The organism is Kitasatospora sp. NPDC002543, assembly GCF_053594915.1.
On sequence record NZ_JBSFWR010000034.1, the window covers coordinates 1 to 57,671 of the forward strand.

Annotated in this window: 38 protein-coding genes (1 of these 38 running past the window's edge); 23 read left to right on the top strand and 15 right to left on the bottom strand. The window is 74.8% G+C overall.

Translation table 11 applies throughout. The annotated features are described in order from the left end of the window. The coding region (locus ACWD4P_RS16675) for an amidase (protein ID WP_449780063.1) at positions 1-1,808 on the bottom strand (1,808 nt) is incomplete at its 3' end. A gap of 217 nt (positions 1,809-2,025) precedes the next feature. On the opposite strand from ACWD4P_RS16675, the gene ACWD4P_RS16680 reads away from it, so the two are divergent. After that, entirely contained in the window at positions 2,026-3,027 is a 1,002-nt protein-coding gene (locus tag ACWD4P_RS16680; RefSeq protein ID WP_449780064.1) for a LacI family DNA-binding transcriptional regulator, read from the top strand. 240 nt (positions 3,028-3,267) lie between these two features. Here the strand turns inward: ACWD4P_RS16680 and ACWD4P_RS16685 are convergent, their stop codons facing one another. The 4 genes from ACWD4P_RS16685 to ACWD4P_RS16700 all read right to left on the bottom strand — a co-directional run bounded on the left by ACWD4P_RS16685 (position 3,268) and on the right by ACWD4P_RS16700 (position 6,204). Then, the gene (locus ACWD4P_RS16685; RefSeq protein WP_449780065.1) at positions 3,268-4,128 is read right to left on the bottom strand and encodes an N-acetylglucosamine kinase; all 861 of its coding nucleotides are present in this window, start codon (positions 4,126-4,128) and stop codon (positions 3,268-3,270) included. Beyond that, positions 4,125-5,054, bottom strand: coding sequence for an N-acetylmuramic acid 6-phosphate etherase (locus ACWD4P_RS16690; RefSeq protein ID WP_449780066.1), 930 nt, complete (start codon positions 5,052-5,054; stop codon positions 4,125-4,127). The genes ACWD4P_RS16685 and ACWD4P_RS16690 overlap by 4 nt, the downstream gene beginning before the upstream one ends. Next, a complete protein-coding gene (locus ACWD4P_RS16695) occupies positions 5,038-5,262 on the bottom strand; it encodes a hypothetical protein (protein ID WP_449780067.1) in 225 nt (74 codons plus the stop codon). Before ACWD4P_RS16695 ends, ACWD4P_RS16690 begins: the two co-directional genes overlap by 17 nt. 66 nt (positions 5,263-5,328) lie before the next feature. Next, the gene (locus tag ACWD4P_RS16700; RefSeq protein ID WP_449780068.1) at positions 5,329-6,204 is read right to left on the bottom strand and encodes a MurR/RpiR family transcriptional regulator; all 876 of its coding nucleotides are present in this window, start codon (positions 6,202-6,204) and stop codon (positions 5,329-5,331) included. 224 nt (positions 6,205-6,428) lie between these two features. On the opposite strand from ACWD4P_RS16700, the gene ACWD4P_RS16705 reads away from it, so the two are divergent. The 3 genes from ACWD4P_RS16705 to ACWD4P_RS16715 are packed head-to-tail and all read left to right on the top strand — an operon-like array spanning position 6,429 to position 9,022. Then, a complete protein-coding gene (locus ACWD4P_RS16705; protein WP_449780069.1) occupies positions 6,429-7,466 on the top strand; it encodes an ABC transporter substrate-binding protein in 1,038 nt (345 codons plus the stop codon). A gap of 3 nt (positions 7,467-7,469) precedes the next feature. Continuing rightward, on the top strand, positions 7,470-8,294 hold the full coding sequence (locus tag ACWD4P_RS16710; RefSeq protein ID WP_359828234.1) for an ABC transporter permease: 825 nt from the start codon (positions 7,470-7,472) through the stop codon (positions 8,292-8,294). After that, entirely contained in the window at positions 8,273-9,022 is a 750-nt protein-coding gene (locus tag ACWD4P_RS16715) for an ABC transporter ATP-binding protein (RefSeq protein ID WP_359828232.1), read from the top strand. The genes ACWD4P_RS16710 and ACWD4P_RS16715 overlap by 22 nt, the downstream gene beginning before the upstream one ends. 521 nt (positions 9,023-9,543) lie before the next feature. On the opposite strand, the gene ACWD4P_RS16720 is transcribed toward ACWD4P_RS16715, so the two are convergent. Next, complete coding sequence (locus ACWD4P_RS16720) at positions 9,544-10,026, bottom strand: hypothetical protein (protein ID WP_449780070.1); 483 nt, start codon at positions 10,024-10,026, stop codon at positions 9,544-9,546. Positions 10,027-10,434: 408 nt separating this feature from the next. Here ACWD4P_RS16720 and ACWD4P_RS16725 point away from each other — a divergent pair, with 408 nt between their 5' ends. The 4 genes from ACWD4P_RS16725 to ACWD4P_RS16740 all read left to right on the top strand — a co-directional run bounded on the left by ACWD4P_RS16725 (position 10,435) and on the right by ACWD4P_RS16740 (position 24,044). Further along, positions 10,435-11,415, top strand: coding sequence for a GlxA family transcriptional regulator (locus tag ACWD4P_RS16725; protein ID WP_449780071.1), 981 nt, complete (start codon positions 10,435-10,437; stop codon positions 11,413-11,415). A 142-nt stretch (positions 11,416-11,557) separates the two neighbouring features. Beyond that, positions 11,558-12,967: a DJ-1/PfpI family protein gene (locus ACWD4P_RS16730; RefSeq protein WP_449780072.1), complete on the top strand. Its 1,410-nt coding sequence runs from the start codon at positions 11,558-11,560 to the stop codon at positions 12,965-12,967. 221 nt (positions 12,968-13,188) lie between these two features. Continuing rightward, complete coding sequence (locus ACWD4P_RS16735; RefSeq protein ID WP_449780073.1) at positions 13,189-18,426, top strand: amino acid adenylation domain-containing protein; 5,238 nt, start codon at positions 13,189-13,191, stop codon at positions 18,424-18,426. Continuing rightward, positions 18,423-24,044, top strand: a complete 5,622-nt coding sequence (locus tag ACWD4P_RS16740; RefSeq protein ID WP_449780074.1) for a non-ribosomal peptide synthetase/MFS transporter — start codon at positions 18,423-18,425, stop codon at positions 24,042-24,044. The genes ACWD4P_RS16735 and ACWD4P_RS16740 overlap by 4 nt, the downstream gene beginning before the upstream one ends. Positions 24,045-24,133: 89 nt before the next feature. Here the strand turns inward: ACWD4P_RS16740 and ACWD4P_RS16745 are convergent, their stop codons facing one another. Together ACWD4P_RS16745 and ACWD4P_RS16750 are read right to left on the bottom strand one after the other, a co-directional pair. Beyond that, positions 24,134-26,332, bottom strand: coding sequence for a M4 family metallopeptidase (locus ACWD4P_RS16745; protein ID WP_449780108.1), 2,199 nt, complete (start codon positions 26,330-26,332; stop codon positions 24,134-24,136). Positions 26,333-26,828: 496 nt separating this feature from the next. After that, positions 26,829-29,282, bottom strand: coding sequence for an ATP-binding protein (locus ACWD4P_RS16750; RefSeq protein ID WP_449780075.1), 2,454 nt, complete (start codon positions 29,280-29,282; stop codon positions 26,829-26,831). 141 nt (positions 29,283-29,423) lie between these two features. Here ACWD4P_RS16750 and ACWD4P_RS16755 point away from each other — a divergent pair, with 141 nt between their 5' ends. Beyond that, positions 29,424-30,335, top strand: a complete 912-nt coding sequence (locus ACWD4P_RS16755; protein WP_449780076.1) for a hypothetical protein — start codon at positions 29,424-29,426, stop codon at positions 30,333-30,335. A 42-nt stretch (positions 30,336-30,377) separates the two neighbouring features. On the opposite strand, the gene ACWD4P_RS16760 is transcribed toward ACWD4P_RS16755, so the two are convergent. Then, complete coding sequence (locus ACWD4P_RS16760) at positions 30,378-31,295, bottom strand: LysR family transcriptional regulator ArgP (RefSeq protein WP_449780077.1); 918 nt, start codon at positions 31,293-31,295, stop codon at positions 30,378-30,380. A gap of 69 nt (positions 31,296-31,364) precedes the next feature. On the opposite strand from ACWD4P_RS16760, the gene ACWD4P_RS16765 reads away from it, so the two are divergent. Continuing rightward, the gene (locus tag ACWD4P_RS16765; RefSeq protein WP_449780078.1) at positions 31,365-31,988 is read left to right on the top strand and encodes a LysE/ArgO family amino acid transporter; all 624 of its coding nucleotides are present in this window, start codon (positions 31,365-31,367) and stop codon (positions 31,986-31,988) included. Between the two features lie 91 nt (positions 31,989-32,079). On the opposite strand, the gene ACWD4P_RS16770 is transcribed toward ACWD4P_RS16765, so the two are convergent. Continuing rightward, a complete protein-coding gene (locus ACWD4P_RS16770) occupies positions 32,080-32,898 on the bottom strand; it encodes a hypothetical protein (RefSeq protein ID WP_449780079.1) in 819 nt (272 codons plus the stop codon). Between the two features lie 102 nt (positions 32,899-33,000). Between ACWD4P_RS16770 and ACWD4P_RS16775 the strand changes: the two genes are divergently transcribed. From ACWD4P_RS16775 to ACWD4P_RS16785, 3 genes are all read left to right on the top strand, one after another. Beyond that, on the top strand, positions 33,001-33,219 hold the full coding sequence (locus ACWD4P_RS16775) for a hypothetical protein (protein ID WP_449780080.1): 219 nt from the start codon (positions 33,001-33,003) through the stop codon (positions 33,217-33,219). A gap of 385 nt (positions 33,220-33,604) precedes the next feature. Beyond that, positions 33,605-34,786, top strand: a complete 1,182-nt coding sequence (locus tag ACWD4P_RS16780) for a cytochrome P450 (RefSeq protein WP_359830444.1) — start codon at positions 33,605-33,607, stop codon at positions 34,784-34,786. A 158-nt stretch (positions 34,787-34,944) separates the two neighbouring features. After that, complete coding sequence (locus ACWD4P_RS16785; RefSeq protein ID WP_449780081.1) at positions 34,945-36,150, top strand: alpha/beta hydrolase family protein; 1,206 nt, start codon at positions 34,945-34,947, stop codon at positions 36,148-36,150. Between the two features lie 136 nt (positions 36,151-36,286). On the opposite strand, the gene ACWD4P_RS16790 is transcribed toward ACWD4P_RS16785, so the two are convergent. Next, the gene (locus ACWD4P_RS16790; RefSeq protein ID WP_449780082.1) at positions 36,287-37,891 is read right to left on the bottom strand and encodes an FAD-dependent monooxygenase; all 1,605 of its coding nucleotides are present in this window, start codon (positions 37,889-37,891) and stop codon (positions 36,287-36,289) included. Between the two features lie 58 nt (positions 37,892-37,949). Here ACWD4P_RS16790 and ACWD4P_RS16795 point away from each other — a divergent pair, with 58 nt between their 5' ends. From ACWD4P_RS16795 to ACWD4P_RS16815, 5 genes are all read left to right on the top strand, one after another. Beyond that, entirely contained in the window at positions 37,950-38,591 is a 642-nt protein-coding gene (locus ACWD4P_RS16795; RefSeq protein WP_359831408.1) for a TetR/AcrR family transcriptional regulator C-terminal domain-containing protein, read from the top strand. Positions 38,592-38,792: 201 nt separating this feature from the next. Then, positions 38,793-39,617 carry an ABC transporter ATP-binding protein gene (locus ACWD4P_RS16800; protein WP_449780083.1) on the top strand — a complete coding sequence of 275 codons (825 nt, stop codon included), beginning with the start codon at positions 38,793-38,795 and terminating at the stop codon, positions 39,615-39,617. Next, positions 39,617-42,160, top strand: coding sequence for an ABC transporter permease (locus ACWD4P_RS16805; RefSeq protein WP_449780084.1), 2,544 nt, complete (start codon positions 39,617-39,619; stop codon positions 42,158-42,160). Before ACWD4P_RS16800 ends, ACWD4P_RS16805 begins: the two co-directional genes overlap by 1 nt. 259 nt (positions 42,161-42,419) lie before the next feature. After that, on the top strand, positions 42,420-43,727 hold the full coding sequence (locus tag ACWD4P_RS16810) for a sensor domain-containing protein (RefSeq protein WP_449780085.1): 1,308 nt from the start codon (positions 42,420-42,422) through the stop codon (positions 43,725-43,727). Further along, positions 43,691-44,335 (top strand): response regulator, encoded by a 645-nt coding sequence (locus ACWD4P_RS16815; protein ID WP_449780086.1) that lies wholly within the window; start codon positions 43,691-43,693, stop codon positions 44,333-44,335. Before ACWD4P_RS16810 ends, ACWD4P_RS16815 begins: the two co-directional genes overlap by 37 nt. A gap of 71 nt (positions 44,336-44,406) precedes the next feature. Here ACWD4P_RS16815 and ACWD4P_RS16820 read toward each other — a convergent pair whose 3' ends face one another. Both ACWD4P_RS16820 and ACWD4P_RS16825 read right to left on the bottom strand, forming a co-directional pair. Continuing rightward, positions 44,407-45,096 (bottom strand): hypothetical protein, encoded by a 690-nt coding sequence (locus ACWD4P_RS16820; RefSeq protein WP_449780087.1) that lies wholly within the window; start codon positions 45,094-45,096, stop codon positions 44,407-44,409. Then, on the bottom strand, positions 45,093-45,638 hold the full coding sequence (locus tag ACWD4P_RS16825; RefSeq protein ID WP_449780088.1) for an RNA polymerase sigma factor: 546 nt from the start codon (positions 45,636-45,638) through the stop codon (positions 45,093-45,095). The genes ACWD4P_RS16820 and ACWD4P_RS16825 overlap by 4 nt, the downstream gene beginning before the upstream one ends. A gap of 361 nt (positions 45,639-45,999) precedes the next feature. Between ACWD4P_RS16825 and ACWD4P_RS16830 the strand changes: the two genes are divergently transcribed. The 5 genes from ACWD4P_RS16830 (at position 46,000) to ACWD4P_RS16850 (ending at position 51,970) form a co-directional block, all read left to right on the top strand. Next, complete coding sequence (locus ACWD4P_RS16830) at positions 46,000-46,830, top strand: SAM-dependent methyltransferase (RefSeq protein ID WP_449780089.1); 831 nt, start codon at positions 46,000-46,002, stop codon at positions 46,828-46,830. Between the two features lie 536 nt (positions 46,831-47,366). Further along, positions 47,367-48,563 (top strand): FAD-dependent oxidoreductase, encoded by a 1,197-nt coding sequence (locus ACWD4P_RS16835; protein ID WP_449780090.1) that lies wholly within the window; start codon positions 47,367-47,369, stop codon positions 48,561-48,563. Positions 48,564-48,750: 187 nt separating this feature from the next. After that, positions 48,751-50,175, top strand: a complete 1,425-nt coding sequence (locus ACWD4P_RS16840) for an MBL fold metallo-hydrolase (RefSeq protein ID WP_449780091.1) — start codon at positions 48,751-48,753, stop codon at positions 50,173-50,175. Further along, complete coding sequence (locus ACWD4P_RS16845; protein ID WP_449780092.1) at positions 50,172-51,002, top strand: sulfite exporter TauE/SafE family protein; 831 nt, start codon at positions 50,172-50,174, stop codon at positions 51,000-51,002. The genes ACWD4P_RS16840 and ACWD4P_RS16845 overlap by 4 nt, the downstream gene beginning before the upstream one ends. 143 nt (positions 51,003-51,145) lie before the next feature. Further along, on the top strand, positions 51,146-51,970 hold the full coding sequence (locus tag ACWD4P_RS16850; protein WP_449780093.1) for a GntR family transcriptional regulator: 825 nt from the start codon (positions 51,146-51,148) through the stop codon (positions 51,968-51,970). A 26-nt stretch (positions 51,971-51,996) separates the two neighbouring features. Here the strand turns inward: ACWD4P_RS16850 and ACWD4P_RS16855 are convergent, their stop codons facing one another. Continuing rightward, positions 51,997-53,028, bottom strand: coding sequence for a ribosome-inactivating family protein (locus ACWD4P_RS16855; protein ID WP_449780094.1), 1,032 nt, complete (start codon positions 53,026-53,028; stop codon positions 51,997-51,999). Between the two features lie 51 nt (positions 53,029-53,079). After that, on the bottom strand, positions 53,080-57,671 hold the 3' portion of the coding sequence (locus tag ACWD4P_RS16860) for a hypothetical protein (RefSeq protein WP_449780095.1). The gene runs 25 nt beyond the window's last position; only the last 4,592 of its 4,617 coding nucleotides appear in the window; its start codon lies off the right edge, out of view; it ends in the stop codon at positions 53,080-53,082.

The following is a 57,671-nucleotide window of genomic DNA, read 5'->3' on the forward strand; positions in this document are numbered from 1 at the left end:
GCGGGCACCACGGTCTTCACGCCGGCGTGCGCGAACAGGCTGTACGGGTGGTCGGAGTGCTGTCCGGCCCAGCCGTCCCGGGAGCCCGAGCCGGGGCGCGGCGGCTCCGTCCGGCGGCTGCCGGTCGTCTCGAAGGCGGCGGCGAGGGCCAGCAGGGCGTTGTCGTCGTAGGCACGGCCCGCGAAGGTCAGGCCGACCGGCATGCCGATGTCCGCCATGGTGCCCATGGGGACGGTGACCGTCGGGATGCCGAGGTGGCGGGGGACCAGGTTGCCGTTGGCGACCCAGACGCCGTTGCGCCAGCCGAGGTCGGCGGACGCCTCGGAGACGTCCATGTCGGCGGGCGCCACGTCGGCGACGGCGGGGAACACCACCGCGTCCAGGCCCAGGCCGTCCATCCACAGCTCCAGGTCGACCCGGCGGGTCTCCTCCAGCCCGCGCAGCCCCTGCTCCAGGTGCGGCATGTCGGTGAAGGACGCGTACGGGCGCTCCCGCACGAAGCGCGGGTAGTCGCCGATCGAGTCCTCGAAGTTGTCGTAGCGGTCCGGGAGTTCACCCTCGTGCTTGGGGAAGATGCGGTCGCCGTCGACCTCGGCCAGGGTGGCCAGCGCCGGGTCGCCGTTGGCGCGCAGGAAGTCGTCCCAGGCCCAGGCGGAGAGGTCCTCGATCTCCACGGTGAGGTAGTCGCGGCCGACCAGGCCGCGGGTGAACAGCGAGGGCGCGCCGGGGCGGTCGGACTCGTAGTTGGTCACGACCGGGAAGTCGACCTCGACGACCTCGGCGCCGGCCGCCTCCAGGTCGCGGCGGGCGGCGTCCCACAGGTCGATCACCGAGGGGCGGGTGTGGATCGGCCGGCCGGTCTGGCCGCCGATGCCGCCCTCGGGGTTGGTGCCGGCGTCGGGGTCGGCGTTGATGTACATCCGGGGGACGCCGACGCGCTTGCCGGCCAGCGCGGCGCGCGCCGCCGCCGGGTCGGCGGGTGCGAGCGCCGGGTACGAGGCGGGCCGCACCTGCGAGGCGGCGGGCAGCTCCACCCAGGGCTGGGCGCGCCAGAGGTCGCCGCGGGTCTCCGGGTCGTCGCCGACCACGACGTCGAGCAGTTCGAGCAGGTCGGCCATGGTGCGGGTGTGCGGGACGACGACGTCCATGGTCGGGACGAGCGGCCAGTTGCCGCGCACCGAGATGACGCCGCGGCTGGGCGTGTAGGCGCACAGCGCGTTGTTGGAGGCGGGCGCCCGGCCCGAGGACCAGGTCTCCTCGCCGAGGCCGAAGGCGCCGAACGAGGCGGCCGTCGCGGTGCCGGAGCCGTTGGAGGAGCCGGAGCCGTAGGCGCTGGTGAGCCAGTCGGCGCTGTACGGGCTCTCGGCGCGGCCGTACACGCCGCGCTGCATGCCGCCGTTGGCCATCGGCGGCATGTTGGTGAGGCCGATGAGGACGGCCCCGCCGGCGCGCAGCCGCTCGATGGCGAAGGCGTCGCGCTGGGCGACGAGGTGCTCGAAGGCCGGCGAGCCGGCCGCGGCGGTCAGGCCCTTGGCGAGGTAGCTGTCCTTGGCGGTGTACGGGATGCCGTCCAGCGGGCCGAGGGTCTCGCCGCGCGCGCGGCGGGCGTCGGAGGCCTCGGCCTCGGCGCGGGCGTCCGGGTTCATCACGACCATCGCGTTGAGCGCGGTGGCGGTGCCCGGCCGGTCGTACGCCTCGATCCGCGCGAGGTAGGCGTCGAGCAGGCCGACCGCGGTGGCCTCGCCCTTCTCCAGCGCCGCGCGCAGCTCGGCGATACCGGTCTCCACAACATCGAATCCGCGCGTCATGCGGGTCTCTCCTGGATGGGTCGGGTCGGGGTGTGCGAACCGCCGGTCGGACGGTTCGCGGTCGGCGTGCGTCCGGCGTACGGCCGGACGCAGCGGTCCGCAGCTGCTGCTGGAACGTTCCAGCATCATCGCACCTTACGTACTGCTGGAACGTTCCAGCAAGGCGGTGGGAGCCGGAATGAAGATCGGAGCGGTGCTGGGTCTAGACTTCCGGGCTGTGACCAGCCGCTCCGTGACCCTGATCGACGTGGCCCGGGCGGCCGGGGTGTCCAAGAGCACCGCCTCCAACGCGCTGGGCGGCTCCGGCCGCGTCGCCGAGGCCACCCGGGAACGGATCCGGGAGGTGGCCCGGGAGCTCGGCTACCGGCCGAACAGCGCGGCGCGCAGCCTGCGCCGATCCAGCACGGGCGCGATCGGACTGCACCTGCCGCGTACGGCGACCCGCCTGGACTACTACATGAACCTGGCGTTCGGCGCCGTCGAACGGGCCCGGGAGGACGGCCTGGACCTCGTCCTCCTCGCCCCCGGCACGGCAGCCGGCGGCGGGCTCGCCTCCCGGGTCGACGGCCTGCTGGTGATCGACCCCGAGCTGGACGACCGGGCCGTGCCGGAGCTGCTGAACGCCGGCGTGCCGGTCGTCACCGGAGAGCGCCACCTCGGCGGGGGAGCCGCGCCGAGCGGCGCGGTGGTGTGCGACAACGCGGCCTCGCTGCTCGCCCTGCTGGACCACCTCGCCGAGCGCGGCGCCCGCCGCCCGGCGCTGCTGGTGCCCGGCCCGGCCTCGGACTGGGCGGCGGCGCTGCGGGACGCCGCGCGGACCTGGAGCCGCCGGGAGGGCGCCGAGGTGGTCGTGCGGCCGGTGCCGTTCGCGGCGACCCCGGCCGAGGTCGAGGCGATCACCACGGACCTGCTCGCCGGCGTCCCCGGCCTGGACGCGGTGATCAGCGCCCCCGACGGGGCGGTGGTCGGGGTGCTCGCGGCCGCGGCGCGGGCCGGCCTGCGCCCGGGGACCGACCTGCTGGTGGCGGCGTGCGTCGACGGCGCCGCCGCGCGCGGATCCAGCCCGCAGGTGACGGCGGTCGACCTGCGGCCCGCGGACTACGGCCGGGCCTGCGCGGCCCTGCTCGGCGACCTGCTGGCCGGGACGGTCGAGCCCGGCACCGTCCGTCGCCACGACTGGGCGCTCAACGTCCGGGCGTCCACGGCCGGGCGGGCCTGACACCGGGTCGCGCGTTCCTGGGAGACCGGGCCTGATACCGGGTCGGGTGTCCCTGGGCGGCTGGGCCCGGTACCGGGTCGCGCGGCCCTCGGTGGCCGGGCCCGATACCGGGTCGCGCGTTCCTGCGGGCGGCGGGTCCGCCCCGCCGTCAACGGCCTGAGCCCGTTCAGCCCCTCGGGCCCCTCCCACACCTGCCCCGAACACCCCGGCGCCGACGACGACCGCCCGGCGGAAGCGGGTTCAGACGGCGGCGGCGAGGCGGGCGGCGGCCGTGGCGGCGTCGGTGCGCGGGAGGAGCGGGGCGAGGTCGGCGAGGAGGTGGCGCAGGCGGGTGCGGACCGGGCCGGGGGAGGTGGCGACGGAACCGCCGAGGACGAGGGGTTCGCCCGGGCGGGCCGTGGCGCGGGCGAGGGCGGCGAGGTGGTCGGCGGCGGCTTCGGTGATCGCGAGGGCGGCCGGGTCGCCCGTCGCCGCGAGGCGGCAGACCGGTTCGGCGAGCGCGGCCAGTCGGCGCGGCGGCCCGGCGTAGGCCCAGCGCACCAGCTCGTCGGGGGTGGCGGCGCGGCAGTGGGCGCGGACGGTGAGGCCGAGCGGGCCGTCGGGCGCCGCGTGGGCGCGGCGGACGGCCTCCCGGCCGATCCACAGTCCGCTGCCCTCGTCGCCGAGCAGCCAGCCGAGCCCGCCGTCGGTCGTCACGGCCCGCAGGCCGGCGATCCGTACGCAGACCGCGCCGGTGCCGGCGATCAGGACGGTGCCGTCCCGTGCGTCCGTTCCGCAGGCGAGTGCGGGGACGGCGTCCGGGACGAGCAGCACCGGCCCGTCGAGGCCCAGCGCCTGCCGCAGCCGGGTGGCGAAGGCGTCGGGGTCGGCCAGCGCCCGGTAGCCGGCCAGGCCGATCAGGGCGGCGGAGACCAGTCCGGGCGGCCGTCCGTCCAGGGCGGCCGAGACGGTGGCGGCCAGCCCGTCGAGGGCCTCGTCGGGGCCCGTTCCGGCGGGGTTGGCGCCGGGGCCCTCGGCACGGCCGACGGGCGCGCCCGCGGCGTCGAGCAGGACGGCCCGGGTGCGGCTGCCGCCGGCGTCGATGCCCAGGTGGAGCGTCACCGGGGCTCACCGGCCAGGGCGCGGACGGCGGCGAACGGGTGCCCGCCGTGGTCGGCGAGCGCGGCGCGGGCGCGTTCCGGCGCCGCGCCGGTGCTGAGCGAGACCAGGGCGGTGGCGGTCTCGCCGGCACACCTGTCCAGACAGTCGGCGGCCTGCTCCGGCGTCACCCGGCAGGCCGTCACCAGGGTGCGCACCGCGCGGGCGCGTAGCTTCCCGTTGCGGGCGGAGGCGGCGACCATCAGGTTGGACCAGGTGCGGCCGGTGCGGACCATCAGCGCGGTGGAGAAGGCGTTGAGCGCGAGCTTCTGGGCCGTACCGGCCTTCATCCGGGTGGAGCCGGTGACCACCTCCGGCCCCGTGGCGAGCACCACGTGCAGGTCCGCGTGGGCGGCGGCCGGCGCGGCCGGGTCGCCGGACAGCAGCGCGGTGGCGGCTCCGGCGGCCCGGGCCCGGGCGAGCGCGCCGAGGACGTACGGGGTGCGGCCGCCGGCGGTGACGCCGATGACCAGGTCGCCCGCGACCGGCGGGTCGTCCTCGGCGTCGTCCGGGGCGGTGTCCTCGGCGTGCTCGGCGGCGCGGCCGGCGGCCTGCGGGCCGCCCGCGAGGTGGGCGACGACGGTCTCCGGGCCGACGCCGTACGTCGGGCCGAGCTCCAGCGCGTCACCGAGGGCGATCCGGCCGCCCGCGCCCGCGCCGTAGTAGTGCACCCGGCGGCCGCGCGCGAGGGCCTCGACGCCGGCCTCGACCAGCCGTGCCAGCTGGGGCAGCGCGGCCCGCACCGCTCCGGCCACGGTCGCGTCCTGGTCGTTGATCAGCCGGAGCAGCGCCGGGGTGTCGAGGGTGTCGAGCTCCGTGCTGAGCGGGTGGCGCGCCTCGGTGGGGGGCAGCTGTCCGGCGCCGGGGGCCGGGTCAGTCGGCGTACGCATCGAGGCTCCAGGGCGCGTGGGTGGAGGCGGTGCCCCGGGCGGGCGGGGCGGGGCGCGGGTGGCGGCCGCTGCTGCCGTGCGGGCCCGTGGGGTACTCGACGCCGCCGGTGCCGGTGCCGGTGCCGGTGGTGGCGATGGCGGTGGCGGCGGCCGGTAGGAGCGGCAGGAGGCGGCGCGGTGAGGTGGGTCGGGGTGGTGCGGTGGGCACGGTCGGGCTCCGGTCCGGGTCGGAAGGATCGGCGGGGGTCTGGAAAGGGGCCGGGAAAGGGGCGGCTCAGCGGGGCCGGCGCAGGCTGTGGCGGCGGACGGCGTCGTGGGCGCGCTCCAGACCGTCCAGGATGCGGGCGTGGTCGTGCTGGGCGAGGGTGACGTAGAGGGCGTCCACCACGGTGAGTTGGGCCGTCCGGGAGGCGGTGCCGCCGCTGCGGAAGGCGGTCTCCCGGGCGGCGGTGAGCAGGACCAGGTCGGCGGCGGCCGCCGCGGGGGAGCGGGGGCCGCTGGTGACGGCGGCGGTGCCGGCCCGCGCGGTGCGGGCCTCCTCCAGGACCTCGACCACCTCCCTGGCCCGGCCGGAGTGGCTGAAGCCGATGGCGAGGTCGCCGGGTTCGAGGAGCGCGGCGATCATCAGGGCGGCGTGCACGTCGCTGGCGAACACCGCGCCGTAGCCGAGTCGTTGGAGCTTCTGGGTGGCGTCCAGCGCGGCCAGCGCGCTGGAGCCGACGCCGACCACCAGGATCCGGCGGGCCCAGCGGACGTGGTCGCCGAGCGCGGCGAGCACGTCGAGGTCGAGGCCGGCGGCGGTCTCCTCGGCGGCCCGGGCGTTGGCCCAGCCGACCTTGCGGACCAGCTGGGCAGGGGTGTCCTCGGGGCCGAGGTCGCTGGAGAGGTCGAGGTCGGCACGGTCGTCGGCGCGCAGGCGCTCGGCCTCGGCGGCGAGGGCGAGCCGGAGCTGGGCGTAGCCGCGCAGTCCGAGGCTGCGGCAGAACCGGTGCACGGTGGTCTCCGAGGTGCCGGCGGCGCGGGCGAGTTCGGAGATGGTCCGTTCGGCGGCGCGTCCGGGGTCGACGGTCACCAGGTCGGCGATGCCGCGTTCGGCGGGCGGCAGCTGGTCGCGGCGGTGGCGGATGCGGGTGAGCAGGTCATCGGGCACGGCAGTGACCCTAGCCATCGGCGCGGTGTTGGTAAATAACTTTCAGGCATGCTGCCGCCTTTCCAGGTCATGCGGTACCAGTGCGCAACACGGCGCAATGTTGCGGCAATTCAGAAGCCACGGTGGAAAGATATTTACGGAAATTCGTTGACAGTGCCCGGGCGTCGTGGTGACCATGAGGCCACCCCAATCCCCTGTTCACCCCCTCGTCCGGGAGCTCCGCCATGCCCACGTTCCGTCCGCTCGTCCCCGCTGTCAGCGCAGCCGTGCTCGCCGCGGCGGTGCTGGTCGGCTGCTCCTCCGGCACGGGCGGCAAGGCTTCGGCCGGGCCGGCGGTCGCGCCGCTGGCCACCTCCGTGCCCGGCGGTGTCACGCTGCGGATCGCCGACCAGAACGACCTGCTCAGGACCACGCTGCAGGCGTCCGGACAGGACCAGGACCTGCCGTTCCGGATCAATTGGTCCTCCTTCCAGGGCGGCCCGGCCGTACTGGAGGCCTTCCGGGCCGGTGCCGCGGACGTCGGGTTCGTCGCGGACGCCCCGGTCGTCTTCGCCCAGGCGCACGGTCAGGACGCCCGGGTGGTCGGCGTCGTGCAGAACAGCCCGGACGCCGTCCACCTGTGGACCTCTCCCGGCAGCACGGCGAAGACCGTCGCCGACCTCAAGGGCAAGAAGATCGCCTACGCCGAGGGCACCACCTTCCAGCCCGCCGTGCTGACCGCGCTGAAGAACGCCGGCCTCAAGCCCGCCGACGTCACCCTGGTCAAGCTCAACCCGCCGGAGATCCCGGCCGCGCTCGCCGCCGGCCAGGTCGACGCGGGCACCCTCACCGAGCCGCTGGTCAGCAAGTACGCCAACGCCTACCAGGACAAGGGCGCCCACGAGGTGGACGGCGACAAGGGCCTGACCAGCGGGCTGCAGCTGCTCATCGCGCCCGGCGCCGCCGTCACCGACCCGGCCAGGAGCGCGGCCCTCGCCGACCTGGCGGCCCGCTTCACCCGGGCCGAACTGTGGATCACCGCGCACAAGGACGCCTGGGTGCAGTCCTACTACGTGAACTCGCAGAAGCTGCCCGCCTCCGTCGGCGAGGCCGTGGTCGCCAACAACGGCACCGCGACCATCCCCGACTACACCACCGCGGCGGCCCGGCTGCAGCAGATCACCGACGTGCTGGCCGCGGCCGGGGTGATCGACGAGCTGGACATCGCCACCGCCTTCGACCGCCGCTTCGACGCCGTCCAGTCCGCCGCGGCGAAGGGCTGACCCATGGCCACCACCACCCGCCTCCCCACCCTCCGCCGCCGCCCGCGCACCGCCCGCCCGGCGGGCCCCCGAGGCCGCAGGATCCCCTTCGCCCGCGCGCTCGGCCCGCTGGTCCTGCTAGGCCTCTGGCAGCTCGCCTCCGCCACCGGGGTGCTGGACCCGCAGACCCTCGCACCGCCCGGCGACGTCGGCGGGCGCGCCTGGGACCTGCTGACCAGCGGCCAACTGGGCCACCACCTGTGGGTCTCGCTGCAACGCGCCGCCCTCGGGCTGGCCTTCGGCACCGCCGCCGCCGTGGCGCTCGCCCTGCTGGCCGGGCTCTCCCGGCTGGGCGAGGCCCTCATCGACGGCACCGCGCAGCTCTTCCGGGCGCTGCCGATCCTCGCCCTGGTGCCGCTGGCGATCCTCTGGTTCGGCATCGGCGAGGAGGTCAAGATCATCCTGGTGGCGCTCGGCACCTTCTTCCCGGTCTACCTCAACACCCACGCCGCGCTCACCGGGCTCGACGTCCGCTGGGTCGAGCTCGCCCGCACCCTCGGCCTCGACCGGCTCCGGTTCCTGCGCCGGATCGTGCTGCCCGGCGCGGCCCCCGGATTCTTCACGGGCCTGCGCATGGCCGTCACCGTCTCCTGGCTGGTCCTCGTGGTCAGCGAACAGATCAACGCCGACAGCGGCATCGGCTACCTGATGGAACAGGCCCGCACCTTCGGCGAGACCGACGTCATCGTCGTCGGCCTGGTCGTCTACGGGCTGCTGGGACTGACCTCCGACACCCTGGTCCGACTCCTGGAGAGGAAGGTGCTGCAGTGGCGCACGACCCTGGGCTGACACCCGCCGAGGACGGCGTGCGACTGCACGCCCTGAGCCGCTCGTTCGACGGCCGAACCGTCCTGGACGGGATCGAACTCGACATCGCCAGAGGCGAGTTCACGGCCCTGCTGGGCCACAGCGGCTCCGGCAAGTCCACCCTGCTGCGCGCGGTCGCCGGCCTGGACGACACGGTGGCGGGAGAGGGCCTGATCGAGGTGCCCGAGCCCAGCTCGGTGGTCTTCCAGGACGCCCGGCTGCTGCCCTGGAGCCGGGTCCTCGACAACGTCGCCCTCGCACTGCCCGGCCCGCGCGCCGCCGCCCGCGAACGCGGGCGCGCGGCACTGGCGGAGGTGGGCCTGGCCGACAAGGAGAACGCGTGGCCCGCCACCCTGTCCGGCGGCGAGGCCGCCCGGGTCGCCCTCGCCCGGGCGCTCGTGCGCGAGCCCCGGCTCTTGCTGCTCGACGAGCCGTTCGGCGCCCTCGACGCGCTCACCCGCATGCGCATGCACGGCCTCCTGCGCGACCTGTGCGCCCGCCACCGTCCCGCCGTCCTGCTGGTCACCCACGACGTGGACGAGGCCCTGCTCCTCGCCGACCGCCTCCTCGTCCTCACCGACGGCCGCTTCTCCCTCGACCTGCGCCCGACCGTCCCCGCCGGCCCCGACCGCCGCCGCCACCCCTCCTTCGCCGGCCTGCGGGACCGCCTCCTGCTGGCCCTCGGCGTCCCGGAGGACGCCCGCGCCTGACCGCCCCCAGCGGTGCGCCGGCCCGGCGGGGCCCGGGGAGCGGCGTCCCGGCGGGTGCTTGGGCCGGGGACGTCACGGTCGGGCGGCCCTGACGTCCCCGGCGGCCCGGTGCCGTCGTTGTCGGGGTGACGTCGTCGGGGACGAAGTGGACGGTGTCACCGTCCGGTTCGAAGCCCTTGATCTGGTAGCGGCCCTTGATGAGCGTCGTGGCGATGGGTTGGTCAACTGCCAGTACGGCACCGGCCCCTGGGCGTTGTTCAGGGTCCGGTCGCAGAACGACGGTACGTACGCGTTCGAGTCGGCGGCCTTCCCTCAAGTCTTCCTGCGCATGGATACCGGACGCGACGGCGGACCCGGCGCGGTCGGCGCCGCCGGCCGAGCGGCCGGGCCGGGAGGGTGGCGCCCTCCCGGCCATGAGTGGTGAGGGTGCCCCGCCGTCTGGTGACGGCGGGGCACCGGGCGTTGTCCGCCGGGATCTCCGGGTGCCGCCGCCCTGCGGGAGGCGGCACCCGGGGGCGGCGTCAGTAGATGAGGATGTCCCAGTGGCTGCCCTCGTTGCAGTACAGGTTGCCCGACGCGGCCTTCCACTGCGGGTAGCCGTCGCCCCGGAGGCCGATGTACGTGAAGCTGTTCTGGACGTAGCCGTCGATGCAGGAGTTGCGGGCGATGTCGACCTTGTAGCCGTTGTAGTGGCTGTAGGTGCCCGACGCGTGGCCGACCTCGGTGCCGCCCGTGATGTTGATGGCACAGCCGCTGGCGCGCTTGAGGGTGATGATGGCGCTCACCGTGCCCGAGTTGATCTGGTCGAACGACGTGCAGGTGGAGTTGGACCTGGTGGTGCAGCCCCCGCTGGAGCTCCACGTGATGCCGGCGCCGCTGAACTGGGTGGCGGCCGCCGACTGGGACAGCTTGGTGCCGCTGGCACCGGCCGTGGGCGCCGAGACGGCGAGGCCGGCGATGGTCAGGGCGACGACGGTGGCTGCGGTGCGTGGCTTCATCTGCATCTCCCGGTGAGGATGGTGTGCCTCCGACTCGGTTCCCGTCCTCCTGCCGTGCCTCGGCGGGAGGACGGGAAGCCCGCTGCCGGTCTGACGGAACCACCGCCCGCGGTTCCCGGGGAACGGGGAACGAGGGGGATGGGCGTCGAGCGCCGGCGTCGGACCAGGATGGCCCACGGGTGTCTATGCGAGTAGACCCGGGTCTGTGAATTTCCCGTGACGGGGGAGTGGTCCTCGGGGCGTCCCGCGGCCCCCGTCCGCCGTCCGTAGTCCCCCATCTCCCGTCCGTCGGCCCCCGCCGGCCGGCTCCGAGCCCCTCCGGCGGACGGCCCGGTGCTCCCGGTGCCGGATCCGTCCGCTTTCCGTCCCCGGGGGACCTCGTGCGGGCGGTGCGCGTCGGCCTACCGTGACGGGGTGAGCGAGGAGACAAGCGGGTGCGCCGGGCGGGTACTGGTGCTGGTGCTGCCCGAGGTGAATCTGCTGGACCTCGGTGGTCCCGTGCAGGTGTTCGATGCCGCGGCCCACCTCGGCGGCGGCTACCGGCTGGAGTACGTCGCCGAGGCGGACCACCTGCGGTCCGCCCAGGGCCTGCGGCTGGCCGGTCTGGCGCCGCTGCCGACGGTCCGGCCGGCGTCCGGGGACCTGGTGCTCGTGCCGGGGCCCCGGCTGACCGGATCCGACCGGCTGGTGGCGCCCGCCGTGGTGCGCTGGGTGCGCGAGGCCTACGAGGCGGGCGCCCGGGTGGCGTCGGTGTGCAGCGGTGCCGCCGTCCTGGGGGAAGCGGGGCTGCTGGACGGCAGGGCGTGCACCACGCACTGGTCGCTCACCGCGGCGATGCGGCACCGGTATCCGCGCGCCCGGGTGCGCGAGGCCGCGCTCTACGTGCACGACGGGCGGATCAGCACCAGCGCGGGCATCTCCTCGGGGATCGATCTCGCGCTGTCGCTGGTCGAGCGGGACCGCGGCCCGGAACTGGCCGCGCGCGTCGCGCGTGAACTGGTGCTGTACCTGCGGCGGGACGGAGACGCGGCGCAGATCAGTCCGTTCCTGCGGCACCGCGACCACGTCCAGCCCGCGGTGCACCGGGTGCAGGACCACCTGGCCCAGCACCTGGACACCGCCTTCACCCTGCGTGAACTCGCCGGTGTCGCCGGACTGTCACCGCGCGGTCTGACGCGGGCCTTCACCGCCGCCACCGGCATCACCCCGTTCGGCTACCAGCGGCAACTGCGGCTGGAGCGGGCCCGAACCCTGCTGTCCGGCACCGACTTGACGGTGGAGGCGGTCGCGGTCCGCTGCGGCTTCCGCGACGCGCGACAGCTGCGCCGGGTGGTCGGCGACGCCTTCGGAACCCCTCCCTCGCGGCTGCGCGCACCGCTGCGGCCGACCGCCTGACGAACCCGGCCCGCACGCGTGCGGTCCGTTCCCCCGGCCTTCCCCGGCCCCGGGCCGTTTTCCGCTTTTCCGTTTCCATGAGGGCCGATCGGCACCATGCTGCCGATCAGTGCCCGGATTGTCGAGGTATGTCTTGTCCACGGTGAGTTCCGACGTACGCAAGGGCCGCCGGGCCCTGCGCCGTGCCGGCTGGGTCCTGTCGGGCACGGCGCTGTCGGTGGTGTGCTTCGCGGGGATCGCCTTCGCGGGGGTGAGCGCGTCGATGGCCGACAGCTTCGCCCCGGCTCCCCGCGGATCCGGTACCCGGGCGTGGCCGCCGGCCCCGCCGGTGCCGGACGGCCGGATCACGGTGGCGGTCGCGGTCGGCAACGCGGGCTCGGTGGCCACCGACGTACTCGCGCCCTACCAGGTGTTCGCCGAGTCACCGGAGATGTTCGTCTACACGGTGGCCGCCGAACGCCGTGTCTCCCCGCTGTCCGGCGGCGCCCATCTGCTGCCCGACCACACGCTGGCCGAGGTGGCGGACGGCACCCTGCCGGAACCCGACGTGGTGGTCGTGCCCGCGGTGACCGACCCCTCGGGAGCGGGAGAGGACGGGCTGCGCCGGTGGATCGTCGAACGCCACCGCAAGGGTGCCCGGATCCTCGGGGTGTGCGCGGGCTCCGAGCTGCTGGCCGCCTCCGGTCTGCTCGACGGCCGCGACGCCACGTCGTTCTGGTCCAACATCGGATCTCTGGAGCGCAGTTACCCGAAGGTCGACTGGAAGCGCGGGCAGCGTTACGTGGAGGACGGGCGGGTGACGACCACCGCGGGCGTCACCTCCGGCACCGTGGGCGCCCTGCGGGTGGTCGGGGAGCTGGTCGGCGAGGCGGAAGCGGACCGGATCGGCACCGGCTTGTCCTACCCGGGCTGGACTCCGGACGGCCCGACCGCGATACCGGCCAACCACCTCGCCCTCGGGGACCTGCCGTACGCCCTCAACGCCGCGTTCCCGTGGCTGCGCCCCACCACGGCCATCGGCCTGGTCGACGGGGTCGAGGAGATCGACGCGGCCGCGGCGGTCGAAGGGTACGGCGGAGTCTCCTTCGCCGACCGGACGGTGGTGGTCGGCTCCGGTGACACCGTCACCACCCGCCACGGCCTGGTCCTCGTCACCCGGCCGGCGACGGGGGACGCCCACGGCGCGGACCGCTTGGTGGTGCCCGGCGTCGAGGACGCCTCCGGCGTCGGCGCCGCGCTGGGCGACTGGGCCCGCCGCAACGGGCTGACCGTCGAACTGCCCGGCGGGGGACGGCGGTCCGGGGAGTTCGGCTTCGATCCGGTCCTGCGGGACCTCGCCGAGCACAGCGACCGCCGTACCGCGCTGGCCACCGCGAAGTTCTCCGAGTACCCCTCGGCCCATCTGGCGCTGGCCGGAGCGTCCTGGCCCTGGCGGCCCACCCTGCTGGCCGCGGCGGCGGTCGTCCTGAGCGCGATGGCGGGACTGGCGCCGACGGCGGTGCGACGGGCGGTGCGACGGTGGCGGCGCCCGCGGCTTCCGGCGGCGGCGTAGCGGGTCCGGGGCGGGGATCCGCACACAAGTCGATCACAACCCTGGACCCGGCCGGGGGCGGCCAGTACGGTGGGCGCGCCGCTGGAAGCCCGCCCCGGGCGCCTTCGCGCCGACCTTCCCGGGCCGCCTGGCCGTGCGGCGGCGGCATGGGCTGACTGCTGCTCAACAATGCTCTCGCGCACAAGACTTGACATGCATGAATCCGGTGCGGTGACACGTTCATGGGGGGTACGACAGTGACGTCGGCGAGCAGGTCCGGGACCGGCAGGGTGCACCGGGCCTTCGAGGAACAGGCGAGACGGACGCCGGACGACACCGCCGTGGTGGCGGGGCCGGTCCGGACCACGTACGCGGAACTCGACCGCCGGGCCGCCGCCGTGGCCCGCGAGCTGCGCCGCCGGGGGGCCGGGCGCGGTTCGCTGGTGGGCGTCTGCCTGGACCGCGACGAGTGGCTGGTCCCGGCGCTGCTGGGGGTCTGGAAGGCCGGTGCGGCCTACGTGCCGCTGGACCCGGCCTACCCGGCGGACCGCCTGGAGTTCATCGCCGCGGACGCCGGGATCTCCCACCTGGTCTCCTCGGCTGCCGCCCTCGGGCTCCGGGGCGAGGCCCTCCGGGCCACCGGCGCCGACCCGCTGCTCGTCGAGACGGTGGGCCCGGACGACGCCGGAGATGCGGACGACGCCGCCGATGCGGACGCCGCCGGCGCCGGTGCGGGCGCAGAAGACACCGCCCCCGACACGGCCGGCGAGCCGATGGACGACCCCGCGTACGTGATGTACACCTCGGGCTCGACCGGCCGGCCCAAGGGCGTGGTGGTCGAGCACCGCAACGTGGCGGCCCTGCTGCGGTGGGAGGCGTCCGTGTACTCGGCCGGCGAACTCCGCGGCATGCTGGCCGCGACCTCGGTCTGCTTCGACCCGTCGGTGACCCAACTGTTCCTCCCGCTGCTCCGCGGCGGGACGGTGATCCTGGCCGAGAACCTGCTCGCGCTGCCCGCCCTCCCGGCACGGGACGAGGTCACGATGGTCTACGGGACGCCGTCGGCACTGGCCGCGCTCGTGGGCGAGCCGCTGCCACCGGGCGTGCGCACCGTCCGCGCGGGCGGCGAACCGCTCACCCGGGCCTTGGCCGACCGGATCTACGCCAACCCGTCCGTACGACGGATCGTCCAGAGCTACGGCCCGACCGAGTGCACCGTCAGCTGCGTGACCCACGAGGTGCCCAGGGCCGGCCGGGAGGAGCCGCCGATCGGGTCGCCCTACGCGGAGAGCGGCCTCTCGATCCGGGACGGTGCCGGGAACCCGCTGGGCGACGGCGAGGTCGGGGAGCTGTGGGTGTCCGGCCCGCTGGTCAGCCGCGGCTACCTGGCCAGGCCGGAGCTGACGGCCGAACGGTTCGTCACGGACGCCGCCGGAGTCCGGCACTACCGGACCGGCGACCTGGTGCGGCGGGTGGCCGGGCTCCACCGCTTCGCCGGGCGGATCGACGACCAGGTGAAGGTCCGCGGCTTCCGGATCGAGCTGGGCGAGGTCGAGGCGACGCTCGCGGGGCATCCGGCCGTCCGGCACGCCGTGGTGCTCGCGCCGGCCGACGGGGACGGCACCCGGCGCCTGGTGGCCTGCGCGGAGTCGGCCGACCGGACGCTCACCGAGGCGCGGCTCCGTTCCTGGCTGCGGGACAGACTGCCGGACCACGCGGTGCCCTCCCGGATCGCCGTCCTCGAACGCCTGCCCGTCGGACCGACCGGCAAGGCCGACCGTGCCGCGCTGGCCGCGGTGGAGTTCGGCCGCGCGGTCGACACCGAGTACGCCGCCCCGCGCACCGGCACCGAGCAGCGGATCGCGGAGGTCGTCGGCGAGGTGCTCGGCCTGGCGGAGGTCGGCGTCCACGACGACTTCGGCGCGCTCGGCGGCCACTCCCTGGCGGCCGCCCGCGTCTGCGCCGTCCTGGGCCGCGAGTTCGGGACGGCCGTCCCGCTGGCGGGCTTCCTCGCCGCGCCGACCGTCGCCGGGCTCGCCTCGCTGCTGCTTGCCGGGGCGGCCGGCGGCGCGGGCACCGTGCCGGAGCCCGCGCTGGTGCGTCACACCGGGCGGACCGGCTATCCGCTGACGTCCGCGCAGCAGGGGATGTGGCTGCTGCGGCAGGTCGGCTCCGGTGAGCGGGCCACCACCATCGCCTTCCGGCTGGGCCTGCGCGGACGGCCGGGTGCCGCGCGGCTGCGGGCCGCGTTGGACGCGGTGGTCGAGCGGCACGAGGTGTTGCGCAGCGTCGTGACGACCGGTGTGGTGGCGGGCGCGGTGGTGGACACTGCCGGGGTGGACGCCTCCGGCCGGGGAGCCGACGAGGAGCCGGTCGCGCTGGTCCGCCCGCCGGCCCCGGTCCCGTTCGAGGAGCACGACCTCAGGGGAGTGCCCGAGGCGCAGCGGGCGAGCCGGGCGGCCGACCTCGCCCGCGCGGCCGCCGGCCACGCGTTCGACCTCGCCACCGAGACACCGCTGCTCAGGGCCACCCTGCTCCGGCTCGACGAGGACCGCGCCGAACTGGTCGTCGTGACCGACCACGTGGCGTTCGACGGCTGGTCGATCGGGGTCCTGATGGCGGAGCTGGCCGACCGGCTGGGCGGCGCGGCGGACCACCGGCCGGGCGACGGGCCGGACGGCACGCCGCCGCCCGTCCAGGTCGGCGACGTCGCGCTGCACGAGCGCGCGCTGGCCGCCCGGCCCGCCCGGGCGGAGGAGCTGCGGGCCTTCTGGGCCCGGGAGCTGGCGGACGCCCGACCGCCGTACGAGGTCTTCTCGGCCGAGCCCGAGGGCCCCGGCCGACTGGTCGGCGAGCGGCTGACCCGCCCCCTCGACGCCGGGACGGCGGCGATGCTGCGCGAGCTCGCGGCCGACTGCGGATCCACTCCGTTCTCGACGTTCCTGACCGCGCTCGGCGTGCTGGTCGCCGGCCTCACCGGCCGGTCCGACGTCCTCCTGGGCGCGGCCGTGGCGCACCGGGCCCACCCCGAGCTGGAGACGGTCGTCGGGCCGCTCGTCGGCATCCTGCCGATCAGGCTGAGGCTGGGGGAGGGGCAGTCCTTCCGGGACGCGGTCGGCCGCGCCGCCGCCACGACCGCCCGCGCCATGGACCACCCGGGGTTCACCGTGCGGGACGCCTTCGAGGCGGCCGGCGTCGAACACCCCCGGGGAACGATGGGCACCCCGGTCGTGCTCTCGCTCCAGCCGCCCGGCCTCCCGGTGGCGGTGGAGCGCGACGGCGTCCGTCTGGAACTGCTCGGCGAGGTGAGCAGCGGCGGGACGCAGGCGGCGCTGACCGTGTTCGTCAACGAGACGGTGCGGGGGCCCGAGCTCCAGATCGCGTACGACGTGGACCGGTTCGGCGCGGCCGACGCCGAGGCGTTCGCCGACCGGCTGCTCCGAGTCCTGCGCGCCGCGGCGGCCGATCCTGGCCTTCCGCTGTCGGCCCTGGAGGTGGTGAGCGGCGCCGAGAGGGCGGCGCTGCTCGCCGCCGGCACCGGAGCCCCGTTGCCGGCCGACGGACCGCGGACCGTGGTGGCGGCCGTCCTCGACCAGGCCGCCCGGCGGCCGAACGCGGTGGCCACCTGCGACTCGGCCGGCGAACTCGGCTACGCGGAACTGGCCGAACGGTCCCGGCGCGTGGCCGCGGCCCTGCTCGCGACGAGAGCGTCCGAGCCCGCGGCGGGCCCGGCGGACGCGTTCACCGTGGGGGTCTGCCTTCCCCGCGACCGGTACCTGCCCGCGGCCCTGCTCGGCGTCCTGCGGGCCGGCGCGGCCTACGTTCCGCTGGAACCGGACCAGCCCGCCGAACGGCTGCGCGGCCGGCTCGCCGACTCCGGGGCGGCCGTCCTCCTCGCCGCCGGAGAGACCCTCGCCCTGGCCCGCGACCTGGGCGACGCGGTCGGCGTCGGCGTCCTCGACCTGGGCGATCCGGCCGACCCCGGCCCCTCCCGGCTGCCCGAGGTGGCACCCGAGGCACTGGCCTACGTGCTGTACACCTCCGGTTCGACCGGCCTGCCCAAGGGCGTCGAGGTCACCCACGCGAACCTGGCGGCCTTCGTGGCCGCGATGCGGATCAGGCCGGGCATCCGGCCCGACGACGTGATGCTCGGTCTCACGTCACCGGCCTTCGATGTGTTCGGGTTCGAACTCTGGGTCGGCCTCGCCTGCGGACTCCGGCTGGCGATGGCGGACCGCGAGGCCGCGGTGGACGGCCACGCCGTCGCACGGTTCATCGAGCGGGCAGGAGTGACGCTGATGACCGCCACGCCGACCACGCTCCGGATGCTGGTCGCCGCCGAGTGGTCGGGACCAGGCGTGCGCGTCGTCAGCATCGGCGAGCCGATGGACCCCGGGCTGGCACGCGAACTCCTGGCACGGACGGGCGAGGCCTGGAACGCCTACGGGCCCACCGAGAGCACGGTCTACTCGACGATGGCGCGGGTGGAGAGCCCCGTCGGGGAGTCGGTGCCGATCGGCGGCCCGCTGGCCGGGGAGACGGCCTACGTCCTGGACGCTATGGGGCGGCTGGTGCCGCCGGGCGTCACCGGAGAGCTGTGGATCGGCGGTGCGGGCGTCGCCCGGGGCTACCGGAACCGGCCCGACGCGACGGCGGCGGCGTTCACCGCGGACCCGTTCGTCCCGGGCGGAAGGCGCTACCGCACCGGAGACCTGGCCCGCTGGCGGCCGTGGGGGGCCCTCGGACCGGGGGCCGGGGGAGGCACCCTCGACTTCCTGGGCCGCCGCGACCAGCAGGTGAAGCTGCGCGGCCACCGGATCGAACTCGGCGAGATCGAGACCGTCCTGCGCGCGGAGCCGGCGGTCCTGGACGCGGCCGTCGTGGTCCTCGGTGACGGAGCCGACGCCCACCTGGTCGGCTATCTCGCGGTGGGCCCGTCGGCGGCGGCCGCGGACGCCCTCGGCACGGCCGCGGTGGAGGAGCGCCTGCGCGCCCGTGTCCCGGACCACATGGTGCCCCGGCGGTGGGTCGTCCTCGACGCCCTGCCCCTGACAGGCTCGGGCAAGGTGAACCGGGGCGCCCTCCCGGCGCCCGGCCGCGCGTCCGCCCCGGACCGGATCGCCCCGCGCACCGATGCCGAGCTGCTGGTCGCCGAGGTGTGGGAGGCCGTGCTCGGAGTCACCGAAGTCGGCGTCCACGACGACTTCTTCGTGCTCGGCGGGCATTCGCTGGCGGCCACCCGGGTCGCGGGCCGGCTGATGGCGGCGCTGGACCTCGCGCTGCCGGTGCGCCTGCTGTTCGAGCACCCGGTCCTGGCCGACTTCGCCGCCGCGCTGGAGGCCGTGCTGCTGGCCGACCTCGCCGAATCCGACCTCGCCGAATCCGGCGTTCCCGAACCCGACACCCCCGAATCCGGCGTCCCCGTCGAACTCGCCGTCGCTTCCGCCGACACCGCCTCTACCGTCGGCGGTGCGGCATGACGGAGGTGTCCGCCGAGCGGCGGGACCCCCGGCTCAACGACGCGCTGCGCGCCCGGCTCGCCTCGGCCCGCCGCACCGCGGCCCGCGGCACCCCCGCGATACCCGCCCGACCGGACGGGGACGCCCCGGCGCCGCTGTCGGCCGCCCAGGCACGGCTGTGGTTCCTCACCCAACTGGACCCGGAGAGCACCGCGTACCACATCCCGGTCGCGCTCCACCTGCACGGACCGCTCGACCCCGGCGCGCTGCTGGGGGCGGTGCGGGACCTCGCCGAGCGGCACCAGGTCCTGCGGAGCCTGATCGTCGAGACCGGCGGCGAGCCGACGGCCGTGACGGGCCCGGCAGACGCGGTGCCGCTGGTCGAGGTCGACCTGACCGGGCCCGGCGGGCGGGAGTCGCTGGACCGCCGCCTGACCGAGGACCTGCGAAGACCGTTCGACCTGACGGCGGAACCGCCCCTGCGGGCGACGCTGCTCCGGCTCGGCACCGAGGAGCACGTCCTGGCCCTGACCGTCCACCACATCGCCTTCGACGCCTGGTCGAGGACGGTGGCGGTGGCGGAACTCGCGGCACTCTACGCGGCGCGGCTCGGGTCGGCCGGGCCGCCCGGACCGCCACCGGTCCAGTACGCGGACTACGCGCACTGGCTCTCCCGGCGGCCGGAGGACGGGGAGCGCGCGGAGGCCGACCTGGCCTGGTGGGTCCGGACGCTGTCCGGCCTGGAACCGGTCCTGGACCTGCCCACCGACCTGCCCCGCCCGGTGATCGCGGACCGGACGGGCGCGGAGGTGCCGGTGACCCTTCCGCCCGCCCTGACCGCCAAGGTGCGCGGGCGGGCCGCCGAGACGGGCTGCACCCCGTTCATGGTGCTGCTCGCGGTCTGGCAGGAGCTGCTGGCCCGGCTGTCGGGCGTCGACGACGTACCGGTCGGCGTGCCCGAGGCGGGACGACGGCACCCCGGCACCGAGCAGACGATCGGCTTCTTCATCAACACGCTGACCATGCGGACCGACCTGTCGGGCGCGCCGACCGGCAGGCAACTGCTGACCCGGGTGCGCGACGTGGCGCTGGAGGCCTTCGCCCGCACCGAGGTCCCGTTCGAGCGGATCGTGGACCGGCTGCGCCCGGCCCGCGACCTCTCCACCACGCCGGTCTTCCAGGTCCTCCTCAACGTGATCGACACCCCGGCGGCGGCGCCGCGCTTCCCGGGCCTGACGGCGAGGGTCTTCGCACCACCGGCGACGACGGCCAAGTTCGACCTGAACCTCGCGTTCTCGGCCACCTCCGCGGGCGGCACCGGCGGCACCGGCGACACCTACGAGGGGTCGCTGATCTACCGCACCGACCTCTTCGAGCGGCACACCGCGCAGCGGATCACCCAGTGGTACGCGGCCCTGCTGGACGGCGTGCTGTCCGACCTCGACCGCCCCGTGCGCGAGGTGGCCGTGGAGCCGGTGGACGGACCGCTGCTGTCCGGGCCGCGCCGGCGGTTCGACCTGGAGCGGCCGCTGCACGCCCTGGTCGAGCGCTGGGCGGCCGAACGGCCCGACGCGACGGCGGTCGTCGGCCCCGACGGCGAACTCACCTACGGACAGCTGGACCGGCGGGCGAACCGGCTCGCGCACCGGCTGCTCGCGGCCGGGGCCGGAGCACAGGAACCGGTCGCCGTCCTGGCCGACCGCCGGACACCGCTCGTGGTCGCCCTGCTCGCCACCCTCAAGGCGGGCGCGGTCTACCTGCCGCTCGACCCCGCGTACCCGGACGACCGGCTGGCCGACATCCTGGCGACGGCGGGCGCGCGGGTCGTCCTCGCGGAACGGGAGTTCGCGGCGCGGGAATTCGTAGCGCGGGAGTTCGTAGCGCGGGAGTCGACTGCGGACCTTCCGGTGGAGCTGGTGCTCCTCGACGACCCGTCCGCCCCCGCCGCGCCGTCGGAACAGCCCGACGGAGCGCCGGACGTGGCCGTCGACCCGGCCGCGCCGGCCTACCTGATCTTCACCTCGGGCTCGACCGGCCGCCCCAAGGGCGTCACGGTCGAACACCGGCACATCGTGCACTACCTGCACGCGGTGACCGAGCGACTGGCCGGCCGCGGCGTCGAGGGCGGCTCGTTCGCCCTGGTGTCGACCCACGCGGCGGACCTCGGCATGACCAACCTGTTCGGGGCGCTGGCCACCGGCGGCACGGTGCACCTGGTGGACCGTGAGGTGGCGACCGACCCGGAGGCGTACGGGGAGTACCTGGAGGCGCACCCGGTCGACGCGGTCAAGATGGTGCCGAGCCACCTGGAACTGCTCGCCGCCTACGGGGACCTCGGCCGGGTGCTGCCCCGCAGGCTGCTCGTCCTCGCCGGAGAGGCGTGCTCCTGGGACCTGGTGGCCAGGATCCGGACCGCACGGCCCGACCTGGCCGTGCAGGTGCACTACGGCCCCACCGAGACCACGGTGTCCGTGCTCGGCTGCGCCGTGGAGGAGACCCCGCCGGCCCGGCGTTCGGGGACGGTCCCGATCGGCCGTCCGCTGGCCGGCGTGGACTGCTACGTGGTCGACCCCGACGGCCGGCCGCTGCCCGCCGGGGTGCCCGGCGAACTGTGGATCGGCGGGCCGAGCGTGGCACGCGGCTACTTCGGCCGCCCCGACCTGACCGACGAGCGCTTCGTCCCCGATCCGGTGACCGGCACCACGCGGTGCTACCGCTCCGGGGACCGGGTCCGGCTGACCGGAACCGGCCTGTTCGAGTTCCTCGGCCGGATCGACGACCAGGTCAAGATCCGCGGTTTCCGCGTGGAACCGGGCGAGGTGGCCACCGCGCTGCGCGAACTGCCCGAGATCGCCGAGGCCGTGGTCCTGCCGGTCGGCGAGAACCACGCCAGGCGGCTCGTCGCCTGGGTGACCCCGGCGGCGTCGGTGTCCGGGGCGGGGTCGGCGACGGCGTCCGGGGTGGACGTCGCCCGTGTGCGCACGGCGTTGCGCGGGCGGCTGCCCGACTACATGGTGCCCTCGGCGATCGTCGTCCTCCCCGCGCTGCCGCTCACCCCCAACGGAAAGGTGGACCGGGCGGCCCTGCCCGCACCCGAGCCGACGGCGCGTACCGAGCGCACCGCCCCGAGCACACCGACCGAACTGCGCGTCGCCCAGGCCTGGGCCCAGGTCCTCGACCCGGGCGCCGCCGACGGCATCGGCGTCGACGACGACTTCTTCGCCCTCGGCGGGGACTCCTTCCGGGCGGTGCGCGCCGTCCGGGCGATCGACCCGGCGCTCCGGGTGATCGACCTGTTCACCCGGCCGACCGTACGCGAGCTGGCCGCGTTCCTCGACGCGGCGGAGACGGACGAACCCGACGGCGAGCGCCGCCTGCTGCACCGGCTGGCGGGCCCCCCGCCCGGCCGGCTCCCGACCGTCACCGTGGTCTGCGTCCCCTACGGCGGCGGGTCGGCGGCCTCCTACCGCCCGCTCGCCACCGAACTGGCCGCGGCGATGCCCGGCGCCGCCGTACTGGCGGTGGAACTGCCGGGACACGATCCGGCCCGGCCGGACGAGCCGCTGCTCCCGCTGAGCGCGCTGATCGACCGGGTCGTCGCCGAACTGGCCGGGGCGGCCGGCCCGGTGGCGGGCCCGGGCGGCCGGGTCGGCCCGGTGGCGGTGTACGGCCACTGCGTCGGCTCGGCCGCGGCCACCGAACTGGCGCTGCGCCTGGAGGCCGAGGGCGTTCCGGTGACGGGCCTGCTGATCGGCGGGAGCTTCCCCGGCGCGCGGCTGCCGGGGCGTCTGTCGACCTGGCTGCGCCGCAGGTTCCCGGCCACCCGCTGGACCTCGGACCGGGCCTACCGGGACTTCCTGCGCACCCTCGGCGGCATGGACGACGACGGCGACGGGGAGGCGGCCGGAGCGGCTCAAGCGTCCGAAGCGGCGCAGCGGACCATGCTGCGCGCCCTGCGGCACGACGTGGACCAGGCCCAGGGCTGGTTCACCGGTGAACTGACCAGGCCGGACGCCCGCAGGCTGCGGGCCCCGGTGCTCTGCGTGATCGGCGAACGCGACCGGTCCACGGAGCTCTACGAGGAGCGGTTCACGGAGTGGGGAGCCTTCGCCGAACGGGTCGAGCTGGCCACCCTCCCCAGGGCGGGCCACTACTTCCTCAAGCACCAGGCCGCGCGGCTCGCCGCGCTGATCGGCGAGCGGCTCGGCGCCTGGGCCGACGGCCTGCTGCCCGAGCCGCTCGGTGAGGTCACGGTCGTCGGCCGGCGGGCGCGGCGCGACCTCAGGGACTTCTACGTCGTCGCCGCGGGCCAGACGGTCTCCCTGATCGGCAGTGCGCTGACCTCCTTCGCCCTCGGCGTCTGGGCCTACCAGCGCAGCGGACGGGTCGTCGACTACGCGCTGATCAGCATGCTCGCCATGCTCCCGGCGATCGTCGCGGCGCCGCTGGGCGGCGCGGTGGCGGACCGGATCGACCGTCGTCGGACCATGCTCGCCTGCGACGCCGTCTCCGCGACCGCCACGGTGTCCCTGGTGGCCGCGCTGTGGAGCGGAAGCCTGGCGCTCTGGCAGGTCGGCCTGATCGTGGGCGTCATGTCGCTGGTGACCGCTTTCCGACGGCCGGCCTACCTGGCCGCCGTCGCCCAGCTCGTCCCCAAGCCGTACCTGGTGCAGGCCAACGGGCTGGCCAACCTGGGCGCCGGCCTGGGGACGCTGATCGCCCCGCTGGCCGGCGGCGCGCTGATCGGGCTGGTCGGCCTGCCCTGGGTGGTGGCCGTGGACGTCGCGTCGTTCCTGGTGGGCCTGGCCGCCCTGCTCTCGGTGCGCTTCCCCGACCGGCTCTTCCGCCGGCAGCGGGAGTCCTTCGCCCGGACCGTCGTCGGCGGCTGGCGGTTCCTGATCCGGCGGCGTCCGCTGCTCGTCATGATCGTGTTCTTCATGGTGGAGAACTACCTGGGCACCCTCGCGGTGACGCTGGTGGTCCCGAGCCTGCTCTCCTTCAGCGGCACCACGGCGGTGGGCGTGGTCACCGCGGTCGGTGGCGCGGGGGCCGTGGCGGGCAGCCTGATCGTGGCGCTCTGGGGCGGCACCGCGCGGCGGGCGACCGGCATGGTGGGCTTCGTGAGCGGCGTCGGCCTGGGCGCCGTCCTGGTCGGCCTGCGCCCGTCGGTGCCGCTGGCGGCCGTGGGCGCGCTCGTCTGGTGGGCGTCCATGAGCGTCCTCAACGCGCACTGGCTGGCCATCATCCAGCTCAAGGTCGGCCCCGAACTCCAGGGCCGGGTGCTCGCCACCAACCAGATGCTCGCCGTCGCCATGACCCCGCTGGCCTTCCTCACCGCCCCGCCCCTCGCCGAGGGCTTCGCCGGACTGCTGAACCCGGGCGGGGCACTGGCCGGCACCGTCGGACGGGTGCTCGGCACCGGTCCCGGCCGCGGCACCGGCCTGCTCCTCGTCACCTGCGGGCTGCTGCTGATCGCCTGGGCCGTCCTGGGCCTGCGCTACCGCCCCCTGCGGTACATGGAGGACGGACTCCCGGACGCCGTCGCCGGCGCCGAGATCGCCGAGGACCTCGACTCCGTGCAGGCCGCCGCCGACCGCGCCCTCCCGGGCGCCCACGGCCGCCCGGTGCCGCCCGTCTGACAGGTGATCCGGTCGGCGAAGAGGGTGCCTTCGCCGACCGGATCACCTCGGTGCTCTGTGCCGCTCTGTGCCGCTCGGTGCGGGCGCGGTCAGAAGATGAGCTTCCAGCCGTCGAGGTGGCCGGAGTCGGTGCGGTAGGTGTCCTGCATCCGGAGGCGCCAGGTGCCGTTGGCGGGCTGGGCGGAGGCGTCCACCGTGTAGGTCTCGATGACGTTGGCGGCCGAGTCGCCGAGGTTGCCCTTCTTCAGCGGGTAGACCGTGCCGTCGGGGCCGACCAGGTCGATGACCAGGTCGCCGCGCCAGGTGTGCTTGATGTCCACACCGACCTTCAGGTCGCTCGGGGCCTGGCCCGGGATCCGGTCGATGACGATGTCCGAGAAGACGGCCGGGCCCCCGTCCGGGATCTGCAGGGGGGTGGTGTTCGCGAAGATGCCCCGCGAGACCTTCCAGGTGAACGTGGTGGAGACCCGGCTGTTGTGGGAGCCCTTGGCGGTGACGGTGACCGTGTACGTGCCGGTCAGCGCCGGGACGCCGGTGATGCGGCCGGTGACCGGGTGGAGCGTCACGCCGGTGGGGAGGCCGGTCGCGTGGTAGGTGACGATGCCGGGGTTGAAGTTGGCGGCCTTGACCTGGAGGTCGGCGGCCGCGCCGATCGCGGTGATCTGGTTGTCGACGGGGTCCAGCAGGATGCCGTCGACGACGCGCGGGCCGACGTTGATGGCCGCCCAGGCGTTGGCGGTGTTCTGGTAGGTCGCGCTGGTCGGCCCGTAGAGGTCGGCGGCGGCCTTGAGGGTGGCGGTGCGGGCGGCCGCGTAGTTGGTGGACGAGGTCATGTAGGTGGTGAGTGCCCGGTACCAGATCTTGGCGGCGGCGTCCCGGCCGATGCCGGTGACGGGCAGGCCGTCGGAGGTCGGGGAGTCGTAGGTGACGCCGTTGACGGTCTTGGTGCCGCTGCCCTCGGAGGCCAGGTAGAACCAGTGGTTGGCCGGGCCGGAGGAGTAGTGGACGTCGATGGAGCCGAGGTCGGCCGACCAGGAGTCGCGTGACTTGCCGTCCTTGGAGGGCTTGTCCATGTAGCGCAGCGGGCTGCCGTTGCCCCGGATGTCGATCTTCTCGCCGACCAGGTAGTCGCCCTTGTCCTCGGCGTTGTCGGCCCAGAACTCGATGGCGGCGGCCATGATGTCGGAGGTGGCCTCGTTCAGCCCGCCGGACTCGCCGCTGTAGATCAGGTTCGCGGTGGCGGAGGTGACGCCGTGGGTCATCTCGTGGGCGCCGACGTCGATCGAGGTCAGCGGCTGGATGTTGTTCGTGCCGTCGCCGTAGGTCATGCAGAAGCAGCTGTCGGACCAGAACGCGTTGACGTAGTTCTTGCCGTAGTGGACCCGGGTGTAGGCGCCGACGCCGTCGTCCTTGATGCCGTTGCGGCCGTGGACGTTCTTGTAGTAGTCCCAGGTGAGTTGGGCGCCGTAGGCGGCGTCCACGGCGGCGGTCTGCCGGTTGGCGACGGTGCCGTCGCCCCAGGTGTCGGTCGGGTTGGTGAACAGCGTCCGGGTGCCCGTGGTGCCGTTCAGGTCGTAGGTGCTGTGGCCGCCGCGGGTGTTGTCGGTCATCGCGAAGCCGTTGCCGGACGCCGCGGTGCCGATGGTGACCTGGCCCGAGTACTTGCTGTTGCCGATGCCGGTCTCGATGCCCTGGTACTCGAAGATCTTCTTGCCGGAGTTCGCGTCGGTGATGACGTGCAGCTCGGAGGGCGTGCCGTCCTCCTGGGTGCCGGTGACCACCGTCTCCCAGGCGAGGCGCGGGGTGCCGGACCCGGCCCAGACCACCTTGCGGGCGTCGTCGGCCGCGGGCTCCGCGACCTTCGCGCTCCCGGCGCTGTCGAGCGCGAGGCCCTTCGCCGCCTCGGCGCTCTCCTTGGGCGTGGTGTCGACGGCGATGTCCGCGTCGGTGGCCTTGGTGACGCCCTTGGTGGAGCCGTCGGGGGCGGTGTGGACGACCAGGTCGCCGCCGAGGACGGGCAGTCCGTCGAAGGTGCGCTCGTAGCGGGTGTGCAGGGTGCCGTCGGCGTCCTTGGTGACGCCCTTGACGACCAGTGCCTCCTTCGCGCCGAGGTTCAGCGCCTCGGCGGTCTTCGCCAGGGAGGCGTCCGCCGAGGCCAGCAGCGCGCCGCGCTGCTCCGGCGACAGCTGCACCGGCAGCGCGCCGGCGAGGGCCTGGACCTCGGCGGGGGCCTCGGCGGGGATCTCGGCGGCGGTGGCGACGCCGGACGTCAGAGTAGCCATGATCATCGCGGCGCCTGCTATCAACGCGCCTGCCGCGGTGGTCTTTCCGGGGGATCGAGTCACACTGAACTCCTTCTGCGACGGCCGGGTTTCGGGTGGCCGGAGTCAGCCGGGCGGCCGAGGGTGACGTCGCCCGGTAGAGCTGGTGGTTCGAACGGGTGGAACGGTGTCCGACGTGAATCGCCGCGTCGGATGGTGCGCGGGCGGCCGCAAGGGGCTCTGCGGCGATGGGACGGTACAGTGCCAGCTTTGGTGGGAACACGTCACCCCGTGTGGCAACAGTTGGCCGAAATGCTTCGCCACCGACGTAATGCAGAGGTAAATGACCGTCAGAAGACGGGCAATGCGCGGGAAAAACAGGCGGGCGCCACGGACGCCCCCACCGCCCGAGCCGGCCCGGCCCGGGCGGTCGGTGGGGCGGCGAGGTACTGGCGTTCCTCCTCGGTGACGATCACCCGGTCGACCGTGGAAGCCCAAGTCGCCCTGAGGGCAGGGCCGCAGGTCAGCGCCGCGGCCCTCGCGTCCTCCCGGCGGGTTCGCCGCGCTGCTCGTACGTCCACACGGCGAGCTGGGTGCGCGAGGCGAACCCCAGCTTGCCCAGGATGTGTTCGACGTGGTTCTCCGCGGTGCGCTGCGCGATCGTCAGGCGTGCCGCGATGTCCCTGTTGCTGAGGCCCTCGGCGACCAGCTCCGCGACCTGGCTCTCGCGTTTCGTCAGCCCCGGCACCTCGGCCGCGTCGTCCAGGACATGGGTCATCGCCTCGTCCACGGTGGCGCGCGCGCCGCGGCGGAACTCCCGGTCGAAGGCGGCGGCGCCCAGCGCCTCCCGTACCGCGGCGTCCAGGCGCAGGTGCTGGGCGCGCATGAACGGCGCCGCGCCGAGCCGCCCGCCCAGCGACTCCCACAACAGGTGCAGCACGCCCAGGAGCCGGGCCGCGCGCCGCGGGGCGTCCCGGGTGCTCCAGGCGATGACCTCCACGCACATGGCGACGTCCCACCAGTCCTGGAACGGGCGCAGCCGGGCGATGGCCGCCCGGGCGTGGGTGACCGCGTCGGCGGGTGCGTCGGCGCGCAGGGCCAGCAGCGCGCGGGCGAGCAGGGCCATGCCGTGCAGCCAGGACTCGCCGTGCGCGCGGGCGGCCGCCTCGACCTCGCCGCACGCCTCGTCGGCCGCGGCGGCCTCGCCTCCGCAGGCGTGGGCGATGGCGAACTTGACCCGGCATTCGAGGGCCGCGTCGAGGCAGCCCAGCGCGCGGAACTCGGTGCGTGCCCGCGCGAACAGCTCGGCGGCGCCCGTGAAGTCCTCGCGCCAGACGGCGAGGATGCCGTGGTGGTGCCACACCCACGCCGTCTCCCGCCGGTGGCCGCCCCGCCGGGCCGCGGCCTCGCACACGGCGAGCGCGTGCCGCACGTCGGCGTCCGGGTCGCCCTGCAGGATGCGCAGGTACGTGTCGGTGACCAGGGCCTGGACGTGGACGGCGGCGTCCGGGCCGTCCGTACCGTCACCGTCACCGTCGCCGTGCGCGCGGTCGGCGCCGTCCGGGGCGCGGTCGGCGGCGAGCAGTTGCGACAGCCAGTGGCGTCCCTCGGACAGCAGCCCCGCCGTCATCCAGTAGTGCCGGGGGGACACCGCCAGGGCCAGGCCGGCCCGCGCCCGGCCGGGCCGCTCCAGGCAGAACTCCAGGGCCGCGCGCAGGTTCGGGTGGTCCAGGCGCAGGTGGGTGAACCAGTCGACCTGCCGGGGCCCGAACCACTCCCGCCCGGCGCGTGCGGTCAGTTCGGCGTACCGGTCCCGGTGGCGGCCCCGCAGGGTGTCCAGCGAGCCGGACGCGGTCAGCCGCTCGTGCCCGTACTCCCGGACCGTCTCCAGCATGTGGTAGCGCGAACGTCCGCGCAGGTGACGGCAGTTGACGATCGACCGGGCGACCAGGCCGTCGAGGGCGTCGAGCAGGGCGGCGGGCGGCAGTTCGGCGTCCGCGCAGACCCGTTCGAGGCTCTCCAGGTCGAAGCCGCCGCGGAACACCGAGGCCCGCTCCCACAGCAGCCGCTCGGGGCCGGTGCACAGGTCGTGGCTCCAGTCGATCAGGGCGCGCAGGGTGCGCTGCCGGTCGGCGGCGACGCTGCTGCCCCCGGTCAGCAGGGCGAACCGGTCCGTGAGCCGCTCCAGGATCTCCTGCGGCGTCAGGCTGCGGATCCGGGCCGCGGCCAGCTCGATCGCGAAGGGCAGGCCGTCCAGGCGGCGCACGAGCTCGGCGACGGCGGCGGCGTCGGACCCGGTCAGGGTGAAGCCGGGCAGGACGGCGGCGGCCCGGTCGACGAACAGCGCGACGGCCGGATTGCCGCTCAGGGCGCGTAGGTCGCGATCCGCCTGCGCGCCCGCGCCGGGACCCGCGCCCGCGTCCGGCCCCACGGCGGCGTCCGGCCCCACGGCGGCGCCCGCGTCCGGCACCGGCAGAGGCTTGACGGGGAAGACCTGTTCGCCCGCGATGCCGAGCGGCTGCCGGCTCGTCGCCAGGACGCGCAGCCCGGGCGCGGCCCGCAGCAACGCGTCGGTGAGGCGGGCGCACGCGTCGATCAGGTGCTCGCAGTTGTCCAGGACCAGCAGGGCGCGCCGCTCGCGCAGCCGGGCGGCGAGGAGGGCCGCCGCATCGGCGCCGGGGTGCCCCGGATCCGCCACGTCGAGGGCGCCGAGGACGCTCGGTGCGAGCAGCTCCGGGTCCCGCAGGCCGGCGAGTTCGACCACGTGCACGCCGTCGGGGAAGGCGGAGCGCGCCGTGTCCGCCGCCACCCGCAGCGCCAGTCGGGTCTTGCCCACGCCGCCCGTCCCGCTGAGCGTCACCAGGCGCGCGCCGGAGAGCAGCCGGGCGATCCGGGCCGTCTCCGCCCGCCGCCCGATCAGCGGCGTCAGTTCACCGCCGAGGCCGGCGAACGTCCCCGTGGCTGTCCCCGTTCCCATGGGTGGCCATCCTACGGACGCGCGGTGACGGTGACGGGACCGCGGTCGGACGGGAATTGAGTAGTTCTCCCGTTGCCCCGCGCGCCGGCCCGCCCGAGACTCGACGACGCGGTATCGGACGGGTCAGGTGAGGTGTGTGGGGTGTCGGCAGGCAAGGCGGCGGAGGCGGAGCGGACCGGGCGGCTGGGGCAGCGGGTGTGGACCTACCAGGGTGCCTATGCGCGCAGACCCCTGATGGCGATGTTCCTGTTCCTCATCCTGTTCGGCGTGCTGTGCACCCTCGTCGGAAAGTACTACGACGAGGACGCCTCGTTCCGCCTCGCGTTCTGGGCGATGCCCGGGGCCGCCGTGGCGTCCCTCGCCCTGTGCGTGCGGCACTCCCGGATCCGGATCCGGGAGTACGAGCACGGCTTCGAGCTGCGCCGGCCGGGGCGCCGCACGCTGCGGTACGCGTGGCAGGAGGTCGACTCCGTCGAGTCGACCCGGGTGTCCGTGCGCGTCAACTTCGCGCACTCCCACGACGTGCTCAAGACCGTGATCCGCCCCCGCACGGGCGGCCGGATCCGGCTCAGGGGCCTGGACTACATCAGGGTCCGCGAGGAGAGCGGCTTCTGGAGGATGATCTCGAAGCCGTACCCCACGACCGGCGCGGGTTTCGTCTCGGACGCGGCGCGCGCCGTCGCCGAGGCCCGTGCGCGGCGCCTCCTGGACGAGCTCGGCGCGGGCGGCGCGTACCGCTGGGGCGCCCTCACCTTCACCGCCGAGGGCATGACGCTCGCCCCCTTCCCCCGGCCGCTGCCCTGGTCCCGGATCGCCCTCGTCTCCGCGGGCCCCCACGACGGCGTTCGGCTCGACGTCCGGGGACTGGCCGCGCACGTCGGCAGCCGGGCCCTGTCGGGGCGGGCGACGAAGGCGGGCTACCGCACCGAGGGGGACCGGCTGGAGGTGTTCGTGCCCGTCCGCCGCCCCGGATCGGACTACCTGGCGCTGGACATCCTGCTCGCCCACGGTCAGGCCCTGGACGGCGGGCGGGACGAAGCACCCGGGCATTGACGGGCGCGGCCCGCCCGGCAGGGACCGGCACGCCCGGCACGGCTACGCCCGGCGGCGGGCGGGCCCGGGGAGCAGGGCCTCGGTGGCGGCCGTCGCGACGACCTCGGCGACCGTGGACAGGGCGGGCGAGTCCAGCTTCCACTGCTGCCAGTACAGCGGTACGTCCATGGGCCGGCCGGGCGCCAGTTCCACCAGCCGGCCGGACCGCAGCAGCGGCCCGGCCTGCGGTTGCGGTACGAGGCCCCAGCCGAGGCCGGCGGCCACCGCGTCCCGGAAGCCGTCCGAGGCGGGCACCAGGTGGCGGATCCGCCCGGCGCCCGACCGCCCCCGGGTGAGGGACCGGACGAACTCGTCCTGGAGGTCGTCCCGCCGGTCGAAGACCACGGTGGGGGCGTGGCACAGATCCTCGGCCAGGTCCCCGGTGAGGTGACGGGCCGCGAACTCCGGTGTGGCGGCGGCCAGGTAGCGGGCCAGTCCGAGGGGCCGCACGGTGCAGCCGGCCACCGGGTCGGGTGAGGAGGTGACGGCGGCCATCACCTGGCCCTCGCGCAGCAGGGCGGTGGTGTGGGACTCGTCCTCCCGGTGGAGTTCGAAGCAGATCGGCGGGTCCTGCGGCACCCGGGTGAGCGCGGGCAGGAACCAGGTCGCGAGGGAGTCGGCGTTGACCGCGATCGGGACCCGGGCGGGGCCCTGCTCGGCGGCCAGGCCCAGTTCGGCGCGGGCGTCGCGTTCCAGGCGGGCCAGTTGGCGGGCGAAACGGACCACCACCTCGCCGGACTCGGTGAGCCGTACGGGCTTGGTCCGTATCAGCAGGACGCGCCCGGTGCGCTGTTCCAGGGCCTTGACGCGCTGGCTGACGGCGGAGGGGGTCACGTGCAGGGCGGCGGCCGCGGCGTCGAAGGTGCCCTCGTCGACCACCGCGAGCAGGGTCCGGACCTGGTCCAGGGGAAGTTCGTTCATAAGTACGGCTAAGGTTACTTCAGAATCTTTACCTGTACTCATCCATACGCGGTCCATACGGTCGAGGCTATGAACAGCAGCGCCATCGCCGCCGTAGCCGCCGGATTCGGTACCGGGCTCTCCCTCATCGTGGCCATCGGGGCCCAGAACGCGTTCGTCCTGCGCCAGGGCGCCCGCCGGCACGCCGTCCTCGCGGTCGTCGCCATCTGCGCCGTCTCGGACGCGGCACTGATCGCGCTCGGCGTGACGGGGGTGGGCACCGTGGTCACCGCCTGGCCGGCGGCGCTGACCGTCGTGGGCCTGGTCGGCGGGGCCTTCCTGCTCTGCTACGGATTCCTGGCGGCCCGACGGGTGCTGCGCCCCGATCCGGCGGCCGCGCTCACCGGCGGCGGACCGGCGGCGGGATCCGTCCGGCGAGCGGTCCTGACCTGCCTGGCGATGACCTGGCTGAACCCGCACGTCTACCTCGACACGGTGCTCCTGCTCGGCTCGCTCGCCTCCGGCCGCGGTGACCTGCGCTGGGCCTTCGGCGCGGGCGCGACACTGGCCAGCCTGTGCTGGTTCGCCGCCCTGGGCTTCGGCGCCCGGCTGCTGAGCGGCGTCCTGTCCCGGCCGAAGGCCTGGCGGGTGCTGGACGGTGTGGTCGCGGCGACCATGCTGGTGATGGGCGGGATGCTCGTCGCCGGGGCCTGACGCGACCCGGCCCCCGAAGGGGCGGGGCCGCCTGCGGCCGGCCGAACTGCTGGAGCAGCGGATCGGCGGCTTCCGGGCCCCGAGCCGGCGGCTATCCGCCCCGTCGCCGGTCGGCCATCGCCCGCACCTCGGCCAGGGCGCGCGCGTGGTCGACCGGTGGCGGCCGGAACCGCCCGGCGCACGCCCGTACGTGCTCCTCCCAGCGGTCCTGCCAGAACTCCACCGTCCACCCCGGCCACCGCTGCGGCACCTCGTACGCCTCCGCCGTCGCCCCGAGCGTCCACCAGCCCACCCGCCGCCGCAGCGGATCGACGTGGACCCCGGCCTCGGCCGGCACCCGGCACACACCGTGCTCGGGGCCGCCGGCCAGCCGGTCGAGCAGTGCGGGCCCCTCCCGGACCGGATGATCGGCGCCGGTCGCCACCACGTGGCAGCGGTCCGGCCCGACGGTGACGACGGCGGCCATCGGCTCCGGGTCGGTCAGCTCCTCGTCCCCCGGTCCGATCGGTTGCCCGGCCAGGACGCCGGCGGCGCGGTCACGCACCTGCTCCGGGTCCAGCCCCAGATGGGTCCGCAGCTCCGCGGGGCCGTCGTAGACCCACCGCACGTCCCAGCCCGCCCACGCCTCGCGCAGCAGCTCCAGCGTCGCGGCCCGGTACCGCAGCACGGTGCTCGGCCCCTCCCAGGCGAACAGCAGCAGCACCTTCCGGCCGAGGTCGATCAGCGCCGCCCCCTGGCAGAGCACGTCGTCCAGCCACCCGTCGTCCGCCGGCAGGCTCCGGACCGTCGGGAGCACCCGCCCCGGCCCCGCCAGCAGGTCGAGGTCGAGCCCCACCGCCCCGAACCGGGACAGGTACAGCTCGTACGCGCCGCTCTCGCGGACGACGACGAAGTTCGCACGGTCGGCCATCCGCCCAGGATGGTCGACACCTGTCCTGTGTCAAGTGGCCTCGACCATGCACCAGGTGATCTTGACTGGCGCGATCGAACCCGTTGTCACTACGGTCGGCACATGGGAGAACTGCCAGAGAGTGTGGACCGCGAGGTCCTGGACCGCTGCATCCTGGACCGTCGGATCGGCCCGGCGCTCCGGATGATCAGGGACGCGTCCGGCTGCAGGCTCAACGAGGCGCTCGGGATCTTCACCGCGCGATACGAAGAGCTCCGCCGTGACCGGCCGGACGATTTCAAGCTGAGCCGTGAGGAATACGCCCACGAGGTCTACACCTGATCCACGGCCGTCTGGCCGGTCGAACTCGTCCGGCACGCGGCCGTGACCGCCTGTCAGGGGACGGCCCGGAGCTGCCGGCCGACGTGCCCCCTGATCGATCACGAGACGGTGTTCGAGGCGGGACTCGGCCGCAAGCTGGACGGTCTGTCCCCGCGCGTCACGGCGTGAGCTCTGCCCTGGCGGGGGCCGGGGGCCGGGGGCCGGGGGCCGGGGGCCGGGGGCCGGGGGCCGGGGGCGGCTCCGGCTCGGGGGAGGGGGTGTGCGGGAGGCTGCCGTGCGCCCGTGCATCGCACGGGATCGGGGCCGGGGGGCGCAGCGGCGCGCGCACCTGGGTATCGGGAACCGGGTATCGACAACTGGGTGCCGGGTGGCCGCGGGAGGTCCCATGAGTGAGCAGGAAGTGCCGCCGATCTCGATCTTCTACCGTCGTGACGGGTTCGACCCGGGCCCGGCACTGGGCGAGGCCCAGCGGGAACCGGTCCGGCGGGTCCGGGACTTCTGGCTGCACCGGGTCGGCGAGTACTGGCTCGTCACCCGGCACGCCGACGTGCGGCGCGTGCTGGCCGACCACGAGACCTTCGCGATGCACGACCCGGAACGCGCCCCGGTCCTGCCGAACGAGCTCCTCAACATGGACGCGCCGGAGCACACCCGGCTGCGCCACGTCCTGACACCGGAGTTCACCGGGAAGCGGATCCGCTCGCTGGATCCGATGATCCGCACCCTGGTCGGCGAGCTGATCGACGCGATGGAGGCGCGGGGGTCCGCGGCGGACCTGATGGACGACTTCGCCCTGCCGCTGCCGCTCGGGGTGATCTGCGGGATGCTCGGCGTTCCCGACCCCGACCAGGGGCAGTTCCACCACTGGTCCCGCACCACGCTGGACCTCGGACTCCCCATGGAGGAACGGCTCGCGGCCGGCCGGGAGTCGCACGCCTACATGGCCTCGTTGGTCGCGGAGAAGCGGCGCAGCCCGGACGACGGGATGATCGGCATGCTCGTCCGGGAGCACGGCGGCGAGGTGTCGGACTCCGAACTGGTCGGCGTCTGCGAGGTGTTGCTGCTCGCCGGGCACGTCACCGTGTCCAACACGATCGGTCTGGCCGTGCTCGCGCTGCTGTCGCACCCGGAACAGGCCGACCGCCTGCGCGCCGCCGACGACGGCGATCCCGTGATCGACACCGCCGTCGAGGAGCTGCTGCGCTACCTGTCCGTGTCGAGCACCGCGATGGCCCGGACGGCGCGGCGCGACACCGAGATCGGCGGCGTGCCGATCAGGGCCGGTGAGCAGGTCGTCTGCCAACTGCCGGTCGCCAACCGGGATCCGGCCCTCGGCCCCGGGATGGACCGCCTCGACATCGGACGGACCCCCGTGTCGCACGTGACCTTCGGGCACGGCCTGCACCGCTGCCTCGGCGCGCCACTGGCCGGCGCCGAACTGCGGATCGCGCTGCCCGCGCTCCTGCGGCGGCTGCCCGGCCTCGCGCTCGCGTGTCCCGTCGAGGAGGTGCCCTACCGGGTCAACAACGAGGTCTACGGCCTCCACGCGCTGCCCGTCACCTGGTGACGGGTGACGGGTGACGCCGGCCCAGAGCCGCCGCCCCGGGCCCGCCCGCCGCCCAGGGTGGAGACGCGCCCGCCCGAGCGGCGGGTCCGTCCGGCGGCTGAGCGGGTTACGCCGCGGGCAGGACGCGTCGGCGTGGGCCACGCACCTAACGTGGCGTCATGTCGACGACTCCCCGGTGGCGGACCGCCACCCTGCTCGCCGTGCCCCTGGCCGTCCTCCTCCCGCTGGCCGGCCCTCGGCTCGCGCTCGCCGCCTCCCCGGCCGGGGCGCCGCCCGCCGTCGCGGCCCCGTCCGGCCCGTCCGGTCCGTTCGCCGGTGCGGCGGCCGGGGCGCCGCAGGTGCCGGCGCCCACCACGCACCGGCCGATCGGTGCCGCTGCGGTGCGCCTGGTGGACACCGGCCGGCACGATCCCTGGCGGCCGGACGCTGCCGCCCGCGAGCTGATGGCCACTCTCTGGTACCCGGCGCGGTCCGCACACGGCGAGCAACTGCCGTACCTGTCCCCGGAGATGTCCACCGCGCTGTACGGCACGCCGGAGCTCGGCACGGTCCGGACGGGGGTGCGGGCCCGCACGGTTCCCGCGCCCGGGCGGCACCCCCTGGTGGTGCTCTCGCCCGGCTTCGGCTACGACCGTTCCTCGCTCACCGCCCTCGCCGAGGACCTCGCGGCCCGGGGCTACGTGGTGGCCGCGCTGGACCACACCTACGAGACGGTCGTGCAGTTCCCCGACGGCCGGGTGGAGCCCTGCCTGATCTGCGAGGACGTGAACGCCGAGCGGGCGGCCGAGGTCATCCGCAGCCGGGCGAGGGACATCGGCTTCCTGATCGACCGGTTGACCGCGCCCGGTCCCGGGCTCGTCCCCGGGCTCCGGATCGACCGCGACCGGATCGGCGCGGCCGGCCACTCGATCGGCGGCGCGAGCGCCGTCGAGGCGATGCGCGAGGACGGGCGGATCCGCGCCGCCGCCAACCTGGACGGCGACTTCTTCGTCCCGCTCCCGGCCGGCGGCCTCTCCCGCCCGGTGCTGCTGCTCGGCGCGCAGCGGCACGCGGGGGAGTCCCCGACCGCGAACTGGGACGAGGCCTGGCGGCACCTGAGCGGCTGGAAGCGCTGGCTGGACCTGCCGGACGCCGGCCACCTGTCGTTCTGCGACGTGCACTGGCTGGTGGACGCCTTCGGCATCCGTGACCAGCTGCCGCCCGAGAGCGTCCCGGAGCAGTACGGCACCATCAAGGGCGGCCGCGCGCTCGCCGCCACCCGGGCGTACCTCGGCGCCTTCTTCGACCGGCACCTGCTCGACCGCCCGGGCCGGCTGCTGGACGGGCCCTCGGCGGCCTACCCGGAGGTCCGCTTCGCCAAGTAGGCGGCGGGCTCCGGGGGTTCGGCCGACCCCGGTCCTTCCGCCCGCCGGTCCTCCGGCTGCCGTGAACCGGTGGCCGGAGGACCGGCGGCCGGGCTCCGGGGCCGGAGCCGCCCTCGAAGGGTGCCCCGCCCCGCCGCTACCGGTGGGCGAGCGTGGCCGCGACGGCGGCGCGGGCGGCCTCGTACGGGTCGGCGTCGGTGGTCAGCCAGCCGAGGTGGCCGTCGGGGCGGACCAGGGCGGCCGTGACCCCGGACCAGGCGGTGCGCCGGCCCGGTGCGCCGTGGTCGGCCGGCGGCGCGGTGTGGACGTCCAGGCCGGGTGTCACGTCGTGGGCCAGGGCCGCGAGCGGGGACGGCGCGCCGGGGGCGGTGGCGAGGTCGAGCAGGACGTAGCCGCCCCGGCTCCGCAGGGACAGCAGCGTGCCGCCGCCGTGGACGGCGAGGTCGGGGGCGCGGGTGCCGGTGAGCGGGTGGGCGCCGGTCGGCTCGGCGGGCGGGTAGCCGGCGCCGAGCCCGGAGGCGCGCAGGGCCAGGGCGTCGGAGAACTCCGGTACACCGGTGATGAGTTCGCCCAGGAGCTCGCGCATGGCGAGGTTCTCCGGGGTGTAGCTGGTCATCAGGCCGGTCTGGGCGCTGGTGCTGCGCAGCAGGTCGGCGCCGACCGGGTGGCGTTCGGTGTGGTAGCTGTCGAGCAGGCCCTCGGGGGCGGTGCCGGCGAGGGTCTGGGCGAGCTTCCAGCCGAGGTTGCCGGCGTCCTGGAGGCCGACGTTGAGGCCGGGGCCGCCGGCGGGGAAGTGGGTGTGCGCGGCGTCGCCGGCGAGCAGGACGCGGCCGTGCCGGTACTGCTCGGCCTGGCGGGTGGCGTTGCCGAAGACCGAGATCCAGTGCGGGTCGCGCATGCCGAGGTCGGTGCCGGCGATCCGGCGGACCCGGGTGCGCAGTTCCTCGATGGTGGGGACCTCGGGCGGCTCCTGGACGCTGTCGGCGTCGTTGCCGACCACCCGGTGGAGGCCGCCGGGCATGGGGAAGACCATGACGGCGCCGTGCTCGTTGGAGGTGGAGGGGTGGGCGGGCGGTGCGTCGAGGGTGACGTCGGCCATCCAGGCCCACCGGGTGGCGGGGGTGCCGGGGAAGCCGATGCCGGCGGCGGTGCGCACGGTGCTGCGGCTGCCGTCGCAGCCGACCAGGTAGGCCGCGCGCAGCTGCCGGTGTCCGGCCGGGGTGTCGACCTCGACGGTCACCGCGTCGTCGTGCCGGGTCAGTCCGGTCACCCGGTGCTCGCGCAGCAGGCGGACGCCGACGGCCTCGGCGTGGGCGGCGATGAGTTCCTCGGTGCGCACCTGCGGCAGGACGAGGGTGAACGGGTAGGGCGTGTCCAGCTGGGAGAAGTCCATCCGGGTGGTGAGCGCGGCGAAGTGTCCGCTGGGCACCCGGAGGCCTTCGGCGAGGAAGGGCGCCACCAGCCCCCGGGCGGCGAACAGTTCGAGGCTGCTCGGGTGGACGGTGAGGGCGCGGGAGTGCGGGTCGGGCTCGGCCCGGGTCTCCAGCACGGTCACGTCGACGCCGTGGAGCCGCAGTTCGCAGGCGAGCCAGAGCCCGACCGGTCCGCCTCCGGCGATGACGACCTCGTGCGGGGTGTCCCGTGCGGTGCCGGGCGTGGCGGTCGCGGTGGCGGTGCCGTGTGTGGTGGCGGTGGCCTGCGTCGTGGTGCCGGGTGCGGTGCTGTGCGTGCCTTCGGACATGGCGAAGCTCCCCTTCTTGGTCACTGACCAATGACGATGCCTCCAGTAGACTAGGTCAGTGACCAAGAAGCAAACCCCGACCGCCCCCCGGGCCCGGCTCGACCCGGCCGCCGTGGTGCGCGCGGCGCTCGAACTGCTCGACGAGAAGGGCGCCGACGCCGTCTCCCTGCGCGGCACGGCCGAACGCCTCGGCGTGCGGATGAACACCGTGCTGTGGCACGCCAAGACCAAGGCGCGGCTGCTGGAGCTGATGGCCGAGGCGATCGTCGCCGGGGTCGCGCTCACGGACCTGCCCGAGGCCCCGGACGAGCGGGTGCGCGAACTGGCCCGCCGGTACCGCCGCAGCCTGCTCGCCCACCGCGACGGCGCCCTCGTCGTCGCGGGCACCTACGCCGCCGAGCCCGCGACCCTCGCCTTCGCCGAGCAGGTCGTGGCGGCCCTGCTCCGCGCCGGACTCGACGAACGCCGGGCCGCCTGGACGTTCTGGAGCATCCAGTACCTGGTGCTCGGCCTGACGCAGGAGGAGCAGGCGCTCGACGCCTCCGGCGAGGAGCACACCCTCGGCCCGGCCCTGGCCGCCGGGAGCTACCCCGCGCTCGACCGGGTGGTGCCGCACCTGGAGGACACCGCGTTCGACGAGCGCTTCGAGTTCGGCCTCGACCAGCTGCTCCGCCTCCTCGACACGGCCGACGGGTCGTGACGGGCAGGTCGTGACGGGCGCGGAGTGACAGGCAGGTCGTGACGGGCTCGGCGTGACCGGGGGAGGGCAGGAATCTCCGGCGCGGAGGTGGAGAAAGTTCTACTCCGGATACGCCAAGCAGTGTCAATGTGCCGAACCGCCGCCGTTCCTAGCGTGGTCACCAGCTCGCGCGAGGTGCGTGACCCGGTGGTGGGAGTTCGAGTGCAGACTCAAGGGATCGGTCAGGGGACGGCGGCCGTCCGGCTCGTGGCGGTCGAGAAGACGTACGGCAGGGGCGACAACGAGGTGGCCGCGCTCAGGAAGCTGAGCATGACCTTCGACAGCGGCAGCTTCACGGCCGTGATGGGCCCCTCGGGATCGGGCAAGAGCACCTTCCTGCACTGCGCCGCCGGTCTGGTCCGGCCCACGTCGGGCCGGGTGCTGGTCGGAGACACCGACCTCGCGTCCCTGGACGACGTGCGGCTGACCAAGCTGCGCCGCGACCGGATCGGCTTCGTCTTCCAGTCGTTCAACCTGCTCCCGGCGCTGACGGTGACGCAGAACATCGAGCTGCCGCTGAAGCTGGCGGGCCGGCGTCCGAACCGGGCCCGGATCCTGTCGGTGGTCGACCGGGTCGGGCTCGCCGACCGGGTCGGCCACCTGCCCGGACAGCTCTCCGGCGGCCAGCAGCAGCGGGTGGCGATCGCGCGCGCCCTGGTGACCCGGCCCGCCGTGGTCTTCGCCGACGAACCGACCGGCGCGCTGGACACCCGGACGGCGGCGGCCGTGCTCGACCTGCTGCGCGAGTCGGTGACCGCCGACGGGCAGACCCTGGTCATGGTCACCCACGACCCGGTGGCCGCCTCGTACGCGGACCGGGTGGTCTTCCTCGCGGACGGCCTCTTCGTCGACGAGCTGCACCGGCCGACCGCCGAGGCCGTCGCCGCGCGGATGACCCGGCTCGGAGCCCGGGACGGCGTGGGGGCCGGAGCGCGGGACGGCGCGGTCGCCGGGTTCTCCGCCGTACGGCCGGGGGGTGAGCGCTGATGCTGCTGCTGGCCCTGCGCACCCTGAGGTTCCGTAGGACGGGGTTCATCGCCACCTTCGTGGCGATGTTCCTGGGCGCCGTGATCATGACGGCCTGCGGCGGCCTGCTGGAGAGCGGCGTCCGGATGGCGGCCCCGCCGCAGCGCCTGGCCGGCGTACCGATCGTGGTGACCGGCCAGCAGACGTACGGCTCCGCCGCGCTGACCGAACGCGACCGGATCGACCCGGGCGTGCTCGACCGGGTCAGGGCGGTTCCGGGCGTCGGCGCGGCCGTCGCCGACCTGTCGTTCCCCGCGACCCTGGTGGTGGGCGGCAGGCCGGTCGGCGCCGGCTCCACCGGCCGCAACTGGAGCAGCGCCGAGCTGACCCCGTACACGCTGACCCGGGGTACCGCCCCGGGCGGCGACCAGGTGGTGCTCGACGCGAAGCTGGCGGCCGACGCGGGCGCCGCGGTCGGCTCCGGCGTGCAGCTGACCGTGCGCGGCACCGTCCGGACCTTCACCGTCTCCGGCATCGCCGACCAGGACACCGGCTGGTCGCTCGCGCCGAGCCTGTTCCTCTCCGACGCCCAGGCCCGGCAACTGGCTGGATCCGGCGGACGGTTGGACTCCGTCGGTGTCCTGCCCGCGCCCGGCGCCGACCTCGCGGCGCTGCGGCGGGACGTGGGAGCGGCGGCCGGATCCGACGCGGTGGTGCTCACCGGCGAGCGGCGCGGCCTGGCCGACCTGCCGGGCGCGCTCGCCGGCGGGCGGACCGTGATGATCCTGGCGGCGGTCTTCGGCAGCTGGACGGTCCTGATCGTGGTGTTCGGCGTCGCCTCCACCCTCGGCCTCTCGCTCCAGCAGCGGGCGCGGGAGATGGCCCTGCTGCGGGCGATCGGCACCACCTCCCGGCAGCTGCGCCGGATGGTCCTCGGCGAGACCGCCGTGCTGTCGGTGCTCGCCACCGCGTCGGCGGTCGTGCCCGGCTCCGTCGTGGGTGAGCTGCTGTTCCGGCAGCTGGCCGGCAACGGCGTGGTGTCCGAGGGGATCGCCTTCCGGCAGGGCTGGATACCGGTCACCGCCGGCGCCGCCCTGACGATCGCGGCGGCCTTCGGCGCGGCGCTGTTCGCGGGGCGCCGGGCCGCGCGGACCGAGCCGGTCGCGGCGCTCGCCGGGAGCACCCCGCAGAGCGGGTGGCTCACCAGGCCCCGTCTGCTGCTGGCGCTGTTCCTCCTGCTCGACGGCGTGGCGCTGGCGGTCGTCACGGCCACGGTGATGACCGACGGTCCGACCCTGGCGAGCACCGCGGGGCCCGCCTCCGTCCTGTTCGCGATCGGCCTGGCGCTGCTCGCCCCGGGGATCACCAGGGCGGTCGTGGTGGCGCTCGGCCGGCCGGTCCGCGCGCTCTCCGGGCTCTGCGGGGAGCTGGCGCTGCGCAACACCACGGCCGACCACGTCCGGACGGCCGGCGCCGTGGCCCCGATCGTGCTGCTGATCGGCATCGCCACCGGCACCCTGTACATGCAGTCCACCGAGGACCACGTCTCCGCCGGGAGCCGGGCGAGCGGCCTGTCGGCCGACTACGTGCTCGCCTCCTCGACCGGCGGCTTCGCGCCGGGCGCGGTCGGCGCGGTCCGCGCCGTCCCGGGCGTGGCCGGCGCCTCCGAACTGGTCGGCTCCACCGGCTTCGTGGACTCCGCCGGCAGCGGCACCACCGTGGACCTGCGCGGGGTCTCGGCCGAGGGAGCCCGGCAGACCCTGGCGCCGGAGCCGCTGAGCGGATCGATCGGTGACCTGCGGGGCGACACCGTGGCGCTGTCGGAGAAGCAGGCGAAGGACTTCGGCGTCCGCGTCGGGGACACCCTGAGGATCCACTTCGGCGACGGCGCCGCCGCCGGACCGAAGGTCGTGGCGATCCTCGCCGACACCCCCCGGGAGCGGTACCTGCTGCTGCCCTCGGACGTGCTGGCGCCGCACACCACTGCCGGGCTGCCCACCCGGATCCTGGTCCGGGCGGAGGCCGGGGCCGACCCCGCCCGGATCCGGTCCGGTCTCGACGACGTGGCGGCCGCGCTGCCCGGCACCGCGATCGCCGACCGCTCCACGCCCGGCGGCTCCGTGCCGGCCGGCTCCGCCGCCGTCGGCTCCGAGGACCGGATCCGGCAGATCCTGGTCTCCTCGAACTACACCATCGTCGCCATGATCGTCGGCTACGCGGCGATCACCGTGGTCAACAGCCTGGTGGCGGTGACCCGCAGACGCCGGGGCGAGTTCGGCCTGCAGCGCCTGACCGGTGCCACCAGGGCCCAGGTGCTGGGCATGCTGGGCGTCGAGGGCGCTCTCGTCGCCGTCGTCGCGACGGTCCTCGGCACCGCCGCCGCGGCGACCACGATCGTGCCGTACAGCCTGGTGAAGGCCGACTCGGTGCTGCCGAAGGGCCCGATCGGCATCTACCTCGCGATCGTCGGCGGTGCGCTCGCCCTGGTCCTCGGGGCGACGCTGCTCCCCTCCTGGCGGGGCATGCGGACCCCGCCGATCGAAACGGCCAGGTCCGGGGCCTGACCGGGACCTGGCCGCTCCCCTCCCCGGCACGCCCGCCGCGCCGGGGAGGGGAGCGGCCCCGGTGCGGGCTCACCGGGCCGGCCGTCGACCCGCCACCGTCGTTGAGGCCCGCGGAACGTGACGGATCATCGGCATGTCCGACGATCCGTCCAGCTGATAGGTTTTGCACGTACGTACGAACAAGACCGGATCGCTGCTGTCACGAATGGACGATCGCTCAGGTGTGCTTCCCCCACCGCCCTTCCCCCCGCGAGCCCCGGTGAACGCCGGGAACGGAGCGCGAGGGTTCCGGGTCCGGCTCCGCCGGGCCGGCGCCGACCTGGTGGTCGGTGTGCTGATCGCCCTGGGCGCCGTGCTCTCGTTCGGCCTCTTCCTGGTCACCGCCTACTTCGTGATCCTGTTCGTCATCGGCATCGGCGCGATGATGCTGCCGATCGTCACCACGTGGGTCCGCCGGCTGTGCGACGCCTACCGGCGCGCGGCCGCCCGGGCCGGCGTCCCGGTCGCCGTCCCCTACCGGCCGGAGCCCCCGGAGTTCGAGAAGGACATCGTCGGCTGGATCCGGCGCTGCAAGTGGATCCTGACCGACCCGGCCACCTGGCGGGATCTCCTCTGGCTGCTGCTCAACTCGGTCGTCGGCATGATCGGGTTCCTGCCCGCCGCGGTGCTCTACTACGTCCTCGAAGGGCTGGCCCTGGCCCTCGGCCTGTGGCGGCCCGTCCTGCGGGCGCGGGGCACCGGGCGCGAGTACTTCTTCGTCCCGGTCCACAGCGGGCCCACCGCCCTGCTGGCCGCTTCGGCGGCGGCGGTGCTCTTCGTCGCCTGGGTCCGGTACAGCCCGCTCTTCCTCACCGCGCACGCGCACTTCACCCGGCTGCTGCTCGGCCCCACCGAGAGCTCCCGGCTCGCCCTGCGGGTCCGGCACCTGGCCGAGACCCGGTCCGGCGCCGTGGAGACGGCCGCCGCCGAACTGCGCCGGATCGAACGCGACCTGCACGACGGTGCCCAGGCCCGCCTGGTCGGCCTCGGCCTGACCCTCGGAGCGCTCGAACGCCACCTCGGCGGCGAGTCGGACGAAGCCCGCAGACTGCTGCGCGACGCCCGCGCCTCGTCCGTGTCGGCCCTGCGCGAACTGCGCGACCTGGTGCGCGGCATCCACCCCCCGGTCCTCGCCGAACGCGGCCTGGCGGACGCGCTGCGCGCCCTCGGCCTGGCCAGTCCGCTCCGGGTCGAGGTGGCGGTGAGCCTCCCGGGCGAGGTGCCGCCACCGCTCGAATCCGCCCTGTACTTCGCGGTGTCCGAGCTGCTGACCAACGCCCTGAAGCACGCCGACGCCGAGCACGTCGAGGTGACCGTCCGGCACGACGGGGCCGTGCTGCGCGCCCGGGTCGTCGACGACGGCCGCGGTGGCGCCGACACCGCCCGGGGAACCGGCCTGCACGGCATCCGCCGGCGACTGGCCTCCTTCGACGGAACCCTCGGCATCAGCAGCCCGACGGGCGGCCCGACCGCGATCGAGATGGAGATACCGTGCGCGTTGTCCTCGCCGAAGACCTCTTCCTGCTGAGGCAGGGGCTGATCCAACTCCTGGACGCCTACGGCTTCGAGACCGTGGCGGCCGTCGACAACGGCCCCGACCTGCTCGCGGCCGCCGCCGGGCACCGCCCGGACATCCTGATCGTCGACGTCCGGCTGCCGCCGACCTTCACCACCGAGGGCCTCCGGGCCGCCCTCCAGGCCCGGCGCGAGCTCCCCGGGCTCCCGATCCTGGTGCTGTCCCAGCACGTCGAGCAGATGTACGCGCGGGAACTGCTCGCCGACGGCACCGGCGGCATCGGCTACCTGCTCAAGGACAGCGTCTTCGACAACGAGCAGTTCATCGACGCCATCCGCCGGGTCGCGGCCGGCGGCACCGCCATGGACCCCGCCGTGATCTCCCAGCTGATGGTGAGCCACGCGCGCGACCAGCCGCTCGGCTCGCTCACCCCGAGGGAGCGCGGCGTCCTGGAGCTGATGGCCGAGGGCTGCTCCAACACCGCCATCGCGCAGCGCCTCTTCATCACCGAGGGCGCGGCGGCCAAGCACATCTCCAGCATCTTCGCCAAGCTCATGCTGGCCCCGGACAGCGACAGCAACCGGCGCGTGCTGGCGGTCCTCGCCTACCTCAACGCCTGAGCGGAGCGGCCCGGTCGGCCCGACCCACCCGGCCCGGTCGGTCCGGTCGGTCCGCTCGGTCCGGTGGGGGCTCAGCGGTGCCGGGTGTGGACGGAGGCGTGGGCGAGGTCCTCGGCGAGGGTGGGGGAGGGCTGGGGGATCTCGCCGTGGTCCTCGTCGTCGGAGTCGACGGGGAGCTGGTGGACGACCGCGGCCACCCGGGCGGGCAGGCGCAGGGTCAGGCCGTCGTGGCAGGCGGCCAGGGTGTCGGCCCAGACCTCGGGCGGCAGCGGGCGCCCCGGCCAGGGGGCGGCCGGGCGCCGGGGCTCGGCCGCCAGCCGGTCGGCCTGGCTGCGCCAGTAGTCGGAGTCGCGGAACTCGCCGCGGCTGGCGTGCAGGAAGGACAGGCAGCTCGCGGCGGTCGGGCTGCCGCCGCCGGCGGCGAACTGCAGCCAGAACTGGCAGCCGTCCTCGTGCCCGGTCAGGTGGAGCAGCGCGGCCAGCACGAGCGCGCCGCCGGGGTGGATGTGCTGCCGGTTGCCGGTCAGGGCCTTCAGCGAGTCGGCGGCCTCCGGCTGGGCGATGATCAGGGTGGCGGCGAGGTCGAGTTCGTGGCGGGCCTGGAGGTGTTCGGCGCCCAGGGGGGAGCGGGCGCGGACGAGCCGGCGCAGGTCGGGGACGGACACGCCGTCGGGCAGCGGGACCGGTCGGTCGGGTTCGGCGTCGTACCAGTGGTCCCGGTTCCAGGGCGTGGTTGCCCGGCGGTCGTGTCCCCGTGTCACTGCATGTCCCCCATGGTGGTGTCGGCGCCGAGGAGCCGGCGCAGCTTGGTCAGGGCGTGGCTGGTGGTGGTGCGGGCGTTGGTCTCCGAGATCCCGAGGTAGGCGGCGATCCTCGGGTAGTCGAGGTCCAGCATGTAGCGCAGGACGACCAGGTCGTGCTGGCGCTCGGGCAGCCGCAGGATCGCTTGGTAGAGCTCCTCGTAGTCGTTGTCGAGGTTCTCCAGGCTGACGCGGGCCTGGATGTGGGCGTACCGGACGGCGAGGATCCAGGGCGGGGCCTGGCCGGCGCCCAGTTCCCGTTCGGCGATGCAGTTCTTGGCGATCCTCCAGGCCTGGGCCTCGGCGTCGGGCTGCTGCAGGATCCCGAGCCAGTGCAGCCGCAGCTCCCGGTGGATGCTGCGGACCGCCCGCTCGACGAGCTCCGGGTCGTGCAGCCGCTCCTCGGCCATTCCGCGCCAGGTCTTCTCGTGGGTCTCGCAGAACGCGCGGTACGAGACCTCGTGAGTGGGCTGCGTCACTGCCCACTCGTCGTCACTGGTCAATGATCCTCCTCGTCGACCCTGGGGACGACGTCCGGCCGGCCCCGGGTCGGGAACGGTGGGGGTGGGGTGGAGAACGGCCGTCCTCCGTGCATCCATCCAATCGCCCCGGGGTGACCAATGTGAAGGCAATCACAAAAAGGCTTATACGACCTGACAATTGACGATAAGTTAGCTGATGATCTGTCATGTTCGATCGCAAACCATTCACCCCGGGAGTCGGGCCGGTGCTTGATTGCCCGCGACGGGGTGTGGGCATAGTGAACGATGGTCCGCGCCAGGGGTTCGCCACCCCCCGTCACGGGGTCGGCGGCGCGCGCCGGTCCGCGGGCCCGACGACACCGCCGACGCAGGGGGAAACCGCATGGCAGCAGAACAGCACGACGACGCCGTCGCTCCGCCGGAGGCCGAGGTCAACCTCGCCATCCACCGTCCGCACTCGGCGCGGATCTACGACTACTTCCTGGACGGCACGACCAACTTCCCGGCCGACCGGGAAGCCGCCGGGCACGCCCTCGCCGTCTTCCCACAGGCCCCGGCCGCGGCCCGCGCCAACCGGGCGTTCATGCACCGCGCCACCCGGGCGCTCGCCCAGAGCGGCGTCACCCAGTTCCTCGACATCGGCACCGGCATCCCGACGTCGCCCAACCTCCACGAGGTCGCCCAGCGGATAGAGCCGCGGGCCAGGATCGTCTACGCCGACAACGACCCGATCGTCCTCACCCACGCCCAGGCCCTCCTGCGCAGCAGCCCCGAGGGGCGCACCGCGTACGTCCAGGCCGACGTCCGCGACCCCGGCGCCCTGCTGGACAGGGTGCGCGCCACGGACGTGCTCGACTTCAGCCGGCCGATCGCGCTCAGCCTCGTCGCCCTGCTCCACTTCGTCCCCGACGGCGCCCACGAGATCGCCGCCACCCTCAAGAACGCGCTGTCGGCCCGCGGCTCCGCCCTGGTGATCAGCCACTTCACCCCCGACTACGCTCCCCAGTACGCGGCCGGCATCGAAAAGGTCTACCGCGACAACGGCAACCCGGTCCGCGCCCGACCCCGTGACGAGTTCGCCGATTTCTTCACCGGCTGGGACCTCCTCGACCCCGGCATCACCTCCACCCCGCGCTGGCGCCCCGAGCCGGACACCAAGCCGGTCACCGACGCCGAGGCGTCCTGCCTCGCCGCCGTGGCCGTCCGCCCGTGACCAGCCGCTGAATCCAGTCTGGCAGGCGGCCGCCCCCGATGTGAAAAGCCGCCGTGAGGAATTCCCGCCGACGAACTCCCGGCCGGCGGAGGCGCGTTGGCTGGTCCGGGGCGGCGGATCCGTGCGGCGGTGTACACCGGCCGAGCCGCGGTGACACCTCCCCGGGCCGCCCGGCGGCCCGGTCCGCGTCGAACGCCGGCCGGTCCGCCGGGCGCCGCGCCCGTCGAGGCCCCGGCCCGCCCCGCCGGGGAGCCGGTCGAGCGGGGCCCGCCCCGTGTGCTCCCCGGCGCTCGGCCGCCTGTGTGCCCCGCTCGGGCCCCGCCGCCCCGCCCTGTCGGGGCGGCGGGCCCGAGCGCGCCGGCCGCTCTGCCGGTGGACGCCCGGCTGCCGTCATCGCGGCCCTTTCCGGCTTCGGACGTCCCCGGCCGTGCCTCACAGGCAAATGTACGGACAAATAATCTCGATGGCTTGCATGGGATCGCGACGCAGGCCTACTTTAATGTCCGTACATTTACGCAGGGAGGGCAGGGCTCTTGATGACCAAGCACCACCGGATCGTGATCATCGGCGGCGGGACCGCGGGGATCTCCGTCGCCGCCCGGCTCCGCCGGGCCGGTGAGCGGGACGTCGCGGTGCTCGATCCGAGCGATCGGCACTACTACCAGCCGCTGTGGACGCTGGTCGGCGGCGGGCGGGCGCCGCTGTCGGAGAGCATCCGGCCGCAGGCCTCCGTCATGCCCAAGGGCGTCGCCTGGATACGCCGCGCGGCCGTCGCCGTCGACCCCGAGGCCCGGGAGGTGGCGCTGGACGACGGCTCCGCCGTCTCCTACGACCACCTCGTGGTCTGCCCCGGCATCCAGCTCGACTGGGACCGGGTGCCGGGCCTGGAGGCCGGGCTCGGCCGGGACGGCCTGTCCAGCAACTACCTGCCCCAGTACGCCCCCGCGACCTGGCGCTTCATCCGGGAAACCCGCTCCGGAAGCGCCGTGTTCAGCATGCCGACGGGCGCCGTCAAGTGCGGCGGCGCCCCGCAGAAGATCGCCTACCTGGCCGCGGACCACTGGCGCCGGCAGGGCGTGCTCGGAAAGATCGACGTCCACCTGGTGATCCCCGGCGCCGCCATCTTCGGGGTCCCGGAGTTCGCCCGCGTCCTCGAGGGCGTGGTGCGCCGGTACGGCATCAAGGTCCACTACGGGAGCGAGGTCACCGGGGTGCGCCCCGAGGCCCGCGAGGTGGTCGTCACCGACCTGGCGACCAAGGGGACGACGACCCTGCCGTACGACGTCGCCCACGTGGTGCCGCCGCAGAGCGCCCCGGACTGGATCAAGCGCAGCCCGCTCGCCGGTGCCGACGACCCGGCCGGCTACGTCGAGATCGACAAGCACACCATGCGGCACGTCCGCTACCCCAACGTGTGGGCGATCGGCGACGCCGGATCGTCCCCGAACTCCAAGACCGGCGCCGCCGTCCGCAAGCAGGCGCCCGTACTGGTCGAGAACCTCCTCGCCACCGTCAACGGCCGGGAGCCCAGGGCCTCCTACGACGGCTACTCCTCCTGCCCGCTGACCACCGCCCGCAACAAGATGCTGCTCGCCGAGTTCGACTACAGCGGGCGGCCCACCCCCTCGATCCCGGTGATCGACACCGTCCGCGAGCGCACCGACATGTGGTACCTCAAGCGGCGCGGACTGCCGTTCCTCTACTGGAACCTGATGCTCCGCGGGCTCGCCTGACCCGTACCGGGCCCACCGTCCTGTCCCGCACCGCCACCGCACGCCGATGACGCCCGTCGACGACGCCCGTCGACGACGCCCGCCGACGGCGCGTGCCCGCCTGCCCGCGCGACCTCCCGCCGACCGTTCACCGCCCCCGCCGTCCAGGCCGCGGGGCACCACCACCGCCCACCCTCAGGAGCCCCGGATGACGACCCCCGCCGGACCGCTGGTCTTCGTGCAGTTCTACCTCGACTGCCTCTCCCACGCCTCGTACCTCGTCGGCGACCGCACCACCGGCCGGGCCGTCGTGGTCGACCCCCAGCGTGACGTCCAGGAGTACCTCACCACCGCCGAGCAGCACGGCCTGACCATCGAGCGGGTCATCGAGACCCACATCCACGCGGACTTCCTCTCCGGCCACCTGGAGCTGGCCGAGCGCACCGGCGCGCGCATCTCCTACGGCTCCGCCGCCGCGCTGGACTTCGACACCGACCCCCTGGGCGACGGCGAGCACCTCGCCCTCGGCGAGGTCGACCTGGAGATCGCGCACACCCCGGGCCACACCCCGGAGTCGATCTGCGTCGTCGTGCGCGAACACGCCGACGACGCCGTCCCGTTCGGCGTGCTCACCGGCGACACCCTGTTCATCGGCGACGTCGGCCGCCCCGACCTGCTCAGCTCGCGCGGCCGCTCCGCCGAGGAGATGGCCCGCCTCCTCTACCGTTCCACCCGTGCCCTGCTCGCCCTGCCCGACGACACCCGGGTCTACCCGGCGCACGGAGCCGGCTCGGCCTGCGGCAAGAACCTCTCCGCCGAGCTGAGCTGCACGATGGGCAACCAGCGCCGCGGCAACTACGCGCTGGCCGACATGACCGAGGACGCGTTCGTCGCCGTGGTGACCGAGGGCCAGCCCTCCGCGCCCGCCTACTTCGCCTTCACCTCGGTGCGCAACCGTCAGGCCCGTCCGGTCCTGGACGAGTCCGCCCCCGTCCCCGCGCTCACCCCGGAGGCGTTCCTGGAGGCCCGGGCGGCCGGCGCCACCGTGCTGGACACCCGGGACCCGGAGGCCTTCGCCGCGGTCCACCTGCACGGCGCCGTCAACATCCCGCTCGGCGGCCGGTTCGCCGAACTCGCCGGCCAGGTCCTCGACGCCCGGGACACCACCGTGCTGTGCGGCGACCGGGACACCGCGACCGAGGCCCGGACCCGCCTGGCCCGGATCGGCTTCGACCGCGTCCTGGGCGCCCTGGCCGCCCCGGTGGAGGCCGTCGGCGCGGCGCACCTGACCTCCGCCGGGCGGGTGGATGCCGACGTCCTCGCCGACCAACTGACCCTGAACGACGGTGACTTCGAGCTGCTGGACGTGCGCGGCCCGGGCGAGATACGGGAGCGGGGCACGATTCCCGGCGCCCGGCTCGTCCCGCTGCCCGAACTGCTCGCCCGCCTGGGCGAACTGCCGACCGAACGGCCGCTGACCGTGGTCTGCGCGGGCGGTAACCGCTCCTCGGTGGCCGCCTCCGTGCTGCGCGCCCGCGGCTTCGAGGCCACCGACCTGCGCGGCGGTTTCGCCGCCTGGCGGGGCGAGGTCGCTCACCCGGCCGGCCCGGCCCAGGACGGCGTCCCGGCGTGAGCGTCCTGATCACCGCTCTGCTCTGCGGAGCCGTGGTCGGGCTGGCCCTCGGCGGGCTGGGCGGCGGCGGGGGAGTGCTCGCCGTCCCGGCCCTGGTGTACCTGCTGGGCGTCGCGCCCGCCGAGGCCGGGACGGCCAGCCTGGTCATCGTCATCGCCACCTCCGCCACCGCGCTCGCCCGCCACGCCGGCACCGGCACCATCGACTGGCGGACCGGCTCGCTGTTCGCCGCGGCCGGGGTGCTCCCCGCCGTCGGGGCGTCCGCGCTCGCCCACCGCATCCCGCAGTCGGTGCTGACCTCCGCGTTCGCCGTCCTGGCCGCCGTGGCCGCCGCGGCGATGCTGCGCGGCACCCGGACCGCGCAGCCCGTGCCGGGCGCGACGCCCGTGCCGAGCGGGACGCCCGGAGGCGCCGTCGACGACGGTGCCGCCGGCCGGCCCGGGAAACGCGCGGCCCGGGGCGGGCCCCTGGGGACGGTGGCCGCCGGAGCGGGCCTGGGGGCGGTGACCGGGCTGCTGGGGGTCGGCGGCGGCTTCCTCGCCGTACCCGCGCTGGTGTCGGTGCTCCGGCTGCCGATGCGCAGGGCCGTCGGGACCAGTCTGGTGGTCGTCCTGATCAACTCGGTCGTCGCCCTCGGCACCCGGCTGACGGTCACGGGCGTGTCCCTCGACCCGGCGGTCTTCGGGCCCTTCGTGGGCGCGGCCGTCCTCGGGGCCTGGGACGGCAGACGGCTGGCGGGCAAGCTCTCCGGCGCCGCACTGCAGCGGGCCTTCGCCGTCGTCCTGCTCGCGGTGGCCGCCTGCATGCAGATCGGCGTCCTCGCCTGACGGCGCACCTCCCCTGTGCCCGCCTCCCGCTGACCGGCCCCGGCGACCGGCCCCTCGGCGACCGGCCCCCGGCCCTCGGCGCCCGCCTCCACCGGCGGGCGCCGATTTTGTGCCGCCGCCCCGAAGGTACGAACATTCACTGCGTGTCCCGCACGACCCAACCGACCCCTGACCCCCAGGACGGCACCGTGACCCCCGAGCCCGGCCCCAGGCCCCTCACCCGATCCACGGGCAACCCGCTCTGGGCACAGCTGCGCGCCGACCTGCTGCGCCGGCTCGACGAGGGCGAGTTCCGCGACGTCTTCCCCGGCGAGCACGACCTCGTCGCCGAGTACCGGGTCAGCCGGCACACCGTCCGCGAGGCCCTGCGGAAGCTCCGCGAGGAGGGCCTCGTCTCCGCCCAGCGCGGCAGGGCCTCGCGGTTCACCGCGAGCCGCCCGCTGGAGCAGGACGTCGGCGAGGCGTACAGCCTGTTCCGCGCCGTCGAGGAGGTCGGCGCCGTCCAGCGCAGCGTCGTGCGCGCGCTCGACCGGCGCGCCGACGGCGTCATCGCCGCCCGGCTGGGGATGGAGGAGTCCACGCCGCTCGTCTACCTCGAACGCGTCCGCCTCGCGGACGAGGAGCCGCTGGCCGTCGACCGGATCTGGCTCCCCGCGGACGTGGCCCACCCGCTGCTGGACGTCGACTTCACCCACACCGCGCTCTACGACGAGCTCGAACGCCACTGCGGCAGCCGGATCTGCGGCGGCTGGGAGCGCATCCGCGCCGTGGTCCCGGGCCGCGGGGAGCGCATCCTGCTCGACTGCCCCGAGACCACCGCGCTGCTCGCCATCGACCGGCTCGGCCACGACGCCGACGGACGCCTGATCGAGTGGCGCCAGACGCTCGTCCGGGGCGACCGCTTCGCCGTCGCGGCCGCGTTCTCCGCGCACGACTACCGCCTGGGCGCCCCGGTGCAGACGCCCTGACGGGACGGACACCGCGCCCCGCGGCGTTACGTCGCGGGCGGCAGACAGGGCGGGTAGGGGGGCTTCTTGGGCGGCTTGTCCTTGAACACCCCGCCGCACTCCCCGTACCTCCTGGCGTTGCCGTTGTAGACGGCGAGGACGTCGAACACCGTCGGTGTCCCGCCCCTGCGGTAGACGAACCGGGGGGATGACGGCGACCCGATGTCGAGCTTGTCCGCCTTGTACGTCGCCGCTTCCTGGGTCTGGCCGGCCTTCCGGGTGTTCCAGAAGGCGTACTTCGTCATCGTGGACCAGTTCAGGAGGTAGTCGTACTGTTCCACGCTCAGCGTGGTGAGCGCGCCCTGGGTCCCCCACGTGGCCGCGACCGCGCCGGCGACCGCGGCGAACCGGGCGGCCTCGGCGAAGAGCACGGCCGGCTGGCAGAGTTGGCTCCTGTCGGCCTTCTCCGCGTTCCGGGCGAGGGCCAGGACCGCCTTGTTCAGACTGTCGACGGTGATCGGCAGCTTCCCGTTCGTGATGTCGGGGCAGAGCTTCGCGTACTGGGCGCTCGTGATCTCGGGAGTGTTGTCGGGGAAGGGGTACCGGCGCCAGGTCTCACCGGCCTCTTCGAGCTTGACGTACTTCTTGGTGGCCTCGTTGTACAGGCCGATGATGTAGAGGTCGTCCTTGCGCATCAGGAAGGTGACGCGCGTCGTTCCGTCGAGGCCGGCGACCCGGAGCCCGACGAAGTCGTTCTCCGTGTACTTCGTGGGCGGCTGGGGGCTCGGCTGGGCCTTCCTCTGGTCCGTCGACGGACTGATGTGTACCGTTCTGCCGGTCCCGTCGGAGGTCACCGCGTCGACGGCCGGCGCCACGGCGCGGCGGATCGACGCCACGTAGTCGGTGTAGGCCGGGCCGTCCGCCCACTGCCGGGCCCCGAACTCCAGGGACACCGGAGGAAGGGCCTCCGGGGCGGGCGGCGGGTCGGACGGCGCGGTGGCGGAGCAGGCGCAGAGGAGCGCGGCCGCGAGCGCGGTGACGAGGGCCGCCCGGGGCCGGGGAACGGGGGGAACGGGCATGGGTGACGTCCTTCCGGGGCTCGGGAGGCCCTGCGGATCGGGTGCGACGGGTCAGGTGGCCGGGCCCTCGACCGTTGTCGTGGCCGGGGTGGGGGCGGGCGGGATCGCGGCGCCGGTGCCGTCCTTGAGCACGGGGGTGGCCGTCAGGGTCCCGGCGGCGGTGACCCTCCCGGTCAGGGTGACGGTCTGTTCGGCCATGGCGGCGAGCACCGGGACGGCGAGGGTGAGCGCCGTCCGGCCGTCGGGCGTGGTGATCCGGGCGGTGGTGGAGCCGTGGTCGGGGGCGAACCCGGCGCCCTCCAGGGTGACGTCGAAGGTGGCTCCGCGCGCGGTGGCCCGGCCGGTGTTGGTCAGGTTCCAGACGTGGGTGACGTTGTCGCCGACCCGCGGCGCGGTGGGGGAGACGGCCGTGGTGATCAGGACCCGCGGGTCGAGGACGACGGGCACCGGGTCGCTGCCGCCGGAGAGTCCGGTGGTGGTGCCGACGGTGGCGGACCGGGTGACGGAGGGTTTCCGGTCGCCCGGGTCGGGGCCGACGGCGATCCGGACGGCGATCTGGGCGGCTTCACCCGGCGCGACGTCCCCCACCGGGACGGTCCACCGGCCGGGGTGCCCGGGGTCGACGGTGCCGCCGCGCGGGAGGGTGTCCACGGTGGCGTCGAGGAAGGTGAAGTCCCTGGGGAGCGTCAGCACGAAGGAGGTGTTCCGGGCGCTGGACGGGCCGTCGTTGCCGAGCGACCAGACCAGCCGGGTCTCGGCGCCGGCGGCGACCGGGTACGGGAGTTGGAAGGCGTCGATCCGTACGGCGCTGCGGACGGTGACGTCCAGTACGGCGGTGTGCTCGACGAAGTCCGCGCCGTCGGCGCGGAGCCGGGCGACGACGGCCAGCGGTTCGCGGCCGTTGGCGGTGGTGTCCGTCTGGGGCTGTACGCGCGCGGTGACCCGCACCGTCTGCTTCTCCCCGGCGGCGAGGCCGTCGAGGCCGACGACCAGCTGTCCGTCGCTCTGCGACAGCGAGGAGGCGGGCTTGCCGTCGACCCGGACCTCGGTGGCGGTGAGCTCCGGCGGGAGGACGACCCGGAGCGCCGCGGGGCCCGTGGCGCAGGCGCCGGTCCGGCCGGCCGTCCAGGTGAACGCGACGGTGGCACCGGCGTCGACGGCGCGCTGCTTCGCGGTGTCCGCGTCGGGGGTGAGGACCAGGACGGCGTCGGAGTCGATCTCGACGCGCGCCACCGCCTCGGGCAGGTCCTTGACGGTGGCCCGGCCGCTCACCGGGCCCGGCGGTCGGGCGAGGTCGTCGACGCCGGCGGTGCCGGTGGCGGTCACGGTGACGGGAACACCCGGTTTCACGTCGGGCAGGGGTGTCGTGCCGGGGCCGCCGGACGTGCCGGCGCCATTGGAGACGGTGACCTTCGGACTGCCCAGCTCCGGGGGCAGAACGAGCTCGGTGGTGGCGCCGGAGGCCACCGAGGGGCCGAGGTTGACCACCGTCCAGACCAGCGAGGCGGATCGGCCGACCGTCACCGGGCTGGGCCTGCCGGTGCCGGTGACGGTGAGCGTGCTCGCCCGGGTGACCGGGACCGGATGGATCGTGCCGGTGGCCTCGGCGGTACTGCCCGCCTTGGCGGTGGCGGTCACGGCGGGAAGAGGAGTGCCCTCCTCGGCAGTCGGGTCGACGAGGACCGTGACGGTGACCGTGTCCTGCCCGCCCGGCTCCAGCCGGTCGATCGTCGGCCAGACGATCTTCTTGCCGTCCTTCGTCGGGGCTCCGGCGTGCGAGGAGGAGAGGTAGGTGGTGGAGGACGGCAGCTCGGCGGTGAGGTCGATCCTCTCGGCGGCCGGCCCGCCGGTGTGGGTGAGCGTCCACACCAGGGTGAGGTCGCGCCCGGCGATCACCGGGGAGGGGACGGCCGTGCCGGTGAGGATCGACGCCGGCTTGAGCTCGGCCGTCAGGGTGTTCGTGACCTTGGGGGCGTCGGCGGCCCGGGCCCGGGCGGTCGCCGCCAGGGGGCCGGGGGTGCCCTGGTCGACGGTGGCGGTGGCCTCGATCGTCAGCGACGCGCCCTTCTCCAGGGTGCCGAGGCCGTCGAAGACGAGTTCGCGCTTGTCCTCGTGCCAGGCCGCCTGCTGCGAACCGCCCTCGGTGACCTTGCCGGTCGGGGCGGTCAGCCCCTCGGGCACGGTGATCGTGGCGGTGACCGAGGAGGCGGAGGAGGGCCCCTTGGCGGTCAGGACCCAGCGGTAGGTGACCGGCTTCCCGGGATCCGCCGGGTTCGGGGTGACCGTCCCGTTCAGGTCCAGGTTCGAGGTGACCTCGACGGTGGCGGTGGCCGTCCTCCAGACCGGGTAGGCCTGGGCGGAGACGGCGTACGCGCGCGCGGACAGCTCGCCGGTGGCGCAGTCCCCGACGGTGGCCCGGACGGAGACGGACCGCGACGTGCCCGGGCCGAGCTCGGAGATCCAGCCGGTGATCACCCGGGGTGTCGGGAGGGCGTTCAGGCCGTCGACCTTCGTCGGGGTGATGTCCTCGGGCAGGGTGAGGGTGACGCAGACGTTCTTGGCGGCCACCTTTCGGCCGGTGTTCTTGAGGGTCCAGGAGTAGGTGAGGTCCCCACCGGGCTCCACCTTCTCCGGGTCCGCCTTCGCCTCGGTGAACTTCAGACCGGTGGTCCTGTTCTTCTCGTCCTCGTCGTCGTTGTGGTCGTCCTTCCCCTCGTTGTCCCCGCCGCTCGCGCCACCGCCGAACGGGGGCGGGAGGCTGATCGCGGGGAAGCCGGAGGGGAAGTGGTTCGCGGGGCGCTTCTTCTTCTCGGCGGGGACCTCGACGGACTGCCGGACCTCGGTCGAGCCGGTGCCGGTGAACCTTCCGATCACTTCGACCTCGCCGCCGTCCGTGCTGCCGACCACGGTGCCGACGGTGAACCAGCGGCCGTGCGGGTCGGGCGGCAGGTCCACCGGGTCGAGCGTGGCCTTCTGGTCCGTGTCGAGGGTCAGTGCCTTCGGGAGGTCCACCGTGCGGACGACCTTGCGGGCGACGGACGGGCCGGTGTTGACCACGTGCCAGGAGAGGGCGAGCTGGTCCTTCTCCTGGACGGCGGTAGGGAAGCACCGGGTCTCGGTGATCCTGAGTTGGGCCTTCGCCGTCACCTGGGCCGTGGACGGGGCCTCGGCGGTGGTGGCCGGATTCCCGGTCTCGGGATCGGGGGTCTTCGCGTCGGCCCGGGCGGTGGCGATGAGCGCGCCGAGCACGTCCGGGGCGGGCCAGGCGGTGACGGTGAGGTCGATGGGGCGGTTCGGCGCCAGGGCGCCCAGGTCCCATGCGAGCTCGGTGCCGGCGGGGGTGTTCTTCCGGGTGGCCGTCGGCTTGGCGGAGACGAAGGTGGCGTTGGACGGCAGGGTGGCCCGTGCGGTCACCCCGGTGGCCGTGGAACTCCCGGTGTCGGTGAGCGTCCAGCGGAAGGTCGCCGGGTGGTCGCGGTCACCCGCCACGACCGAGGGCGGGTCCGTGGGAGCGCCCCGCAGGGCCAGCTCGGCCTCGGCGGTGACGGTCGTGCTCGTTCGGGAGGCGTCGAACGCGATCGGCCTGCCGGTCGAGGCGTCCAGGGTCGAGGCGGAGACCGTTGCCCCGACGGTCAGTTCGCCGATGGCGTCGGGGGAGACCTTCGCGGTGACGGTGACGGTCACCTCCCCGGGCTCGACCGTGGGCAGTGTCCAACGGACGCTGCCGTCGTTGCGGAGCACACCGTGCCGAGTGGCGGAGACGAAGGCCAGGACCGCGGGCAGTGCCGCGGTGACGGTGAGGTCCCGGACGGCCGAGGGGCCATCGTTGTGGAAGGTCCACGTGAAGGTGACCCGGTCCCGACCGGCGACCGCGGTCGCCGGTCTGGCACCGGCCTCGGTACAGGTGAGCGTGGCGAGTTCCTTGAGCGTCAGGGTGACGGGGACCGCCGCGCTGGTCGCCGGCTTGCCGGTGGCGTCCGTCGTGTCGGACGCGGCGACCGCGGTGGCGACCAGGGTGTCCTGGGCCTTCGCGGAGGCCTGCGCCGTGACCGCCACCGCGCGCGGTTCCTTCGGGGCCAGGAAGCCGAGCTGCCAGAGCACGGTACCGTCGGCCTGCAGGGCGCCGTCCTCGGTGGCCGATTCGAAGACCACTCCGGCCGGCAGGGTGGCCCGTACCGTCGTGTTCCCGGCGACGGACGGCCCGCCGTTCTCCAACTGCCAGCGGAAGTCGACGGGTTGCCCAGCGGCCACCGTGTCCGTGTCGGGGTTGCCGGACAGCTTCAGGTCCACCCGGCCGGTGGGAATGATCGCGAGGGCGGTCCGCAGCGGCTGGTCGGCGGCGGCGATGATGAAGTAGGGGTGCACGGGGACCGAGGTGTCGGTCGGCTGGACCCGGAAGGTCACCACCGCCCTGGTCCTGGCGCCGGGATCCAGGGGCGGCAGCGTGTCGTCGTTCGGGTCGGACTGGCTGCCGGCCTTCCGGCCATCGATGGTGAAGTCGACGAAGTCCAGGCCGGCGCCCGCGTCCCAGCTGCACGGGGTGGCGTCACTCCGGACGGAGCCGGTGTTCGTCACCGTCCAGGTGACCACCACCGTCTCGCCCCCGGCGGGGTCGGGCGGCTGAACGTCGTGTTCCAGGGAGA

Coding starts and splice junctions, on each gene's coding strand:
- ACWD4P_RS16690 (WP_449780066.1), bottom strand. CDS start 5,054: ATGCGTACGCCGACTGACCCGGCCCCCGGCGCCGGACAGCTGCCCCCC.
- ACWD4P_RS16705 (WP_449780069.1), top strand. CDS start 6,429: ATGCCCACGTTCCGTCCGCTCGTCCCCGCTGTCAGCGCAGCCGTGCTC.
- ACWD4P_RS16710 (WP_359828234.1), top strand. CDS start 7,470: ATGGCCACCACCACCCGCCTCCCCACCCTCCGCCGCCGCCCGCGCACC.
- ACWD4P_RS16720 (WP_449780070.1), bottom strand. CDS start 10,026: ATGCAGATGAAGCCACGCACCGCAGCCACCGTCGTCGCCCTGACCATC.
- ACWD4P_RS16735 (WP_449780073.1), top strand. CDS start 13,189: ATGGGGGGTACGACAGTGACGTCGGCGAGCAGGTCCGGGACCGGCAGG.
- ACWD4P_RS16740 (WP_449780074.1), top strand. CDS start 18,423: ATGACGGAGGTGTCCGCCGAGCGGCGGGACCCCCGGCTCAACGACGCG.
- ACWD4P_RS16745 (WP_449780108.1), bottom strand. CDS start 26,332: ATGATCATGGCTACTCTGACGTCCGGCGTCGCCACCGCCGCCGAGATC.
- ACWD4P_RS16750 (WP_449780075.1), bottom strand. CDS start 29,282: ATGGGAACGGGGACAGCCACGGGGACGTTCGCCGGCCTCGGCGGTGAA.
- ACWD4P_RS16760 (WP_449780077.1), bottom strand. CDS start 31,295: ATGAACGAACTTCCCCTGGACCAGGTCCGGACCCTGCTCGCGGTGGTC.
- ACWD4P_RS16765 (WP_449780078.1), top strand. CDS start 31,365: ATGAACAGCAGCGCCATCGCCGCCGTAGCCGCCGGATTCGGTACCGGG.
- ACWD4P_RS16770 (WP_449780079.1), bottom strand. CDS start 32,898: ATGGCCGACCGTGCGAACTTCGTCGTCGTCCGCGAGAGCGGCGCGTAC.
- ACWD4P_RS16775 (WP_449780080.1), top strand. CDS start 33,001: ATGGGAGAACTGCCAGAGAGTGTGGACCGCGAGGTCCTGGACCGCTGC.
- ACWD4P_RS16780 (WP_359830444.1), top strand. CDS start 33,605: ATGAGTGAGCAGGAAGTGCCGCCGATCTCGATCTTCTACCGTCGTGAC.
- ACWD4P_RS16785 (WP_449780081.1), top strand. CDS start 34,945: ATGTCGACGACTCCCCGGTGGCGGACCGCCACCCTGCTCGCCGTGCCC.
- ACWD4P_RS16790 (WP_449780082.1), bottom strand. CDS start 37,891: ATGTCCGAAGGCACGCACAGCACCGCACCCGGCACCACGACGCAGGCC.
- ACWD4P_RS16805 (WP_449780084.1), top strand. CDS start 39,617: ATGCTGCTGCTGGCCCTGCGCACCCTGAGGTTCCGTAGGACGGGGTTC.
- ACWD4P_RS16830 (WP_449780089.1), top strand. CDS start 46,000: ATGGCAGCAGAACAGCACGACGACGCCGTCGCTCCGCCGGAGGCCGAG.
- ACWD4P_RS16835 (WP_449780090.1), top strand. CDS start 47,367: ATGACCAAGCACCACCGGATCGTGATCATCGGCGGCGGGACCGCGGGG.
- ACWD4P_RS16840 (WP_449780091.1), top strand. CDS start 48,751: ATGACGACCCCCGCCGGACCGCTGGTCTTCGTGCAGTTCTACCTCGAC.
- ACWD4P_RS16855 (WP_449780094.1), bottom strand. CDS start 53,028: ATGCCCGTTCCCCCCGTTCCCCGGCCCCGGGCGGCCCTCGTCACCGCG.